The following is a 57,671-nucleotide window of genomic DNA, read 5'->3' on the forward strand; positions in this document are numbered from 1 at the left end:
CAAAAGGGAATTAAGCGTCACTTTCAAATTTACTTGATTTATATCAGCTGTGGACAGACAGGCAATTTCGCCCGCTGCGCTTCGCTTTATAAAGCGCTTGATCAGCCGCTTTAAGGATACTCTCGGGTTTCTTTAGTTTTTTATTGCGGTGGGCAACGCCAATACTCACGGTAACTTTTACTGGCTTCCCCCCACCCTTCCCCCTGAGCGAAGCCCCTGCGGAAAGACGCCCCGATGACCTTAGGCGCAGTGGGTAACTTGAGATTTTCTCCCTGATTTTTTCCAATAAAGCTTCTTTCGCCTGGCGACTGCGGCCCGGAAGATAAATAACAAACTCCTCACCGCCATAGCGAAACACGGTACCGTGAGAGTGGCGCGCGAGTTGAGCCGCAACCATTTGCAAAGCCTGATCACCCACCTGATGGCCATAGCGATCATTCAGCTTTTTAAAATAATCGATATCAACCATGGCAAGACTGTAATTCCATGCTGGCGTCAGCATCTGATAGCGGAAGGCCCGCCTGGAATGAAGCCCAGTCAGCTCATCGCGAAACGCCAATTCATAACTGGCCCCAAGCAGCGAAGCGACCAATAATATTCCGGCTACAGAGCCGGTAAACTCGAGAGGAAGGCTCAACCAAACACTGCACAACAGCAAAATAGAACAGCTAAATAGACCCATAGCGGTGGGGCCAGGGTAGAGAAAAAGTAAGGCAAAAGCACCGAGAGCGGAGACAGCGCCAATCAATTGTGGCAACGAAAATGCGTCGGGTAAAAACCCGGACAACCCGCTGGGCAAATTCTCGACAGGAAATGCCAACCTCAGCGGTGCGCAGCAATCATAGAGCAAGACAAAACCCACCCCCTCAGCCAGCAAAAACAGGCCCCATAGCAGCCCAAAAATACTGAAGACACTGCGATCACGGCTGCAAGTAAACAGAACAAGATTTACTGCAACCAGTGAGAGATAAAGCGGGAGATCCCTGTGCAAGCTGGGGAGCAATTGGGAGTGAGCCGCTATGTATAGGGCCATGATAAGCAGTGCTGAAAGCGCAACCCGGCTCGAGCGAAAACCAAAACTGAGCAATACCGCCACAGCCAATAATAAGACTGGCAACTGCGGACTGTATAAGTGGGTCAGATCAATCCAGGGAAGATACTGCGCAACGAGAAGCACCAGAAGCATCCCTGGCAGCCAAATAAAGCGCAGCCATTGAAGGTATGGCGGCATGACATTCGCGGCAATAAAAGATAACGCGCCATTATACGGACTTGGGACAAGCGTATACCCGGAACTAGGTCACAAAATTGAAGCGAAGGGGGGAGCTGGCAGGGCCTTAGAAATCTGCCCTACCAGCGAAAAGGAGCACTATTTAACGACACGCAGAGCCGGTTTTTTCACCGATTTTTTACCCAAACTGGTGGGTGGCGTCGGTTCGGGCGGCTCTGGAGTTTCCTCGGCCTCAAATACCATCCCCTGCCCGTTTTCCCGCGCGTAGATTCCGACCACAGATCCCACTGGAACTTGGATATCTGTCGGAACCCCGCCAAAACGGGCGTTAAACCTGATGGCGTAATTATCCATAGTCAGACTGGCAACCGCTGATTCCGAGATGTTCAGCACTATCTGACCATCGTCGTTCACATGTTGTTGCGGCACCAAAACACCGGGGAGGTGCGTATCAACCAGAATATAAGGAGTGCACCGGTTATCGGTTATCCACTCGTAAAACGCCCGCAGAATGTAGGGACGATTGGATGTCATGGCCGGCTTGCTCACCAGTATTCCCTCAACGCATTTCCCGTTCGTATTCGGTCAGACTCTGCTGGAATGCCTCGCGGGCAAACAGGCGGTCCATATAATCCAGCAACGGCTTAACCTGTTTGGTTTTCGGAAGGCTGATTTCAAACTGCTCGAGGCGCCACAACAGCGGGGCCATGCAGCAATCTACCAGAGAAAACTCTTCATTAAAGAAGTACGGCAGGTCGGTAAACATCGGAGCGATACCAACCAGGTTGTCGCGCAGTTCTTTGCGAGCGGAGGCCGCGTCCTTACCACCGGCAAGGATCTTGTCCACCAGAGGACACCAATCGCGCTCGATACGATGCATAATCTGGCGGCTCTGCGCGCGGGCAACCGGGTAAACTGGCAGCAGCGGCGGATGCGGGAAACGCTCGTCCAGATACTCCATCATCACTTTGGTCTCGAACAGAACCAAGTCGCGATCTACCAGGGTTGGCAGGGAGTTGTAAGGATTGAGGTCAGCGAGTTCAGCTGGTTTATCATCGGCGTCCACATCGGTGATATCGACGGAAACCCCTTTCTCTGCAAGTACGATACGTACTCGGTGGCTATAGTGGCTGCGACCATCGGAGAAGAAGGTCATCGAGGAGCGCTTGTTGGTAGGCACACCCATGTTCAAACTACCTCAAACTTTAAGCCGGCTAGAGCCGACCATTTATTCAAAATATAAAAGGGCAGTGAGTAAACCCACCACCCATTAGAGACAAACTAGCGACGGCTTTAGTGGTGCACGTCTTTCCAGTATTCGCGGTTCAGCAACCAGGCGAAGATAAAGAACACAAAAATAAACGCCAGCACATAGAAGCCAACACGTTTGCGATCTTCAGCCATCGGCTCAGCAATGTACTCCATAAAGTTGACGAGGTCATACATTGCCCCATCAAACTCTTCAGGTGTCATAGAGCCTTTCACCTTACCCACCTCCAGACTACCACAGGCAGCATCCATAATCGGGTTGCCGAGCTCATCGCGGACAACTTTACCGTGGTCGCGCTTAGGGCCAGGGGCACACTCCTGCAAGCCTTGCAGCTCCATCAGAACGTGAGGCATGGCCACACTCGGGAAGACCTTATTATTTACCCCGGTAGCACGACTGTCGTCCTTATAGAAGCTGCGGAGGTAAGTGTAGAGCCATTCCGGTGAGCGAGAACGAGCAACCAGCGTCAGGTCCGGCGGCGCGGCGCCGAACCATACTTTGGAATCATCTGGACGCATGGAGATCGTCATCAGGTTGCCGATTTTGTCATCACCCAAAACCAGGTTCTCCATCATCAACTCAACCGGGATATCCAGGTCAGTGGCCACACGCTCCCAACGGGAGTAATTGGCACTGTGACACCCCATGCAGTAGTTGACGAAGTACTTGGCACCGCGCTGCAGGGACGGCTTGTCCCGCAGATCGATATTGATGTGATCCAGCTCCACTTCAGATTCTGCACCTACCGCTTTAATCGGGATAAAGGTCAGCAGGCCGACAACGATAATACCGATAAACAGGATGCCGAAAGTTTTACCACCAGACGGGCTGGTTACACGCTCGGGCTCTGGGTAAACCTCATCGCGATTGGTAATCCAGGGCAGCAAAGTAAAGAAGGCAGCGAGCAGCAGAGTTACAACCACCATGAAAGTATTCACGGAGTAATTAGCTACCGCCATCCACAGGAACAGCACGCCGAAGATGACACAAACAGCCCAGGAGCCAATGCCTTTCTTACTCTTCGGATTCGTCCAAACCGGCATGGTCAGGAAGAAGGCGAAGTAGAACAGGGTCGCTACCTGAGACAGGAAGTTACGATCCGGGGTCGGAGATTTAACACCCAGGTAGCCAAGGATAATAAATACTGCAGCAAACAGAAGCAGCAAGCCCTTCGGCAACCAACCCTTGTAGCGGATCGAGCGAACCGGGCTCTTGTCCAGCCAAGGCAGCACAAACAGCACAGCAATAGCGGCACCCATAGCTACCAAGCCAAGGAATTTCGCAGTAAGCGGACCGATATCCATGGTAACCGCACGCAGGATTGCGTAGAACGGCGTGAAGTACCAAACCGGAGCAATATGCGGTGGTGTCTTCAGCGGGTTCGCTTCTTCGAAGTTAGCGTACTCCAGGAAGAAGCCGCCCATTTCCGGGAAGAAGAACACAACAGTTGCGAAGATAAACAGGAATACCGCGATACCTACCAGGTCGTGAACAGAGTAGTAAGGGTGGAAAGCAATACCGTCTTTGGGGATGCCGTTCTCATCCTTGTTCTTCTTGATCTCGATGCCGTCTGGGTTGTTAGAACCCACTTCGTGCAACGCCAGGATATGCAGAACTACCAGCAATACCAATACCAGCGGCAGTGCAATAACGTGCAGGGAGAAGAAGCGGGTCAGGGTAATACCAGAGATCAGGTAGTCTCCGCGAATCCACTCAACCAGGCTATCGCCAATACCGGGAATTGCTCCAAACAGGGAAACAATCACCTGGGCACCCCAGTAGGACATCTGGCCCCAAGGCAGTACGTAACCCATAAAGGCTTCTGCCATCAGCACCAGGTAGATACACATACCGAAGATCCACACCAGCTCGCGGGGCGGCTTATAAGAGCCGTACATCAAACCGCGGAACATATGCAGGTATACCACCACGAAGAAGGCAGACGCACCTGTGGAATGGAGATATCGTATCAACCAACCCCACTCCACATCGCGCATGATGTACTCAACCGAGGCAAATGCCTCCTCGGCAGAGGGGTTGTAGCTCATAACGAGCCAAATACCGGTCAACAGCTGGTTGACCAGGACCAATAGGGAGAAAACGCCGAAGAAATACCACAGGTTAAAGTTTTTGGGCGCGTAGTACTTGCCCATGTGCTTATCCCAGGCCTGGTAAATGGGTAGTCTCTGATCTACCCAATCACCGAAATCTGCGAGCCATTTCATGCGGTGCCCTCCTGGTCTACGCCAATCACGATTACATCGTCGTTTTCATAGGAATAAGGCGGCACCTCCAGGTTGGTAGGCGCGGGAACACCGGTATAAACACGGCCAGCCATATCGTATTTGGAACCGTGACAGGGACAGAAGAAGCCACCCATCCACTCATCGCCACCCAGATCGGCAGCACCCACTTCCGGGCGGTACATAGGCGCGCAGCCAAGGTGCGTACACAGACCAACCAACACCAACAGCTTTGGCTTGATAGAACGGTTTTCCGGATCTACATAAGCTGGCTGGATAGACTCCTCGGAGTTAGGGTCGCGCAGAAGAGGCTCCACCTTCTCCAGGTCTTGCAGTATTTCATCGGTGCGGCGCACAACATAGACCGGCTTGCCTCGCCACTCTACGGTGACCATTTGGCCCGGTTCAACTTTGCTAACATTGTATTTAACCGGAGCGCCCGCAGCTTTCGCCTTGGCACTCGGCTTCCAGGAAGCGACGAAGGGAACGGCAACCCCCACCGCACCCGCGCCACCAACAACTGAGGTGGCTGCGGTTAGAAAACGGCGCCGTCCTACATTTACACCGTCATCACTCATGACGTAGTTCTCCCATCACAGCGACCCCGATAGCCCGGAGATTCGCTGGCCCAAACCCAAAAAGTCTTGAAAGAAGTCCCGCCCGGCAGATTGCCCGCGCGAATAAACCCCACAAATCAAGCGGATACAAATCGGCGCAATGTTAAAGAAAATGCCAATTTGATACAAGGCAATGCTACGGGGAACGTCGGGAATCACGCGGCGAAACCGCGATATATCCAGCAAAAGTCATAAGAACACTGGATAACCACAGATACGGGAATATAAAAAAGCCCGGCAAAAGCCGGGCCAAAAAGAAAGCTTATCGCTTGGAGAACTGCGGCTTCTTACGCGCTTTGCGCAGACCCACTTTCTTACGCTCAACCTCACGGGCGTCGCGGGTAACATAACCAGCGGCGCGCAGCGGTTGACGCAGCGCTTCATCATACTGCATCAGGGCACGAGTCAGGCCGTGACGGATAGCACCCGCCTGACCAAAGGAACCGCCACCTTTAACAGTAACAGTGATGTCGAATTTCTCGACCATTTCAACCTTTTCCAGCGGCTGACGCACGATCATGCGAGCCACTTCACGGCCAAAGTATTCGTCCAGGGTGCGACCGTTTACGGTGATTTTACCTTCACCCGCCGCGAGAAAGACGCGAGCGGTGGAGGTTTTGCGGCGGCCGGTACCGTAGTATTGAGTAGTTGCCATCAGATATATTCCCGTTTAGAGCGCCAGTTCAATCGGCTGTTGTGCCGCATGAGGATGTTCACTACCGCTGTATACTTTCAGCTTCTTGAACATGGCACGACCCAAAGGACCCTTCGGCAGCATGCCTTTTACGGCGCTTTGAACGGTGCGCTCGGGCGCTTTTTCGATCAACTTTTCGAAGCTGATGGATTTAAGACCACCGGGGTAGCCGGAGTGGCTGTGGTAGATCTTGTCTTTGGCCTTGTTACCGGTCACGCGAACCTTTTCTGCGTTGATTACAACAATGTAATCACCAGTGTCCACGTGGGGCGTGTATTCAGGCTTGTGCTTGCCGCGCAGGCGGGTTGCGATCTCGGCAGCAATACGGCCGAGGGTCTTGTCCGCAGCGTCAACAATGTACCAGTCGCGTTTTACCGCTTCTGGCTTGGCACTGTAAGTCTTCATGTTATAAACACCTGTAATATGACCCCCAGAATTAGGGGCCGTCCCACAAAAGAGCGCGGATAGTACAAAAGGAGTGTATGCTTTTCAAGCAGAATTTACCCCGACCCGACAGACTTATTCGGGGCGGTGGGGCCGCTCCAGATATTCGCGGGACTGCATCTCCAAAAGCCGACTCACCGTGCGTTCAAACTCAAACTTAAGGTTCCGGCCGACGTACAGTTCCTCAGCTGGAACCTCCGCAGAAATCACCAGCTTCACGCACCGGTCGTAAAATTCATCCACCAGATTAATGAAGCGACGCGCCTGGGCATCCATACGCTCATCAAACTTGACCACCGACCCCAGAAGCACCGTATGGAACTCCCTGGCCAATTCGATATAGTCATTTTGCGATCGCGGCCCATCGCATAGATCCACAAAATCAAACCACGCAACATCATCCGCTACTTTCAAGGCTCGAATTTGGCGCCCCTCCACTTGCAGCTGAACCTCGCTACGAGCTTCGCAGCCGCTGACACTCAGCTGCGAAAAACTCTGCTCCAGACTGCTATCCGCCTCAGGTCCCAGCGGAGAATGATATAGCTCCAATATCTCCAGGGTGCGCAGCCGGTAATCGGTACCGCTATCGACATTAACCACCTTGGTGTATTTCTCCAACAGATCGATGGCGGGAAGAAACCGTACCCTCTGCAGCCCATCCTTATATAAGCCCTTGGGCACAATATTCGAGGTCGCCACCAGGGCCACCCCCCGGCGGAACAACGCATCCAACAGACCGGCCAATATCATGGCATCGGCAATATCTGAGACGAAAAACTCATCAAAGCAGAGCACCCGAGCGCGGCGGGCAATCTTATCTGCCACCTTCTCCAGCGGGTTCTTCTCTCCAGCGTACTCTTTTAGATCCTGATGAACCCGCCGCATAAAGCGATGGAAATGGGTGCGCTGTTTTTCCGCGAATGGCAGGGACTCAAAAAACGCATCCATTAGGTAGGTCTTTCCACGACCTACCCCACCCCAAAAGTAGAGACCCTTCTCGGGCTCATTAGCGCCACTGCGAATACGGGACAAGAAACTGACGATCGCACCGCGCTCAGACCGAGCCACCAGGCGCCGATGAAGGTCCTGCAACTCCTCAACTGCCTGACGCTGGGATTGATCCTCAACGAAGTCCGGGCGCTGAAGATCACTCTCATAACGCTCAAGAGGGGAAGAAAATAGTGGTTTGGCGGGCAACATAGAGGAAAATTTCTTCGACTACTGAATAACTGGCGCGCACTCTATCAAATTCAACCAATCTACGCATAGACCGCGGAGAGACATGGTTGGCACCCTTTACAACAGTGCAACTACCCGAAATAGCCAGCCCTCCCCGCAAACTGGAACCAGGCACTAACCATTCTGCCGCAATTGACCGACAACATTAATTGTCAGCGTAATAATCGCGTATACTGGCCTCTCTATTATGAGGGGCAATAGCCACGAACGCGGGCTACCCAAAGTGCAGAAACCGGCTGGGCCAAGATTGGCAGCCTCATCTCTCCACGAGGCGATCTGTACAATAAAAAAGCAAGTTGAGGAGGTAGTAAGTGCACTCTACATCGGTATTAATTCTAGTCGGCGTCCTCGGTATGACCCTGGGTGCATTCCTCGCATTCCTGGCTGTGCGCGGGCGTACCAGTGTGGAGCGCTCAGAGGAACTGGAGCAGAGACTCCGCGAAGCCAACAACAAACTCGAAGATTTCCAGTTGCAGGTCAACGATCACTTTGACCAAACGTCACAACTTGTTCACAACCTCACCGAGAGCTATAAAGAGGTTCACGAATACCTATCGAATAGTGCGCTGCGCTTATCCAGCCAGGATATTGGCCGCCAGATGCTGAAAGCCGGCAGTGGAAAGTTAAAAGACAACGATGAGAAATTACAGGATATAGAGCCACCTCGCGACTGGGCCCCCAAGGAACCTGGTGCCAAAGGCACGCTTGCTGAGGACTACGGGCTCGAAAAAGAGGCCCATGAGAGCAGCTAATAATTAATAAGCTGTACGAGATAATGAAACGCAGATTTCCAAGCAATAAAAAAGGCGGGTAATCACCCGCCTTTTTTATTCGGTACTTACAGGCTCTGATAATAATCCATCAAAATCTGCGCCACCTCAGGGCGAGAAAACTCTGGGGGCGGCGCAATACCATCACCCAACATTTCACGCACTTTAGTACCTGAAAGCAGAATAAAATCTTCTTTCGTGTGGTCAGGAACATCACGCATCATCACCACCTTATTCAGCTTTTTGGAATAAGCGGTGTGGTCGGCACGGAAAATCTCAATCTCAAGAGCGCCTTCGGGCACCTTTTCATCGAAGATCGTCTGAGCATCGAAAGCGCCGTAGTAATCGCCAACGCCGGCGTGATCGCGACCAACAATCAGGTGGCTACAGCCACAGTTCTGGCGGAATACCGCATGCAATACCGCTTCGCGCGGGCCAGCATACAACATATCGAAGCCATAGCCGGTCACCATCACAGTATTCGCCGGGAAGTACAGCTCTACCATCTTGCGAATGGAAGCATCGCGCACCGGAGCGGGGATATCACCTGGCTTCAGCTGGCCAAGCAGCATATGAATCAGCACACCATCGGCTTCCACCCCGTCGAGGGCCATCTTGCACAGCTCTTCGTGCGCGCGGTGCATCGGGTTGCGAGTCTGGAAGGCTACCACCTTATTCCAGCCACGCTCCTTGAATTCATTGCGAATCTCAACCGCGGTGCGGAAAGTATCCGGGAAGTCATTCTGGAAGTAGCTAAAGTTCAACACTTCGATCGGGCCCGATATCAGAGTTCGACCCGCAGACTTAAAGGTTGCGACACCGGGGTGTTTCTCATCCAGAGTGCCAAACACCTGCTCAGCCATGGTGTCCATTTGCTCTTCTGAAATGGTTTCGATCGCCTCAACATCCATCACGGCGAGAACCGGATTACCCTCGACATTTGGGTCACGCAGGGCTATACGCGAGGCACCCTCAATTTCACTGGCGTCTTTAACAACATTAACAACCGGCACCGGCCAGAACAGGCCATCTACTGTGCGCAAGGTTTCAGCAACACTCATGGCATCTGCCAGGTTCATATAGCCGTGTAACGGATTGAAGTATCCTGCCCCAAGCATTACCGCATTAGCGGCAGCTGCCGAACTGACCACGATTGACGGCAGGGACTCCGCTTCGTGCATCAACTGGTGATGCCTCTCACTGTCATATACAAAGCGTGGCTGAAGTTCAACGCTGCCATGGGGGCGAACTAGGGACATTTAGGTCTCCAAAAACAGTAGTTACCGGTTAGTCTTAAAATTTCGATTGGCCATTATACGCATCTATCGTAAGCGACCAATGCCATTGCCATACAGGAGTTAGATTATACCTCCCAAATTCCACTCCCCGAGCAACTCCAGGGTCTCAAAAACCAAGCAAGCAGACCCGGACACTGGGCAATCGCTATATAGTAGAGTGAGAAATACAAGCGCCCTCCAATTAGGCTCACAAACTGCCCCTCTGTCCAAGCCAGTTTGTAGAGCCCCTATATGCTAATTGTTGTGCCGTGAACAACCACCCAGCCAAAAGAAACTATTTCCTCTAACAAAGTCCATGTGCAGCGATTCCGCCTGGAGACGTGTGTATAATCAGCGCAAAGAGGAGTCACGAGTGTCCCAAAACCGATTTTTACAAGATTGGATCCTACCAACCCTGGTAGGCCTTGCCATGGCTGCCCTGCTCTTGGTTATATTCCCACAACTGCGTGGTATCGCCCCTGAGGCCAATGGAAATAATACCCAAGGTCCGGTTTCCTATGCCCATGCCGTCAATGTGGCAGGCCCTGCTGTAGTCAATATCTACACCCGAATGGCCATGCCACAGCGCCAGCACCCTCTGTTCAATGACCCCCTTTTTAGGCGCTTGTTCGACAACATGGATGTCCCGCAAAGACAGAGGATGCAATCCAATCTTGGCTCAGGTGTCATTGCCAGTGATAACGGTTATATCCTGACCAACCATCATGTGGTCGACCAGGCCGATGCCATTGTTATTCTTTTAGCTGATGGACGGGAAGCGCAAGCAAGGCTCGTCGGAAGCGATACAGATTTTGACTTGGCCGTCCTCAAAATTGACCTCGACGGCCTGACCTCCATTTCTGTCGGTGAACCCGACAGGGCACAGGTGGGCGACGTCGTCCTAGCAATCGGCAACCCTTTTGGAGTTGGGCAAACTGTGACTCAAGGCATTATCAGTGCGAAAGGCCGTCACCTTGAAAACTCAGGCACCGGCAGCTACTTACAGAACTTTTTACAGACAGATGCTGCGGTCAACCCTGGAAACTCTGGTGGCGCACTGGTTGACTCTCAAGGGCGCCTGCTAGGCATCAACACCTCAATTCTCAATCAATCCGGCTATTCAGGCGGGATCAGCTTCGCCATTCCCGCCAATATTGCCTTCAAAGTCATGCAGGATATTATTGCTTATGGCCGCGTCGTACCCGGCTGGCTGGGCATTGAAGCTACAGGCATTAGCCCTCAAATGGCCAAGGAGTTCAATTTAAACTCTACTGGTGGCGTATTAGTAACAGCTATTTACAACGAGGGCCCCGCGCATGTTGCAGGTCTTCAGCCAGGAGATGTCATCACGCATATTGATGGCCTCCCTATCGGCGATGGCAAACAGGGAGAGGCCACTATGGCCACTCTGCGCCCCGGAGATACCATCTCAATAACCTTTATTAGAGAAGGTGCTTCCCATACAGTTAATGCCACAGTTTCAGAAGAGCCACAGACAAAAACAGCAATAGAATAACCCCTCAAGGAGGAGCCTCCATGCGCTCAATGGTTTTAGCTCTGCTTTTTACAATAACTGTAACTCCCGCAGTAGCGGAAGATAAGGAAGACTTACAAAAACTGCTGATTGATTTTATCAGCAAAGCTGCCTCTGATCCCCAGGCCCACCAACGCTTTTGGGCCGAGGACCTAGTATACACCAGCTCAAACGGAAAGCGCTTTGGCAAAAGCGAAATTATGCAAGGAATGCAAACACCTCCCACTGAACCAGTGACAACGAGCTATGCCGCCGAGGAAATTGACATTCGATTGTTAGGAGATACCGCTATTGCTGCATTTAAACTATCGGCTAATGACAGCAGTAAAGGGGAACAAAGCTATTACTTCAACACCGGCATGTTTGTTAAACGAGACGGTGAGTGGCGCGCCCTAGCCTGGCAGGCTACCCGCATACCCCCTACAGAATAAGTGCACTATGTACACACCCCGCATAGAGGAATCTGTTGGGGTGTATTACTCAGAAATCCTTGACCCGAAAACCCGCAGAGCGGGCATGAGCTTCTAACCCCTCCCCGAGCGCAAGAGTATGCGCTACGCGCCCCAAGGTATCAGCGCCTTTTTCAGAACAGTAGATCACCGAACTGCGCTTCTGGAAGTCATAAACTCCCAGCGGTGAGGAAAAACGGGCAGTGCCACTGGTAGGAAGGACATGATTGGGGCCAGCACAGTAGTCCCCCAATGCCTCTGCCGTATAGCGCCCAAGGAAAATGGCTCCGGCATTCCGGATCTCAGGAAGGTAAGCTTCAGGGTTATCTACTGAAACTTCCAGGTGCTCCGGCGCAATCTGATTAGAGATTTCTATCGCCTGCTGTATGGACTCCACTTGGATCAACGCTCCACGGTCAGCAAGGGAGCGGGAGGCAATTTCAGCTCGGGGCAACTCGGCCAAAAGCCTTTGCAGCGAACTCTCAACCCGATCTAGATACTCAGCATCAGGGCACAACAGAATTGACTGCGCCTGCTCATCGTGTTCAGCCTGTGACAGCAGATCCATGGCAATCCAGTCGGGATCTGTTTGCCCATCGCAAATAACCAGAATTTCAGAAGGGCCCGCAATCATGTCGATAGCAACATGACCAAAAACAGCACGCTTGGCACTGGCCACAAAGATATTCCCCGGACCAACAATTTTATCCACCGCAGGAATAGACTCAGTACCATAGGCTAGTGCCGCTACTGCCTGGGCACCACCAATCGTAAACACCCGGTCCACCCCTGCTATTGCCGCTGCCGCCAACACCAGGTCGTTCAGCGCCCCTTTCGGAGCCGGCACCACCATATTTACGGCGTCAACCCCAGCAACTTTTGCAGGAATTGCATTCATAAGCACGGAAGAAGGGTAACTCGCCTTACCTCCAGGAACATAAATGCCGACACTTTGCATTGGGGTAATCTGCTGCCCCAGCACAGTCCCATCGGCCTCCGTATAGCGCCAGGACTCCTGTCTTTGATGCTCGTGGTAATGCCTCACTCTATTAGCAGCTGCCTCCAGGGCCTCGCGCTCCTCGGTACTTATACGGTCTAGAGCCGCGGTAAGCTCAGCAGCCGGCAGAGCAAAGTCTTTCGCGCTTTCCAGGTGCCGATGATCAAAGCGGTTGGTGAACTCGATAACAGCCTTATCACCATGAGCGCGAACACGCTGCAATATTTCTGCAACGATACTTTCAACCTCTTGATTTGCCACTGCCTCCCAAGCCAATAGCTGCTTCAATTGGCCATCGAAATCTCTATCGACCGTATTTAGCCGACGAATTACTTTGCTCGTCATAATGCTTCGGGTATCTATTTGGTTTGTGCTACAGCCGATGCCAACTTCTCAATCAAACTATTGATTGGCGCATATTTCATCTTCATGGCTGCCTTGTTGACGATCAATCGACTGCTGATTTGCGCAATAGTCTCTCGGGCTTCAAGGCCATTGGCCTTTAGCGTATTGCCACTATCAACAATATCGACAATCTCGTCGGCCAAATTCATTAGCGGAGCAAGCTCCATAGCCCCATACAGCTTAATGATGTCAACCTGACGGCCAATCGAGGCATAGTGCTTTTTGGCACTTTGTACAAACTTGGTGGCAACCTTAATTCGGCCACTGGGCAGTTGCCGGCCCTTAACACCAGCGGTCATCAGGCGACAGCGGGCAATACCCAAGTCGAGAGGCTCGTAAATACCATCAGAACTATGCTCGAGTAGAGTGTCTTTCCCCGCCACGCCAATATCTGCGGCTCCATGCTGCACATAAGTGGGTACATCCACTCCCCTCAGGAGGAGGAGATGCACCCCTTCGCGATTCGTCGGAAATATCAACTTTCGGCTTTTAGTTAGGTCTTCAGCAGGCTCCAACCCCGCCGCCTTAAGAAGCGGTAGAGTCTCCTGAAGAATCCGCCCTTTTGTCAGTGCGATTGTAATTTGTGCAGTCATTTCGATTTACGCCAGTCCGTCATTGGCTCTTGGGGTTAACTTCTTAGCGATCAGCCGGGAACACGCCGAATATTCGCGCCGAGCTGTCGGAGCTTCTCTTCAATACACTCGTAGCCGCGGTCAATATGGTAAATACGATCCACCATAGTAGTGCCCTCTGCCACCATACCGGCAATAACCAAGCTGGCTGACGCGCGCAGGTCTGAAGCCATTACTGGAGCGCCCTTAAGCTTTTCCACCCCGGTAACAATTGCCGTATTGCCTTCCAGGGTGATATCCGCTCCCATTCGATTCAGCTCATGAACCTGGATTAAGCGGTTTTCAAAGATTGTCTCAATCACAGTTCCCTTCCCTTCGGCTACAGCATTCATTGCTGTGAACTGGGACTGCATATCTGTAGGGAAGGCTGGGTAAGGCGCTGTACGGAAGCTCACCGCTTTAGGGCGATTGCCTTTCATATCCAGCTCAATCCAATCATTGCCACAACTGATATGAGCTCCAGCCTCTTCAAACTTAACCATAACCGCATCGAGGATATCAGCACGAGTATTGAGCAGGCGTACTTTGCCCCTCGCCGCTGCAGCTGCCGCAAGGAAGGTTCCGGTTTCAATACGGTCCGGCATAACAGTGAACTTGCAGGGGGTAAGCTTAGGTACACCGTGAACACGCAGGGTGTCAGTGCCAACCCCTTCAATCTGAGCCCCCATAGCAATAAGGAACTCTGCCAAATCGACGATTTCGGGCTCGCGAGCGGCGTTGTGCAGAGTCGTAGTTCCCTCTGCCAGTGCCGCTGCCATCAGCAGGTTTTCTGTGCCGCCAACTGTCACCTTCTCCATGACAATATTGGCTCCCTTAAGGCGACCGTTGGAGCGCGCCCGAATGAAACCACCATCAATGGTTATCTCAGCACCCATCGCCTCAAGGCCCTTTAGGTGAATATCGACTGGGCGACTACCAATTGCACAACCACCAGGAAAGGAGACATTCGCAACCCCATGCCTAGCCAGCAGGGGCCCAAGAACCAGGATTGAGGCCCGCATAGTCTTAACCAGCTCATAGGGAGCGGTCAGGTCATTGACTGAGCGAGGGTCAATCTCAACACCCAACTTTTCATCAATAGTGACATCACACCCCATACACCGGAGCAAGGTGATCATGGTGGTAATATCATTGAGATGCGGCAAATTATCGATTTGCACAGGCCCGTCAGCCAATAAAGCAGCAGCCAATATCGGCAAGGCTGAATTCTTAGCTCCAGAAATCCGCAGAGTCCCGGAAATTGGGCTGCCGCCCTCTATTATCAACTTATCCATTCAATCTCTTTCTAGATAGCCAACACCTCAGTGGCAATGGCAAGTTAACGACTGGCTTCTTCTGGAGTCAGAGTCTGCATTTGCACGGCATGCAAGGTGCCATCGGCGATTTTTTCACCAAGAGCGGCATAGACAAGCTGTTGCTTTTTTAAACGACTCAGACCCTCAAAGGAACTGCTCACTACAGTGACCATCAGGTGACTACCTTCAAAAGCCACTTCAACAGTACTATCGGGGATTTGCCCTTCGATTAGGGCCTTGATTTCGTCTGGTTGCATAGGAGGGACTTGCGATTGGTTAAAAACAGCACGCAAGTGTACTTGAATCAAGCGGAGTGCGCAGCTGCGCACTCCAAAGTTCGCGGATCAACTCACTTTATTTGCGGCATCATCTGCCGCTGACCAATTAGAAATCACCTTGTCGATGTCTCCATAAGTCTGCATTGACTGCGAGAACTGACTGCGGAAAGTCTTACCCAGGTTGACCCCATTCAGAATCACATTGATCAACTTCCACTGGCCTGCCCGATTGCGCACCAAGGTATACGAAACTTTTGTTATACCCTCTTTACTGCGAACTTCCTGCAGCACATTTACACGATTACCTTGAGGTGTGGTGCCGGGATTGACCACTTTTACATCCAGGTCGCCAAAATTTGCCACGCCGCGAGCAAATGTCGCTACAAGATCGCGACGAAAAGCATCCGTAAAGCGAGAGCGTTGGTCGGCAGTCGCCTGCTTGGCATAGCGCCCCATTACACCGCGAGCGATAAAGTCAAAATCAACAACCGGGGTCAGCACCCCTTCAACAGCACTGTAGTATCTTTGTGGGTCTGAATTTGCATACTGAGCGTTGGTACGAATTACCCCCAAAAGCTCATCGGAAACCCCTTTAATCATTACATATGGATTTTGGGCCGCATTGGCTGCAGGAACCACTGCAGAAGCAAAAACAACACAAAGCGCAAATCTAATCCACCGCGACAAACCGTTTCGGCCAATCCAAAATGATGCGTTCACAAATTATCTCCAGTTAGCAAATCAATCCTTGGACGCATATGACAGAATTTAGTGCCATAGCAATACCACATATCAACCTTCCCGCAGCCCAACTGAGAGTGTGTCGATCATCCATTGAGTGACATAGCTGACAGCGGAGACGGCAAACTATACCATGGCCACACCCGGCAATGTGGCGGTGTACGAGCGTGTCATTTGACACATCTAAAATGCGCACTGGCTTTTTCCGCCGCCAGCAGCCCGCTAATATAGATTAGCACGACAGCAAAAGATCGAGTCGCCTTTAAATATTGGACTCATATGACAAAAATTATCCACGCTGTCGCATAAGTAAATATCGAAACTGTCGCATAATAAGGCAGTTTTACGAGAACTTGTTAGAGCACCAGTAAGCGATTGAGGCAGTTGATGACACAGGATTTAATTTTGGAAGCTGGGCGCCGCACCGTCCGCATGGAAACTGAAGCGGTGGCAGCACTGGAGCACAGAGTTAATGGCGAATTCCAGCGAGCCTGTGAAATGATCATGCAATGTCGCGGCCGCACAATCGTTACCGGCATGGGGAAATCTGGGCATATTGGCCGAAAGATCGCGGCCACCCTTGCCAGCACTGGCACACCGAGCTTTTTTGTTCACCCCGGCGAAGCGAGCCACGGTGATCTCGGTATGATCACTCGGGATGATGTTGTCATAGCCATATCCAATTCTGGCTCATCCGCTGAAGTCCTCACCCTACTGCCTCTGCTTAAACGACTGGGCATTCCACTAATTAGCATGGCAGGAAAAACCGACTCCCCTCTGGCTCAAGCTGCGGAAGTCAATTTGGATATATCGGTAGCCACGGAGGCCTGTCCCCTCAACTTGGCCCCCACCTCATCAACAACAGTTACTCTGGTGATGGGAGACGCACTTGCAGTCGCCCTGCTCGAGGCCAGGGGTTTTACTGCCGAAGATTTTGCCTTCTCTCACCCCGGCGGCGCCCTCGGGCGCAGGCTTCTACTGAAGGTTGAGGACGTGATGCATGCAGGCGATGAACTCCCCCAGGTAACTCCAGAGACGCTGCTATCAAAAGCCCTGCTAGAGATGACCAGCAAAGGGTTCGGCATGACAACTATTGTAAATAGCGACGGTGAATTACTGGGCGTTTTCACCGACGGTGATTTGCGCCGAGTAATAGATCAAAAAATCGAACTCGACAAAGCACTCATGGAGGAGGTGATGAGTCGCCGCCCTAAAACGGTTTCTGCTGACACTCTCGCTGCAGAGTCCCTGAGAATTATGGAGGACTACAAAATCACTGCATTAGTGGTAGAAGATGAAGCTCACCACCCTGTCGGCGTACTCCATATGCACGATATTCTGCGCGCCGGAGTTATCTGAGATAATACCGGACAATTAACACACAGGTCTTGCCCTCACAATCAATGGCGAAGAGAGATTACTCCGGTGATGCCCGAACAAAAATTAAATGACTCCCTGAAAAATATCCGCTGGCTTGTTCTGGATGTGGACGGTGTTCTGACAGATGGCAAGCTTTATTTTGACAATAGCGGTAATGAGCTCAAAACCTTCCACACCCTGGATGGGCACGGCATTAAAATGCTGCAAAACTCTGGAGTACGTGTAGCAATCATTACCGGCCGGCGCAGTAATGTTGTAGAGCGCCGAGCGCACGACCTGGGTATCAATAAATTGATTCAGGGCCGGGAGGACAAGTTTGCCGCACTACAGGAGTTACTTTCTGAAGAGTCATGCCGCCTGGAAGATATCGCCTATGTCGGGGATGATTATCCCGATCTACTGGTAATGACCAAGATCGGATGTCCCATCGCACCACCTAATGCAGCCCCCCCCGTACAGGAGCGAGCCCTGTGGATCACAGAGGCCCGTGGCGGCGAGGGTGCTGTACGCGAAGTCTGCGACCGCATTATGATTGCACAAGGGACCTTTGACGCGGCGCTCGCCCCCTATATCGGAGAAAAATGATGCGCTCGTGGTTGCCTCTCATACTGGTCATTCTGCTTATAAGTGCCGGGCTCTGGTTTTCCGAGAGTCCGCCAGAACAGCTCTTAGGCAAAAGGCCCACTCCTCAGCAACAAAATCGGGCTGCGGACCTTGTTATCAAAAGGGCTGAAACTCGCCATTTTGACCAGGCAGGCAACCTAGCTTATCGAGTGGATGCAGAGCAAATCACCTATTTTCAATTTAAACGTCGGGATCGAGCCAACCTTAAAGAGCCGCGCATGCTGTTCTATACGGACGACCAGCCCAAGTGGGCAACTCGGTCCAAAAGGGGTGTGGCCTTCAATCGAGGAGAACGTATCGTACTTAGTGGCGACGTTCAAATTGATGAACTCCCTGGCCCGAATGGCATCCAATTGGAGACACCGCGAATCACAATCTTCCCTGACAGGGAATTCGCCGAGACCGACAAAGTTGTTACTATTAGCTCCGGCCCCAACCGCACTGAAGGAACGGGGATGCGCGCTTACCTGAAAGAAAACCGGATGGAAATTCTATCCGACGTGAAGAGCAGCTATGACACCCAATAACCGCTATCCCTCTATGCTTAAGACCTTCACTGCGATTACGCTGGCAGCTATTACCACCGTAGCACAGGCTTTACCTGATGATAGAACCCAGAGAATCTCTGTGGGCTCGGAATCTATGTCAGCCGACCGCGCCAATAACTTAGTGGTTTATAGTGACAATGTGGTCATCACACAGGGCTCACTCCAAATCAGGGCGGATCGCGTGGAAGTGTACTTTACGGCCAGCGATGAAATCAGCCGGGTCATTGCTGTGGGCCGCCCCGCGCACTTCCAGCAAAAGATACTGGAGAGCGAGGAACCAGTTAAAGCCCGCGCTGAGCGCATAGAGTATGTCATCAGCTCTGAAGAACTGCAGCTCACAGGGCAAGCTTATATCGATCGCGATGGCAACACCCTGACTGCCGAGAAAATCGACTACGATCTCGCTACTGAGCAAATGAGCGCTCGCAGCCAACCGGGTCAAGGCAGAGTTGAGATGATCTGGAAACCTGAGAGCACCGAATCCAGCGAGCCAACTGAAACAAATACCGACACAGATCAGTAATCCACCCAAATTTCAATGCCTGTAAAACAGCGCTATTTACAATGATGTAATCCGCGGCCTGTCTCGGCTGCGGTTAGATTTCAGGACTCATTATGCCAACGCTACAAGCGTTACACCTCGCCAAACAATATAAGAAAAGAAAAGTTGTCCAAGATGTCTCTGTCAGCGTCTCAAGTGGACAGGTCGTTGGCTTACTTGGCCCCAATGGAGCCGGGAAAACCACCTGCTTCTATATGATCGCAGGACTGGTGCAGGCCGATGCCGGGCAAGTCCTGATCGACAACGAAGATATTACCCGCCTGTCAATGCATGGGCGCGCCCGCAAAGGAATCGGCTACCTGCCCCAGGAAGCCTCTGTTTTTCGACGACTGTCAGTGCGTGACAATATTCTCGCAATCCTCGAAACCCGAAAAGGGCTCAATCGTACAGAGCGCGAAGAACAGGCCCAGGAGTTGCTCGAAGAGTTCAATATCACACACATTGAAAACAGCCTAGGAATGGCCCTATCCGGCGGAGAGCGGCGCAGAGTGGAGATTGCACGAGCCCTGGCTACAGACCCAAGCTTTGTCTTGCTCGATGAACCCTTTGCTGGTGTAGACCCTATTTCAGTTAACGATATCAAACACATTATTCGCCACTTGCGGGACAGGGATATCGGCGTTTTGATCACAGATCACAACGTAAGGGAAACCTTGGATATCTGTGAAACCGCTTATATCGTTAGCGAGGGACATATTATTGCCTCTGGCACTCCCGATGATGTCCTCGCTAACCAGCAGGTACGCGAAGTCTATTTGGGACATGAGTTCACGATTTAATGGCAAATGATGACAAGTGTAACTTAATAATAAAAATTTCGAGAAACTTATCATACATCAACCAAGAAACGACCTCTTAGCAGGCAATAGTCGGCACGCTTATTGCTTGTAATAGTTTGAGGGCCAAGGTAGTCTGCGCCATCTCGGGTTAATTTTGACGAACCCTTTGTCGCACTGGCCTGCAACTTTAAATTATGAAGCAGTCTCTCCAGCTCAAGCTCGGCGCACAGCTAACCATGACCCCCCAGTTGCAGCAGGCAATACGCCTCCTGCAGCTCTCCACACTAGATTTACAGCAAGAAGTCCAGGCAGCCCTCGACAGCAACCCAATGCTGGAAGCTGAGGGTGAAGATCAGGCTCAACAAGCAACAGCCAATACCGAGAGCAACGCACAACAAGAGCCGCCAGCCGCTGCAGGGGAGGATTTAAACCAAACAGCCGCTGAGGAAAAAGAGCTTGGTGATTCCGACTGGAGCCAGGATATTCCAACAGAGCTGCCGGTTGATTCTCACTGGGACGACATTTACAGCAGCTACAGTGGCCCCGCCGAAGGCGACGACCCCAATTTTGAGCGCAACTCTTCCACCGACACACTTCAAGACCACTTGCGCTGGCAATTAAACCTGACAGCACTTTCCAGTCACGATAAATGGATCGGCGAGCACCTTATTGACGCCATCGACCCAAACGGTCTTCTCAATACCACCGTTGATGACGTAGCCACCTCACTTCAGCTCGAAGAAGATGAGGTAGTTGCAGTCCTTAAAGCTGTACAACAATTCGAACCAGCTGGCTGCGGGGCCAGAAACCTCCAAGAGTGCCTTCTACTCCAGCTCAAGCAGCTACCAGCGGAAACTCTGTGGCTAAAGGAAGCGCAGACCATCATTGAGCGCCACCTGGAATTACTTGGTAAAAGGGATTTCAGGCAACTCACCCGACGCACACGCCTCAACGAAGCCCAGCTCGGCGAAGTGATCCGCCTTATCCAGACACTAACCCCCAACCCAGGTGAGGAGTTCAGCGGGGAACAGCCCGCTTATGTCATTCCCGATATTATTGTGTCCCGCAAGGATCACCGCTGGCTGGTCGAACTTAATCCAGAAATCACTCCAAAGATCCGGATTAATGGCCACTACGCCTCCTTGGTAAAACGGGCGGATAACTCCCGGGAAAACAATTTCATGCGGGATCACTTGCAGGAGGCCCGCTGGTTCTTGAAGAGCCTACAGAGCCGCCACGACACCCTGCTAAAGGTCGCCACGTCCATTGTGGATAAGCAGCAAGGCTTTTTTGAGGAAGGCCCGGAGGCAATGCGACCAATGGTTCTGGCAGATATTGCTGAAACCATTGGCATGCATGAATCCACCATATCCCGAGTGACCACTCAAAAATATATGCTGACTCCACGGGGAGTTTTCGAACTCAAATATTTCTTCTCAAGCCACGTCAGTACAGATTCCGGTGAGGATGCTTCATCCACCGCCATTCGAGCCCTGATTCGCAAGCTGATTGACACGGAAGTACCTCGAAAGCCGCTATCAGATAACAAGATCACTCAGGAGCTGGACAAGCAAGGCATCAAGGTTGCGCGCCGAACGGTAGCGAAATACCGCGAATCTATGGGTATCCCCTCCTCAAGTGAGAGAAAGAGGCTCATTTAAGTCACAACCCAAACACAGCCAATTAATCTGACCCCTAACCCACCTCCAGTCATACGCTACTGGCGCCTTCCGCCCCCAACCTGCAACCAAAATCCAAAATTTGAGTGTATCCTTCCATTCTGGCCCACTTCCTAGTAGGGTTGCGACCCGATAGGGGGTGAGCGCCGGCTTGTGATGCACCTTTCAAGGAGAAATCCATGCAGATCAATATTAGTGGCCACCACGTCGACGTTACCTCACCTATGCGCAGCTACTGCGAAAGCAAAATGGAGAAGCTGTCCAGACATTACGACAACATCACCAACGCGCAAGTAATTTTATCCGTCGAAAAACTGATCCAAAAAGCTGAGGCGACGGTACATATAAACGGTCACGACCTCTGTGCTGGATCCGAAGACAGAGATATGTACGCGGCAATTGATGCGCTCACCGATAAGCTGGACCGCCAACTGAAAAAACACAAAGAGAAGTTGCAGAACCATCGCTGAACTATGACACTGGAAGCATTACTCTCTCCCCGCCTTAGCCTTTGCCATCTGGCGGGGAGCAGCAAAAAAAAGCTACTGCTCAATATTGCCCAGGCCATTGCCGAACAATATCCCCAACACGATTCCGATACAGTTTTTAACCAACTGATCGCCCGTGAGCGCCTTGGTTCCACCGGTATCGGCGATGGTGTTGCCATTCCCCATTGCAGGCTGCCCGGCTGTGATAGCCCCATTGGGGTTCTCTGTACCACCCAGCCCGCCATTGATTTTGACTCTGTCGACCGCCAGCCTGTCGATTTGCTATTTACTCTTCTGGTCCCCGAAGATGCTGAGCAGGAACATCTGGATACGCTAGCCGAAATCGCCGCTCTGTTTTCCAGCAGCCAGGTTAGAGATAAGCTAAGGCAAGCACAAAGTAGTGATGAGCTATATGCCCTCGCTATTGATAGTACTGCAGCCGCCTAGAGGAGGTTTTGTTAGTAACTGAGTCTCAGAGCTGACATTCGCCTCGTTGTTCAGGTAGTGCAACAAGCGAAATAATAAAGACTTGATCAAAGAAAAGGGCTCTCCATGCGCTTGGTGATAATTAGTGGACGCTCCGGCTCCGGAAAAAGTTCTGCACTGCAATTACTGGAAGATGTCGGCTTCAATTGTATCGACAACCTTCCCACCAGCCTGCTCCCGGAGCTGGTTAAGAGGGTCAAGGCACAACCGCCAAAAGAAAACACACCTCTGGCCCTGGGTGTCGATGCCCGCAACCTCTGGCAAGACATTAGACAGGCTCCCAGTGTTATTGAGTCCTTGCGCGAGGCAGGGGTTCAATGTGATGTTATCTATCTCGATGCCCGCGAGCCGGTTTTAGTACAGCGATTCAGTGAGACCAGACGGAAGCACCCTCTCAGCAATGATTGCACCCATTTGCTAGAAGCTCTCAATCAGGAAAAAGAGCTGCTCACCCCTATCTCAACCATCGCAGATATGGTTATTGATACCAGCACCCTGAGTTTGCACCAACTGCGTGAACTGATTAAAAATCGTGTTGTTGGAGAACAATCAAACAGCATGGCGATTCTCTTCCAGTCCTTCGGGTTCAAGTATGGGGTTCCTGTGGATTCAGACTTGATTTTTGACTTGCGCTGTCTACCCAATCCCTACTGGGAACCAGCTCTAAGAGAAAAAACCGGTAAGGATATCGAGGTTGCTGAATTCTTGCGCTCTCACCCAGAGACCGCAAAGATGGAGGCTGATATCACCAACTTTTTGGAAAACTGGCTGCCCTCCTACCAGAAAAGTAATCGCAGCTACACCTGTGTCTCTATCGGCTGCACTGGGGGCCGACATCGATCAGTTTATATGGTTGAACAGCTGGTAAAGAAATTTTCCAAAGAGTTTGATAACGTCCAGATACGCCACAGGGAGCAACAAAAATAGATTTTTGTCGAGCAGCGCAATGCAGAAACACCAACTGACCATCATCAATAAACTCGGCTTGCACGCCCGCGCTGCAAGCAAGTTCGCGCAGACTTCCTCCAAGTTCTGCTCCAATATTAAAGTGCATTGCCAGGGTAAAGCCGTAGATGGAAAAAGTGTGATGGCCCTAATGTTACTAGCTGCAGGCAAAGGCACGGAGCTGGAACTGGAAATAGAGGGGACAGATGAAAGTGCCGCCCTGGAAGCTATCAGCACACTGATCTCCGATCGATTCGGCGAAGCTGAATAGAGGCCAGTATACTATTGCCACGAAAAGCTCACTCTAAACATTAAACCGCTAAGCTTTTACATCGCCTCCCAAATCCACCACTAGCAGTAAGGACTTGTTGTGCCCAGCTCTCCCCAAGCCGAAATCAAATTCCGCGCACAGAATCAGCTGGGTGAGCTGTATGCCGCGCTGGATAGCGGTACGGGACAAGAAGTCCGGCGCATGCTCAAGACCCTGACTCCCCAGAGTGTTGCGCAATTGCTGGAGAGCTCTCCACCGCGTATCCGCCAGGTACTTTGGAATTTGGTGGATAGGGAAATAGAGGGTGAGGTCCTGCAGGAACTCACCGACGATGTACGCAGCCAGATCCTCGCCACTATGGATACCGAGGAGATGGTGGAGGTGATGGAAGGCCTGGATGCCGACGACATCGCCGATATACTTCAGCAGCTGCCGGAGCGAGTTGTTGCCGAAGTGCTCTCATCGATGACGGAAACCGACCGCCTCCGGGTTGAAAGTGTTCTCGCCTATGATGAGAACACGGCCGGCGGTTTAATGGATACAGACACCATCTCTGTCCGCCCCAACCTGACTCTCGATGTGGTACTTCGCTACCTTAGGCGCCATGAACAACTACCGGAATCTACCGACAGCCTTTTTGTGATTAACCGGAGGGGCCAATATATCGGTCTCTTGCCACTATCCAAACTTCTCACCACAGATCCATCGGTGACAGTTCGCGAAGTGGTCAATACCGATGTGGAACCGATACCCGCAGATATGCCCGACACTGAAGTCGCGCGCTTGTTTGAGAAATATGATTGGATTACCGCACCAGTAGTCGATGAAGATAACCGCCTGCTGGGGCGAATCACCATTGACGATGTAGTAGATGTTATCCGAGAGGATGCAGATCACTCCCTGATGAGCCTTGCCGGCCTCGATGAGGAGGAAGACACCTTTGCCCCAGTTGGGCGCACTGCTCGGCGTCGGGCCGTTTGGCTGGGTATTAATCTGCTCACAGCTCTGCTTGCCTCCTGGGTGATCAGTTTGTTCCAAAATACCCTGGACAAGGTGGTAGCCCTAGCAGTCCTAATGCCCATCGTCGCCAGCATGGGGGGCGTGGCCGGTAGCCAAACGCTGACAGTGGTCATTCGCGGTATGGCCTTAGGCCAGATAGGACGCAGTAATTTAAGCTGGCTACTTTCCCGTGAGCTGGGTTCGGCGGCACTCAATGCTCTTTTGTGGGCGCTTGTGATGGGCTTGATAACCGCCATGTGGTTTGGCGACATATGGATTGCGGTAATTATCCTTGCCGCCATGATAATCAACCTATTAACCGCCGCACTCGCTGGAGCGATATTACCAGTAGCATTGCGTGCCATGAATATAGACCCGGCACTGGCCGGCGGGGTAGCCCTTACTACAGTCACCGATGTAGTAGGCTTTATGTCTTTTCTGGGCTTGGCCACTTGGTACTTTAGCTAAATCACCTCTGGACCAAGCCCCCTTATTTACCGAAAGCGAATCAAAGATGTACGAATACGACGATTACGATGACGACCTGCCGAAAAGTAAAACTCAGGTCAAAAAAGAAATGCACGAGCTGCAGGATCTCGGCAAGCAACTAACCGAGCTCTCCAAGGCCCAACTGGCTGAAGTCCCCATAGATGAGGACTTGCAGGAGGCTATTGCTACGCTACATCGGATCAAATCCAATGAAGCTCGCCGGCGCCAGATGCAGTACATCGGCAAGTTGATGCGCAGTGCCGACCAAGAGGCGATAGAAACTGTGCTGAACCGCTTTAAAGAGCGAGACCAACAGCACCTGCGTTTCGATAAAATGGCTGAAGACTGGCGCAAACGACTACTGGAAGAAGGCAATAGTGCCCAGGGTGAGTTCTTTGACCAGCATCCCGGTGTCGACCATCAACAGCTGCGCCAACTGATTAGGGACTCCCATCGAGAAATCAAAAACAATAAGCCACCAACCAATCAACGAAAATTATTCCGCTATCTTCGCGACTTCTTTATCCAGGAAGCGGAATAAGGGCTCCGGGCGCTCCAGAGTTAACTGGCTGGCAGCGCCCGCAATCTAGACACCAGAAGTTATTGCGATTTCTTATCCCCAGAAGCCGGCACAAAGTCCAGGGCGAGAGAATTTAGGCAGTAACGTAAACCAGTGGGCTCCGGGCCATCTTTAAAAACATGCCCCAAGTGTTCCCCGCACTTTGATAACACCTCAGTCCGCTTCAATCCCCAGCTGTAATCGTCCTTTAAGATAATATTTTGTGGGTAGGCAACATCCCAAAAGCTGGGCCAACCAGTGCCCGATTCAAACTTCTGCTCAGAGCTGAAAACCGGTAAACGGCAACCCGCGGTGACATAAATCCCTTTCTCTTTGTTATTCAGAAGCTTGCCACTAAAAGCGGGCTCGGTACCTTTTTTCCAGAGAACCTTATAGCGATCCTCTGGCAGGATCTGCTTCCACACAGACTTAGGGATCTGATCGAGATCAGTCCCCTCTGCAATATGCTTTTCAGCTTGAGCGACCGTCATATTCTGGTCGCGCTGATGGTCATCTGCCTCAGAACACGCCGAAAGAGTGACGGCTGCAAAAAGAAGGAGGGGCAATAATGAATGCAACGCCATCTACAGTGCTCCTTTTACAGGGGATCCTCACTAAGATTAGATGGCTATTGCACACTGCCTCTGGATATTAAAACTCAAGCTGCAGGAGGAGACCTCTCTTCAGAGCCGACCCCAACCTGTGTCTTGTTCCCCTCGTGGTCCAGAACCGCGCCCTCTCGCTTGGCGCCATCTCCATCAAACAATTTCTCAAATCGCATTTGCGGGTCTGACCAGCCACCACTAATTCGGTAACTGACACTGGCGACCTTTTTCACCTGCTTTTTAAATGCCTTACTGATCAGGTAGACACCCGCAGCTGCAGGCAAGCCACCGGCTAGCGCTGCAACCAAAGCCAGGTTATTCCCAACTGGCAAAGTAGCCACCAACGTTAAATCCAGATCTTCGCGGACTAAATTAACCCGCCCCGCCATCTGCAGTTCACTGGTGGGTCCCTCTACCTGGATGGGTACAGCGATTAAAAGCTGACCATCGCCTTCAAAGACTACTTCACCACGCACCCTATCAAAAGCCATACCACTCTTGTAAAGGTCGGTGAAATCAAGACGCAAACGTCGCGCCCAGGTATCAAAATTAAACAGTGACAATAGACGCAACACAGTAGAGCCTGTCGCACCGGTTGATCGCAGGAATCGGCCATCGCGAATATCAACCTTAAGCTCTCCGGAGAGAAGGCTTCCTTTCACCTGAGTCGGGGCCCCCTCCCACTTCAAAGCAGTTTCAAAGATCGCCGATTTACTCTCAATCAACGGCTCATGGCCCATCTTGCGCTGGATATCTGCAAGATCATCCGCCACCAATCGGCCGATAAATTGTGATGACTGCTGCCCCTCGGCATCCCTCATCCACACCAATTCTGCACCTAGCTCACCACTGTGTTTGCCCTGCCCCTCGATGCGGAACCCTCTCACCGTGCCGTGGATATCACTCACCACCAAACGATCTGCAGCTGTCCTCAACTTAAATGACCAAGGCCCCAAGGCCTCTTCACCTATTTGAAGGTTATCAGTACTAAAATCGATTTGTGGCAAACTAGTAAAATCAAACTGCGCCAAAGGATCCGCTACTACCTCCTCCGCAAAGGGGTCTAAGGGAAAAGCTTCATCACTGACTTCAGCCGGTTTCTCTGGCTGAGGCAGACGCAAATGAGCCAGTTTGAGGCGTAACGGTGTACTACCATCCAGTAAGCCGGTTAGATTTCCTGCAATCATTTCACTGTCAAATTTGAGCTTCCAATCCGTCCCCACTCCCTCACCGGTAACATGGATATGCTCAATTTCTGCAGAGCCCAACCGAAGCTGATCTGTACTGAGATCCAGGCGTATCGGAAGTGGCTCACTGGCACTACCCGCAGCCTCTCCTGGATTTTCTGCATTACTTGCAACAGAACTGGCAGCGCTTGGCTTCGCTGGTTCAGACAACTGGTAAATATCCAGCAGAGACTGCCAGCGAGGCAAGTCAACAGTGGAAATATCTCCAGTGACCGTCAACTCCCGTTTGGAGGGCAAATTTGCCTCAGCATTCAAGGCGATTGCAGCCCGATCTAACTCTCCATCAATCAGCCAGAATTGCCCCTGTAAATGTTCTCCATAGTCCAAGTGGAACAAGCTGCCCTGCTCTCCAATCGGCACTCGCAATACAAAATTGGTTTCTGTTTCCGCCGTCTTGCCAAGTGGGTCAGGTAGGTTTACAGCCACACCGGCCAGGTTGGAAGTGAGCTCAAATACTGCGGCGTAAGGGGTTTCCGCTGATTTTGCAGGAATGGTCACCAGGGCTTGATAATCCATTTCTCCTTCCAGCCACTGCAGTTCTGGCCGCGAACTCCAAGCGTGTACCGACTCAACCAATGCATTGCCGTCGATAACCACCTGGGTATCCCGTGCATCCCCCTCGCCAATATGTTGGATACGAGCAGTCAGCGGGCGGCCCCACAATTTGCCATTCAGCTGGGTCCCTTCAAGGCCTGTCGCACTATCGTATTTCACCAAACCATTCAACGCAGTCGCATCGAGGCGGAGCCCTTTCAGCTGCAGGTCGCCGTGCTGCAAGTTGACTTCAACCTGTTGCTCGGGAACTACTGATGACTGTCCCAAAGGTAGAGTTAAGGATACAACGCCATCCAAACTCCCGGTCAGGCTCCAATCATCAAAGGCACTTCCAAGGTGATCTCTGAGTGGTGATTCACGCAATAGTCGCAACCCATCGGCAGCGGGTCCAACCACCTCAGTTTGTACATCAAGGCGTGAGCCTCCACCCTTCTGAGGGGTTACCGCAACCAGAATATTTCCAGCATCCATATTCCAGAGCTTGGCTTTATCGGCATTGACCCGCACAATTTCATCATCGAGCAACAAACGGCCATCCACATCCCTGACCTCAGGCCACTCACTGGCGTAGTCCAGGCTCGCATTTGAAAAGTCGAGCGCCAACTGAATCGTTCTGCGCTTCTGGTGAGTCGCGAATGCTCTAAGGAATTCTTCTTTACCCTCTTTGCTATAACTGCTGCCGCGATAGATAAAGGCCGCACTCTCAACGCGCCCTAGATTGTTCTTACCCAGGCCAGTTTTCAACCAGCTGCGCAAATCATCGCTAACCACAAATGGCACCAGCTCTTCCTGGGTAATAACCCCCGCATCTTTTATCGATAGGGAAAGCACCAGATCCACAGGTCGTGTTTGGGCGTGGAAGGGTAGTGACAGCATAAACTGACCACCGACCTGACCAAGTTCACCGCCAAGCATCAGCGGGCCCGACAATACGTTGACTTCGTTCAACGCCTTATCGACATCCCAGGCTATGGTGCCGCTGGCTTGCTCAAAGCCAAAAGCATTCTTATACAGACTGGGAAAGTGCGCCCCGAGGGAGGTACCGTCGAGTTCAACCCGGCCACTGGCGCCCTGAACTTGAAGATATCCACTCAACTGGGTAATTGCCGGGGCTCCTCGAAACGCCTCGACCGCAATATCTTCCAAGTTTGCGCTGATCTCTAACTGCCGGTCCGCACCAGCTCGCAGACGCAGGCTGCGCAACTGACCTTGGGGTTTTAGTGCACGCAACCAGTCATCTGCAGCTCCCTCTAGTAACGACAAGCGATTTAAGATGCTGCTCCAACCAGCGAGATCAACCAGATCAGCCATCAGGGCTATACCCTCTTGGTCACTGTTAACCTGCAGGTTCAGCGACGGCATTTTCAAGCCCTGCCAATCGATTTCAATATCCTGCAGCGCTAATCGCCAGTGCTCTCCCGGCAACCAGCGGCCCGACAAGTTGCCAGAAAAAGCGCGCAGCGGAGCCAGTGTATGCTCTTCTATATCTTCTCCTGCCCTTTGCATATCGGTCAGGCTTTCTACTTGGGCCAAGTCCACCTGGCCCACTATGCGATACCCACTTACGGCATCACTGTGCAACCACAAGCGGCCGTCTGCCCACTTCTTCCCCTGCCAGTGAAACCGGTCGGGTAACGGGGTGAGTTCGTGAAGCAAGCTGACAATGTCTTCATCCAGTAGCAACTCATTAAGCTGCATATAGCCGCGCAGTGAGAAGTGCTCTTTATCTTTGGGATTGCCCCGCCCCTCTAACACAACCCGTAGGGTCTCTTCATCAACCTGGCTACTCTCCCCTTCACGGGAAATAAAAGCCCGTGCAGTCAGTCGGTGAAAATCTCCGCTATTTTCCAGCTGGATTTCAGGCAAATTGATTTCTGCCAGCTGCTCATCGGGAAGGCGCACAGTGATCGCTGCATCACTGATTTGGATTTTGGGGCTCAACTGGAATAGGCGGGCCGGATCTGCCGCTTCGGAATTGGGTGCAGTGCTGCCTTCAAGCTTAAGCGGGGCATCGGGAAACCCCTGTAGATACCAGAGGCCATTTTCATCGCGGTTGAGCCCGGCCGAAAACTGATTCATTTGCAGGTCTTTCCAGACCAATTCCCGGTTCCAGAGACTGGAAAGTAGATCCAGCTGGAATAGGCCGTGCCCCATTCTCAGCTCACCGTGCTCCCCCAGACGCAGCCCATCCAGCTGCAATGCAACTTCAAGGGCCTCCCAACGCAGGGAAATACGATCCATCTGTACAGGAACGCCTAGCTGCTCACTAAGCCAATGACTAATCTGGGGACGATAGTTCTCTACCTGCGGGGACAGCAGTCGGCCTGTTTGCACGATGATTGCCAGAGCAATCACCAAACTTACCGACAGTAACCAGAACTTTCTTGCAATCCAGCGTATTACAACCATCGCTATACCCTCACCACCAAACAGGCATGGACCGAGCGCTGACAATAAGCTCTCTTAGCTTGCTGGCGAGTGAATAATGGATTACACAAGAACAATGTCATATTGCTCCTGGTTGTAAATGGGCTCTACCTGGAACTGAATCGGCCGACCAATAAATTCTTCAAGATCGGCGACATTAGCCGACTCTTCATCCAGTAAAAGATCTATTACCACCTGACTGGCCAGTACCATAATTTTTTCACTATCGTAAGAGCGCGCCTCTCGAATAATCTCGCGGAAAATCTCGAAGCAAACTGTCTCTGCACTCTTTAAGGTGCCCCTCCCACTGCAAACAGAGCAAGGCTCACATAAAATCTGCCCCAGTGACTCACGGGTGCGTTTGCGAGTCATCTCCACCAACCCCAGTTCGGAGACCCCGGTGATACTGGACTTGGCATGATCGCGCTCCAGGGTCTTTTCCAGGGTGCGCAAGACTTGTCGCTGGTGCTCGGGGTCTTTCATATCGATAAAATCAATAATGATAATCCCACCCAGATTCCTCAAACGCAGCTGGCGGGCAATCGCTGTAGCGGCCTCCAGGTTGGTCTTGAAGATAGTCTCTTCAAGGTTTCGATGCCCAACAAAAGCACCCGTATTGACATCAATTGTACTCATCGCCTCTGTCTGCTCTACGATCAAGTAGCCGCCAGACTTCAAGGTGACTTTGTTGTGTAGTGCCCTTCTTATTTCCTCTTCAACACCGTATAAGTCAAACAGTGGGCGCTCACCGGGATAGTGTTCCAGGCGACCGGCAATTTCCGGCGCATATTTACCGGCAAATTCTGCCGCACGGCCGTGGGCCTCTCGGGAGTCTATACGAATCTTTTCGGTATAAGGGCGCGCAAGGTCACGCAATGCGCGCATAAATAGTGGAAGGTCCTCATAGATAACCGAAGGCACTGGACGCTCCTTAATGCGCTCATCCAGCTCCCCCCATAATTTGTACAGAAAGGGGATATCTCTCAGCAGCTCTTCCTCACTCACTCCCTCGGCAACGGTACGCAAAATAAAGCCCCCATCGGCCGACAAACCATCTTCCGCGAGGCGTAGAGAAGCTGCTTCAACCAACTGGCGCAATCGCTCGCGTTCGTTCTCGTCTTCAATTCGATTAGAGATACCGATATGGCGCGTCTGCGGCATATACACCAGGTAACGTGCAGAAACCGACAGATGGGTAGTCAGCCGGGCACCTTTACTGCTGATAGGGTCCTTCACTACTTGCACGATCAGTGACTGCCCCTCTCTGACTAGCGCCCGGATATCCGCCACCTCGGCATCCCGCGCCTCCATACCTTCTTCGTCGAGAGGCGCGATATCCGAGGCATGGATAAAGCCCGCGCGCTCAAGGCCTATATCGACAAAAGCGGCCTGCATTCCGGGCAGTACGCGAATCACCTTTCCCTTATAGATATTTCCTACAATCCCTCTCCGGGCACTCCGCTCCAGGTAGACCTCCTGGAGCACACCATTTTCTACCAGCGCAACCCGGGTTTCAGTCGGCGCAACATTAATTAACAGCTCTTCGCTCAAGATTGGCCCTCCTGCCAATAGGGAATGCCCGCATGATCCAGCATTGGGACTACAGCTTCCAATGGGAGCCCTACAACATTGCTGTAACTGCCACTAAAAGCTTCTACCAAGGCGGCACCAAACCCCTGAATACCGTAACCGCCAGCTTTATCGACAGGCTCTCCAGTACTCCAGTAATCCGCTATTTGAACTTTGGACAAGTGGCGGAACCTGACTCGAGTTTCCACTACTCGGCTAAACTGTCGATCCGGTGAACGCAAGCACACTGCCGTGAAAACAGAGTGCTCTACTCCCGATAGCGCCAGCATCATGGACTCAAAGTCAGCAAAATCTTGGGGTTTTTCCAGCAGCCTCTCACCTGCCATAACCACCGTATCCGCTCCCAAAGACCAGAGTCCCTGCGGGCTGTCAGCGGCTTGAAACCCGGCGACAGCCTTGTCGTGGGCCAAGCGTTCTATGTACTCAAGAGGGCTTTCAGCAGGTTGGCGTTGTTCTACAACAGCGGGGGACAATTGGGAGAAAGGCACCCCAATCTGGGCCAACAGTTCGGCGCGGCGCGGCGAACCAGAGGCCAAAAGAAGTCGATTTTCTGAAGCGCTTGTTGTCACTCTATTACATATTCCCTGTGGGTCAGCGGCTGATTATAGCGGCACTGTTCGAAAAATGATCGATTTTTTACACTGATTTACAGTGCCGACGAGACGGTCAACGAACGTGTAAACGCCCGGAAAGCCCCCTGAGCCACGGGGTCACCCAGGGCCAGAGCAGGGCTGTAGTCAGGGCGGGCCAAAGGAACGTCAGCCCGGGTACCGATTTACCTTCAAGGCCGTGCACCCAATTGCCCACCACTTGATGAATGCCCACCAGAACAAATACCCACAACAATTGCTGGGCCGGATTAAATGCCCGGGTGCGCTGGTAAGTCAGTAAGCTGAAATAGGCGAGTACCGATAGGGCCAGGGCATGGGTTCCCAAGCTCGCCCCCGTAGCCAAATCCTGGACAATACCGATCATCCAAGCGAACCCCACCCCGAAGGTCTGGGGCATTCGGGTAATCCAGAATATCACCAGCAAAGCCGGAAATGCCGGCCGAAACCAGAGCCACTGCTGTGGCAGGGGCATAACCGAGAGAAGCAGTGACAGCAGAATAGTGACCGCGATAAACCAGCGGTTATTCGCTTGCAACAGAATGTCCTCCACTGCCAATGACCGCCAATACAAAGCGGCTGCGATTCATCCGCCCCCTCGGCAACACTTCAGCCTCCGCAAAAGGTTTACCCGGGTCTCTCTGCACCGAGATAACCTCCCCGACCGGATAACCTGCGGGAAAGCGACTACCCAAGCCGGAGCTGAGCAGCAAATCGCCCTCCCGAATATCACTGGTATTAGCAAGATGGCGTAACTTCAGGCGATACAGGTCACCTGTACCCTCGGCGACGGTGCGCATACTGTTGCGCAGAACCTGGACGGGAATGGCATGACTGGAATCAGTTATCAGCAGGATACGACTATAGGAGTCGCCAGCTTCAATCACCTGCCCCAGCAATCCACTGGCATCCATTACCGGGGTACCGATATCAATGCCGTCATCGCGGCCTTTGTCAATCAGCAGCACATGCTCCAAAGGGTCCGGGGTAACGCCAATTACCTGAGCCACCAATACTCGGTCATCGACCATTTCTGCTGAGTTCATCAGCTCTTTGAGCTGAGTGTTTTCCGCTTTTACGGCCGCCAATAGCTGGCTGCGCTGCTCCAGCAGTAAAACCTGGCGCTTGAGGCGGCTATTCTCCTCTTGCAGTTCTTCGCGTGAGCGAAACTGCTCATCGGCCCAATCGCCCACACGCTCGGGGGCTCCTGTAACCCAGTACAGTGGAGCAATAACTCCTGATAAGCGTTCTCTAACAGGCTGAAACCAATTGGTGTAATGATCGGAAACGATCAGCGAGATCGCGAGTATGATGAGAAAGCCCAGGCGGTATTCGGCAGAGGGACCGCGGGTAAATAGCGGTTTCACAGGCAATCCCCTCTTAACAGGTCAATCAAAGATGGTGAGAACAGCACAAGCCACAAAAGATGACTCGCATTTTTTTATTACAAGGAGCTTGCGGATATAGCCACAAGCTCCCTAGCAGTTTTCATAATACCGATGTCTACTAGTTAGACATCAGGTAGAGACGGCTGCGATCCAACATATCCAGCGCTTTACCGCCCCCCCGCGCCACACAGGTCAGCGGGTCATCGGCAACAATTACCGGTAGGCCCGATTCTTCCATCAACAGACGATCCAGATCGCGTAACAGAGCACCACCACCAGTCAGCACCATACCGCGCTCAGCGATATCAGAAGCCAACTCGGGAGGGGATTGCTCCAGCGCACTTTTAACAGCCTGCACAATACCAGTCAGAGGCTCTTGCAGGGCTTCGAGAATTTCGTCGGAGTTCAAGGTAAAGCTGCGAGGCACGCCCTCGGCCAGATTGCGTCCGCGCACATCGATTTCGCGAACTTCACTGCCTGCATAAGCACAGCCAATTTCCTCTTTGATCCGTTCAGCAGTTGCATCACCAATTACGCTGCCGTAGTTGCGACGCACGTAGTTGACGATAGCTTCATCAAAACGGTCACCACCGATACGAACTGAATCGGAATAAACCACACCATTCAGGGAGATAATAGCGATCTCAGTGGTGCCCCCACCGATATCCACCACCATGGAGCCGCTCGCTTCCTCGACATTCAAACCTGCGCCTATGGCAGCGGCCATGGGCTCTTCGATCAGTGACACTTCGCGAGCACCTGCACCCAGGGCCGACTCGCGAATCGCGCGGCGCTCCACTTCTGTGGACTGGCAGGGAACACACACCAGCACTCTCGGACTCGGGCGCATCCAGCTATTTTCATGCACTTTCTTGATAAAGTGCTGCAACATTTTCTCGGTCACTTGGAAGTCGGCGATAACACCGTCCTTCAGCGGGCGAATAGCGGTAATATTGCCAGGAGTCCGGCCGAGCATGCGTTTGGCTTCTACTCCGACAGCCTCAACGATTTTCTGGCCATTGTAGTGACGGATTGCGACGACAGAGGGTTCGTCGAGTACTACGCCGCGATCGCGAACGTAAATCAGCGTGTTGGCAGTTCCCAGGTCGATGGAGAGATCACTGGAAAACATACCCCGCAAACGTTTAAACATGGAATTCGATTACCTTGTACTAATTATCAGCCCCCAGGTCGGGCACTGCGGGCGCGGCTTCTTTTATGGATACAAATCCTAATTAGTCCGCAAAAATAATTCTGAGTTCCGAGCCGCATTTCGAATCGGATTCTACGCAAAATACCGGAGTCTCTCATCACTCGGCAGGATTCGGCAAACTCTAACAACCGCTAGGCATCAGGGCAAGGCTGAAGGGAGGTCATTTGAGGCCCGCTATCCATTACTGCCGGAGCCGGTGAGAATATAACCCCAATGTGCTAAATTTGCCGGTTCTGCCCGCCGCAAATAATCCGGGCAGTTTTCGACTCGCAACTCAAGCTGGAGGAGTCCATCACCATGGCAGTGGATACGCAAACTGTAGAAAAACTGGCGGAACTGGCCCGTATCGCCATATCCAAAGAAACCATCGAAGAAGTCAGCAACCGCCTCGGCGATGTATTGCAACTGGTCGACCAGCTGCAATCCACCAATACCGATGGTATCGCTCCGATGGCGCACCCACTGGACGAGATCCAGGAGCTGCGTGCCGACGCAGTGACAGAGACTGACAAGCGCAAAGACTTCCTAGAATTGGCTCCCCAAACCGAAGAAGGCCTCTACCTGGTTCCCAAAGTAATTGATTAGCCGGCCCAACACTGACGAAATTCACCTAAATACCCAGCCCTCAGCCCGTCTAGAGCCTTTAAGGGAATAATATGCATCAGCTTACTATCGCCGAGATCATCCGTGGATTGCGGAGCAAAGAGTTCTCGAGTACAGAGCTAACCCGCCATTTACTCGGCCGCATCCAGCAACTGGACAGCAACTACAACAGTTTTATTACCGTCACCGAAGAGAGCGCCCTAGCGCAAGCCGCAGCCGCCGACCAACGCCTGGCCAACGGGGAGGCACCGGCACTGTGCGGTGTGCCCATCGCCCACAAAGATATTATTTGCACTAACGGCGTGCGCACCAGCTGTGCCTCAAAAATGCTGGATAATTTTATCCCTCCCTACGATGCCACGGTGGTAGATAACCTCAACGCTGCCGGAACCGTCTCCCTGGGCAAGACCAATATGGATGAATTCGCCATGGGCTCATCCAACGAAAGCAGCTTTTACGGCCCAGTAAAAAACCCTTGGAATACCCGCTGTGTGCCCGGCGGTTCCTCCGGTGGCTCAGCTGCGGCAGTTGCTGCACAACTGATACCCGGCGCCACAGCTACCGATACCGGCGGCTCTATTCGCCAGCCGGCAGCGTTGACAAATACCACCGGGCTGAAGCCCACCTACGGGCGTATTTCCCGCTATGGCATCGTAGCCTACGCCTCCAGCCTGGACCAGGCTGGCCCCATCGCCCGCAACGCAGAAGATGCGGCTTACCTGCTATCCGCCATGGCCAGCCACGACCCGAAAGATTCCACCAGCCTGAAGCAGCAGCCCACTGACTTTACCGCCGAACTGAATAACCCGATTGCCGGGCTGCGGATCGGAGTACCCCGGGAGTACTTTGGGGAAGGTCTTAACCCTGAAACCGCAAGCCGGGTTCAGGAGGCTTTGAGAGAGTTTGAAAAGCTGGGTGCGCAACTGGTCGATATCAGCCTGCCACATACCGAGTTAGCGATACCTGCTTACTATGTGATCGCCCCCGCTGAAGCCTCTGCCAACCTATCTCGATTCGATGGGGTGCGCTATGGCTACCGCTGCGAAGAGCCCAAAGACCTGCGCGATCTCTATATGCGCTCCCGCGGTGAAGGCTTCGGCGAAGAAGTGCAGCGTCGAATCCTGGTAGGCACCTACGCCCTGTCCGCCGGTTATTACGATGCTTATTACAACAAAGCCCAACAGGCCCGACGCCTGATCAAGCAGGACTTTGTCGAAGCATTCGAAAAAGTGGATGTGATTATGGGCCCCACGACCCCCTCCCCCGCTTTCGAGCTTGGCGCAAAGAGCGCTGACCCAGTAGCTATGTACCTGGAGGATATCTACACCATCGCCACCAACCTGGCGGGGCTGCCGGGTATGTCTGTACCCTGTGGCCTGGTGGACAATATGCCGGTGGGCCTGCAAATTACCGGTAATTACCTGGAAGAGGCGCGCATGCTCAACATCGCCCACCAATACCAACAGGTAACCGACTGGCACAAAGCCAGCGCCGTATAAGGAGATAAATTGTGGAATGGGAAATCGTTATCGGGTTGGAAATTCACGTCCAGCTCTCCACCCAGTCAAAACTCTTTTCCGGCGCCAGCACCCGCTTTGGCGCCGAGCCGAATACCCAGGCTTGCGCTGTGGACCTGGCTATGCCGGGCACCCTGCCAGTACCGAATGAAGAAGCATTTCGCTTTGCAGTAATGTTCGGCCTGGCGATGAACGCAGAGATCGGCAAGCGCTCTGTTTTTGAACGCAAGAATTACTTCTATCCCGACTTGCCCAAGGGCTATCAAACCACTCAATTGGAACAGCCGATTGTCGGCCCAGGTGAAGTGGAAATTCACCTGGAAGATGGCAGCAGTAAGAAGGTGCGTTTGCATCACGCTCACCTGGAGGAAGATGCCGGTAAATCCCTGCATGAAGATTTCCACGGAATGTCCGGTATCGACCTGAACCGCGCAGGTACGCCACTGATTGAGATTGTCTCTGAACCGGATATGCGCAGTGCCGCCGAGGCTGTGGCCTACCTGAAAAAAATTCACAGCATCGTAACCTACCTGGGCATTTCCGATGGTGATATGTCCCAGGGCTCACTGCGCTGTGATGCCAATGTATCCGTGCGCTTGAAAGGCGAAGAAAAACTCGGCACCCGTACAGAATTAAAAAATATCAATTCTTTCCGTTTTGTCGAGCGCGCAATTAAAGTCGAAGCTGAACGTCAGATCGATATCTTGGAAGACGGCGGCACCATTACCCAGGAAACCCGCCTCTACGACGCGGACAAAAATGAAACCCGCTCTATGCGCAGTAAAGAAGTGGCCAATGATTACCGCTACTTCCCCTGCCCGGACCTTCTGCCAGTTGTACTCACTGATGAATATGTCGAGCAACTGCGCAACATCCTGCCAGAACTGCCTGATGCAAAAGCAGCCCGCTTCCAAGCGGAATACCAGCTATCCGCTTATGATGCAGACCAGCTGACACAGGAGCGTGCCAGTGCAGACTATTTTGAAACTGTGAGTAAATCCTGTGGCGAATCCAAGCTTGCTGCCAACTGGATTAACGGTGAACTGGCAGCGCTGCTCAACCGTCGTGAACTAACTATTTCACAATCCCCGGTTTCTGCCGACCAGCTGGCTGGACTAATCGCGCGCATCAAAGACAACACCATTTCCAGCAAAATCGCCAAACAGGTATTCGAGGCTATTGCCGACGGAGAGGGCAGTGCCGACGAAGTCATCGAAAAACGTGGCCTGAAACAGGTTTCGGATACCGGCGCTATCGAAAAAATGGTGGATGAAGTGATCGCTGCAAGCGATGCCCAAGTAGAAAACTACCGCAAGGCCGATGAATCAAAGCGCCCCAAAATGATGGGGTATTTCGTCGGGCAAATTATGAAAGCGTCCAAAGGGCAGGCAAACCCACAGATGATTAATAAAATTCTCAAACAAAAATTGGACGCACTGCTTTAACCCTCAACATTTCAAGACCTGGGCCGGGCTTCGCCCGCCCCCTATTTATGTAGCAAGGATATAGTTTTGAGCCTGAAAAAAGACAAACAGAAAGTACTCGGAGAAGTTTTTGACGAGGAGCGTATTGCTGGATTCTTGATTGGCGAAGCTCCCGCAGGCGTAAACCGGGATTTTCATCTTCTCGAGCGCGCCTACCGAAGTATGAAAGCAGAGAGCTTTGCCACATTTATAAAATTATTTCTCGCTGAAGGCCTGGATCTGAACAGTCCTGGTCCCGATGGAAAAACTCTGCTGGCACGTATTGCTGAACACCGCCAGGGCGCAGAATATAGCGAGATTTTAAAAGCCGCTGGCGCCAACTGAGAACTCTGGAAATTTAGGCATCGTACCAGCGAAAGGTGAGAGTATGACTTCAAATCCCGTTCACGGTATCGACGCATTGGTGCGCGGTATCCACTTGATTACCCGGCGTGAGTTACGCCCATTTATCCTGGTGCCATTACTAATAAATCTGGTGCTGTTTATTATTATCAGTAGCATAATGATTTCACAGCTCGGAGGGCTTACCGATTATATAAGTAGCCTGCTTTCCCACACGCCGGTAAATACGGAGAATATGTCCTGGTGGGAAGCCATTATGGCCAAGGGTGCAGCATGGACCGCCAGTGTTTTTCGCTGGCTGGCCTGGATTATTGCACTAATAGTGCTTTTCCTATTTTTCCTTGCTTACGGCTATTTATTTAGCGTCATCACCAACATTATTGCCGCCCCCTTTAACGGTTTGCTCGCTGAGAAAGTAGAGGAACTGCTAACCGGTAAAGCTCCTCCTGCCGAGCCGATAATGCAAATGGTATGGCGTACCCTGGGCCGGGAATTGCGTAAGCTGGGTTACTTTATATTTTGGGGTTTGATCGTATTTATAATTGCCACCATCACCAGCTGGACCATTATTATCCCCGCAGTGCTCACCGCAGTTTGGGGCGCTTGGTGTATGGCTATTCAATACGTTGACTACCCACTGGATAACCACCAGCGGCCATTCGATGAATTAAAAACGGTACTGCGCCGCCGTAAACTCACTAGCCTTACCTTTGGTGGGACCGTGATGCTTGCCAAAATGGTGCCGATTTTAAATATCTTTATTATGCCTGCGGCAGTTGCTGGCGGTACGGCTCTGTGGATTGAAAGATTGCGTATCGAGGGGGATCCGGGAACTCAAACACCAGTACTTCAGTAACCTTACCAGTAAGAAAGGAAGCCCTCTCGTACAGAGGGCTTTTTATTTTGACACTATCTTCCCGATGTTTTCTTCTTTTTCAGTGCGCGATACCAGGGCTGCTGATCCTTGGCGATATAAGCGCTAGCCGACAGGCAATTGGCCAAATCCTCAAGCTCCTGGGTAAGCACTTCACCTGAAAATTTTTTCCTTACCATCTGCTGGAGCTTGTCTGCCAACAATGCGTCACGCAATCCCTCTGGCCTCTGAATACCTGCAGAAAGAATTTCAGGAATCCACTCAGACAGATCCCGAACCGTTATCCAATCGTTTCCCTGCTCAGGATAGCCAGAAAAATCAGTATCGAATGCCAGGCCGGAATCGTTATTAAGAAAAGTATTATTTAACAAATGGTTGGAATTTTTGAACCTCATAAAGAACTGCTTGGCATCACCCCTTGAAGGCAGCAACTGAGTGTCATCCTCCAACATCATTGGCTTCAGCTTAATCAATTCAGATTCCGCCACTCCCAATTCCAGTAATTTATGGGTCAGCAAAAATTCCTTTCTACCTACTCCCTCATTCACTCTGCGAGCAGAAAGCTTCACATCCCCGCCAAGTAAAGCGAGAAAGTCACTCACAATATCACCACCGTGCAAAGCTTCTCGGCTGAAAAGCCTCACTTTGAGGAAGTCAGCTCCAAATACAGCTGCCCACAGCTTTAACTTGGCAAAATAGTCGTAGTAAATTTCAATATCCTTACTGAAAGAAGGGAAGGCCCCTTCATCGTGGCCGAGTAGTTTACTTGAGGAACTCCGATTGGAAGCCGCTCCTCTAGCTCCTTGTTTCTTAAAAGATATTGCCTGTAGGTCTTGCCTACGCAAGTAAACAATTACCACAATTTTATCGAAATACTTGCTACATACTCGCTGAACAAGCTCGATACTATCGCGCTGGTACAGATAGGAAAGGTGCTCAGCTGAAACTATCACTTGCTCACTGCGGCTCGCAGCAAGAAGCTCATCAAGTCGGGAATTTACCTGGAAATGGACGCGACCCTTCTCTTTGCATACATCAATACACCCTGAAGAGTTCCCCTTTTTCCCAAGGGAAAGAAATTCAAAGCCTGCCTGGTCCAGAGCCTGTACTTGCTCCTTCATTGCCAATTGAAGGGAGCTGGAGCCGGTTTTATGGAAACCAATATGTAGATAAAGGATGCGCATCCGAATGTGAACTGTAATTTTTATTGAATGAAGGATGTCAATTTCAGGCCGCAAGTAGACTCCAGTATTACCGGTGTCATCTGAAGTTGCAGGGCCTTACTTCACGTAATAGGCCAAATTTGTTTAATTTTAGGACAGATTTGAAAGTTTGAATGAAATTAAAGCCTCTACTGGTACATTCGTCACAGTTTAAACCTTAACAAAGCAAAGGAGCGGTGAATAGCAGGAGGGGGAAAAGCATTCTCGAGCAGGTAGTAAGTGCTGTAAGGGCTAACCCCCTTACAGCACACAGGAGAATCAGTGCCGACGTGGACGACGATGACCTCCAGAGCCACCGCGACGCCCATCGCGATCACCGTGACTGCGCTGAACTTTCACCTTGGGCGGTTCAACCAAAAGCTCTTCTGGCGGCACTTCGCACTTGAGCTTGCCACCGAGCAGCTGCTCAATGGGCTCCAGACGCATGGCATCATCTTCACAGGCGAAACTGATAGAGGTGCCCGTTTTACCCGCCCGACCAGTTCGGCCAATGCGGTGAACGTAATCCTCCGGCTCTTCAGGCAAGGTGAAATTCACCACGTGGCTGATGCCATCGATATGAATACCACGCCCGGCGACATCGGTAGCTACCAGCACCTTGGTTTTACCAGACTTAAAGTCATCAAGAGTGCGAACCCGCTTATTTTGTGCCACTTCACCGGACAGCAGGCCCGCAGAAATACCGTGAGCGAGAAGCTGCTCGTGTAAGCGGCGGCATTGGTCGCGGCGGTTGGCAAATACAATCAGGCTATCCACCTCTTCCCGCTGCACAATGTTGTAAAGCAAGGTGTACTTTTCTTCGCTGGCGGACAGGTAGACATGCTGCTCTACGGTATCCGTGGCAACCCTCTCCGGCTCAATCTCCACAACTACCGGATCATCCGTCCACTGCTCCACCAGATCATCCACTTCGGGAGTAAATGTGGCGGAGAAGAACATGGTTTGGCGATGGGTTTTACGCGGCGTCTGACGAACAATACGGCGCACTTGGGGGATAAAGCCCATATCCAACATGCGATCCGCCTCATCGATCACCAGGACTTCCACCTGATCCAGGAAACAATCCCGATTGCTGACAAAGTCCAGCAGGCGACCCGGCGTCGCCACCAGGATATCCACCAGCCGCTCATTCAGGTTTCTCTGCTGCTTGTCATAATCCATACCGCCCACCAGGGTATGAATCTCCAGCTCGGTGTGTTTACACAGTGCCTTGGCATCATCGGCAATCTGCATTACTAGCTCACGGGTCGGAGCGATAATCAGGGAGCGGGCTTCGCCAGCATAGCGCTCACCTTCAAACGGGTGCTTGAGCAGATCGTCAATCACTGTGATCAGGAAGGCCGCTGTCTTACCGGTACCGGTTTGTGCCTTACCCACCAGGTCGTGGCCATTGAGGGTGTGGGGAAGGGAGCGACCCTGAATTGGCGAGCAATACTGGAAACCCAGGTCGTGAATAGCGTGCATCAGCTCGTTGGGCAGTCCCAGGTCGTGGAAGCGGACCTTGCCCTCCTGTTCTGGAACCTGGAATTCATCCAGGGACCAGGGCGGTGCGGGTGCCGCTGGCTTTCTGCTGCGCTGGCGCCCTTTTTGAGCGTTTCTGCTACCGCCCCGGCGCGACTTCCCCTCCGCCTGTGCGGATTTTGTACGCCCCTTGGCAGCCTTATCAGACGGCTTTTGCCCTTCTTTTCGGCGTCCGGAGCTGTCTTCTCCCCGGCGGGAGCCCTTATCCTCTTTGGAGGAGGATCGGCGGAACAACTTTCCTATCAAGTGAAATACTCGCTCAAATGTTCAAATAATCGGCGAGTATAACATCTCTACGGGGATCCCTGCCCGCTATAGTGACGGCACAGCCAGTAATCCACACTGAAAAACCGCCCCGCCCCACTACAAAATAGCACCAGCAGCATAATGAAGTAGGTAGCTGCAAACTCAATACCATTTTTCAGGATGGTCACTCCTCCAGTTTCCACAAGCCATTCATAATTGCCGTGCTCCTTGAGTAAACCAACAATCTTCTCTTTACGCACCGAAGCTTCATCGATAAGGTCCTTGCGCCACTCCCAGGGCACACTCAAGGTTTTATCCGGCAACGCAGACCAACCGTTCTCCCAGTGGGCCGTATAGGCTGCCACTGCCATCACAAACATCAGGGGAATCGCCACCAGCCGAGTCGCTACGCCCAGCAAGATAGCGATACCACCAAAGAATTCCACCAATGCAGCTATCCACGCCATCAACATCGGCGCTGGAAGCCCCAACCCCCAATCGGGATTGCCAAACCAGGCAGCAACATCTTCGATATTATTCATCTTATTCATGCCGGCCAGGATAAAAATTGGCGCCAAATAAATCCGTAGTAATAATGGCCCCAGCCAGTCTATTTTGCGTACATAATGTACAAAGCAGTTGTACCAACCGCTCAGACTATTCATAGCTCCACTCATTTAGCTCACTCTCTTATCAGTGTCTTTGTTCACTTTAGTCGAGTGATATCGCCAACTCTTACACCGCACTATCTCAGCGCCCCAGAAAGCACATCTATGCTTGCAGAACCCAAGTAACTTGAGGGCAACCTGGTGGGGAAAACTTACGTACTGGTCCACGGGCTATTTCATGGAGGCTGGTGCTGGAGCAGAGTCGCCCACCTCTTGCAGCGTAATGGGCATCGAGTACTCACCCCCACCCATACTGGCCTGGGGGAACGCAAACACCTGCTCTCTCCCTCCGTTGGTCTGGATACCTTTATCCAGGACCTGATCAATACAATCCTCTGGGAGGAGTTGCGGCAAGTCATCCTTGTGGGCCACAGCTTTGGGGGAATGGCCGCAACCGGTGCCGCCGACGCTCTACCCGAGCGGGTACACCGATTAATCTACCTGGATGGCGCTGTTCCTGAGCCGGGGCGCCCATTTAGCAGGCAGCTCCCCAGCGGTATAGAGGAGCAGCGGCTCAAGCAGGCACAGGATATCGACGGTACTCTCTGTATTATGCCTCCACCACCAGAAGCCTTGGGGATAACCCAGCCAGATGATATCAACTGGCTAAAACGCCGTATGACCCCGCATCCCATCAAAACGCTACTGGATCCCATCCACTTAAAACGCTCTCCTGAGCAGGGCCCGCCGTGTACTTTCATTCACTGCACCCAACCCGAATACCCGCCAGCCATCTACAGTAGCCACAAGGCTAAGCAAATATCCGGATGGACATATCGGGAAGTGGAAATAAACCACGACTGCATCATCAATAAGCCCGAAATTGTAGCCAAACTACTTGAGGAAAGTCCGTAATCGGCACTGGGCGCAGGCGCCGTTTGTACCGTAGAATGTCGGACCTTTTTGCGGTTTTGCCCCGCTGCTCCCAAGCAGACTGAAAGCCTTTCCGAACTTTGACCCACCGACCGTTTTCAGCTGCCTGTGTACATTGCGAAGGTTAAGGTCTGTTAACACTCCCCCGCAGGATTAATTTTTTGTCAAAATTAGCCCAGACCCCAGAACCCTCTATCGAGATCAGTAACAAGAGCTCAGGTTTTTCTTTGTTCAAGCTTTACCGAAATGCCACTAAAACCGAACTGTCGCACCTAACCACCTTGGGAGGCCCCCTGGTGGTCAGCAACCTGGCTGTAGTGAGCATGGGAGTTGTCGATACTCTGGTAGCAGGACGCGCTGGAGAAGTAAGTCTCGCCGGGCTCGCCTTGGGAGCCAGTATTTGGGCTGTTTGCGCAGTGACACTAATCGGCCTGCTCGCTGCTATCTCCCCGGTTGTTGCACACTTGCGCGGTGGTCGCGATGAAGCCGGCTGCGCCAGGCAATTACACCAGGCGCTGTGGATCGCACTGATCGGTGGCATTCTGGTGTTTTCCGCCCTGCTTGCGGTTCCTATCTGGAGTCACTGGATAGACACGGAAGAGTCGGTTCGAAAAGTGATGGAGGGCTATGTACTGGCCCTGACTGTCGGCACCCTGCCTTTTGCACTCGGCACAGCGTTGCGCGGCTACTGTGAGGGTATGGGACAAGTGCGCCCGGTAATGCGTATCTATATCACTGCCGCAATTTTAAATATTCCCCTGGATATTCTTTTGGTGTTTGGTGCCGGCCCCATACCGGCGATGGGAGGAGCGGGATGTGGGTGGGCTACCGCAGCGGTCAGCTGCCTGATCGCACTGGCACTCTTCTGGCACGCGAACACTGATCCGGTCTACCACAAGCTAAAACTTAGGCTGTTACCACCTCGCCCCCACTGGCCAACCCTGCGCCACTTGCTCGCAGTTGGCCTGCCAATTTGTGTAGGTGCGGCCAGTGAAGTTACTTTTTTTGCCAGCCTTACCATTTTGCTTGCCCCTTATGGTGCAGCCATTGTCGCCGCCCATCAGATAAGCATGAATGTGGGATCGATTTTTTACTTGGTCGCACTGGCACTGGCCCAGGCCCTAAGTATCCGCACCGCCCAACTACTCGGTCAGGGACGGCCAAAGCGCGCGCGCTTCTGTGGCAAAGTGGGCATCAGTAGCGGCCTAATCTACGCACTGGGCACCGGTGTACTCTTGATTACCCTGCGCACCCTGTTTGTTCAGGCCTACACCAGCAATGAAGAAATTATCGCGGTGGCCACCAACCTGCTATTGCTGTGTGCCGCATTCCAACTGGTGGATGTCACCCAGGCAATGACCTGGGGCGCATTGCGCGGATATAAGGACACCAGTGCGCCCATGTTTATACAGCTATTTTCCTACTGGCTGGTGGGGCTTTCTACCGCCTACTGGCTGGGAGAGAGCTTCTGGGGGGTATACGGTTATTGGACCGGTGTCTGTATCGGCCTGGGAACGGCTTCAATCCTGCTGGGAATTCGCTTTTGGCGAACCAGCCGCAGAGCCATCGAGCGAACCTACGGATACGCGTAATTCGGCGCGTATCACATTCCTCGGGAACGTATTGACTATACTGGCGCTCCAAAGTCCCAATCTGTGCCGGACACAAGGCTCTCCGGCACACCCAGATATACGAAGTTGACCGGAGTGCCGAATGATCCCGCGCCAATCCTCCCGAAGGACCCGACACCTGCTAAGCCTGGCTTTACTACTTTCATCCACCCAGGCCCTGAGCGCCGATGACAGCACTGGCGAAGAGACAGAAGCGGTCCCTCAAGCTGCCAATATGCAGCTGGACCAACCGGTGATCACAGAGCTGGGGCCACCCACCAACGCTGCCCCTACTGAAGAGCAATCCCAGTCGACAGATGCTGGTTCTGAAGAAATTTCCCTGCCCCAAGCGGAAAATCTGGAGCTGGACCAACCTATTCAGGAACTGGATAAACCGGCAGCTCCCACCGAGACTGCTCCCACTGCCGATAAAGAAACTGAAACAGTTAAACCTCAACCCGAATTACCGGAGCCCGGCACCATTTCCCTGGTTCCGGGAGAGACGGCCAAGCCTCTGCGATTATTAGGCTCAGAGGTTCCCCCTGCGACCTCTACGCGCCTAGCCTGGTCTCCCAGCCAACACTTTGAAGGGGTCTATAGCCCCACCGCTGTGTTGGTGGTTAACGGCGCCAAGCCAGGGCCGGTTCTCTGCCTTACTGCGGCAGTGCACGGTGATGAGCTGAACGGTGTGGAAACCGTGCGGCGGGTTATGTACGACCTGGACGCAGACCATTTAAGCGGTGCGGTAATTGGCGTACCCATCGTCAATCTGCAAGGCTTCCATCGAGGCTCCCGCTACCTGACTGATCGACGCGACCTGAACCGGCACTTCCCCGGCGATCCCAATGGCTCTTCGGCCTCGCGAATTGCCAATTCATTTTTCCACGAAGTGATCAGCCACTGTAACGCCGTGGTGGACTTACATACGGGTTCTTTTTATCGCACCAACTTGCCACAGTTGCGCGGCGACTTAACCAATCCCAAGGTAGTGAAAATGACCCAGGGTTTTGGCTCCACTGTGGTGCTGCACAGCGCCGGAGCCAAGGGTACCCTGCGCCGCGCCGCTGTGGAGGCAGGTATCCCCACCGTCACTCTGGAAGCCGGAGCACCGATGGTGCTGGATGAGCTATCGGTAAGTCACAGTGTGAAAGGTATACGCACTCTGCTCAACCAGCTGGGTATGGTGAGTAAATTCCGCCTCTGGGGCGATCCCGAACCGGTTTACTACACCTCCACCTGGCAGCGGACATCGACTGGCGGGGTTATCTTTAGTGAAGTCCAGCTCGGCGAGTTTGTGCGTAAAGGCGACTTACTGGGAACAGTAACCAACCCTATTACCAATGTACGCACAGAAATTCGCTCCGAGCACAACGGCCGCATTCTCGGCATGGCATTAAACCAGGTCGTGCAACCGGGGTTTGCCGCCTACCATATCGGTATCCAGGCTCCCCAGGAACAAATCAGCCAGCCCCAGGAAGTAGTAGCGGAAGAATCGGTCGCTGACAAATCAGAGAGTAAAGTACCAGCCACCCCAGAAAACCGCCAGCCGCCGACAGAAGGTGAGGAGTAAATCCTCACCTATTAATCACTGACCTTATCGATCACCGTCACTTCGGGCATTGCCAAAGGTTCCGGTTGAAGGGTTATATGGTCGATATCGAAGCGCTTGACCAGGGTTTCCCGCAAGCGCTCCAGTACGCTGGGCCAAGCCTGTAAGTCATCCACCACAATATGGGCCGATAGGGAAATAGTGCTGGAATCCAAACGCCAAATATGGAGATCGTGCACAGAGCGTACGCCGGTTACCGCCGCCAGTGTCTCGCCCACAACCGGAAGGCTCAATTCCCTGGGTACCCGCTCCATCAATACATCGATCGCATCCCTGAGCAGTCGCACGCAGGAAACCAGGATTAACAGGCAAATAAGCAGTGAAAGCAGGGGGTCGATGGGTACCCAGCCGGTAACATAAATCACAGCTCCGGAAGCCAGTGCTGCGACAGAGCCCAGCATATCGCCCATCACATGCAAAAGCGCACCGCGAATATTGAGCGTGCGCTCGCCTTTTAATAAAACCCAGGCCGCCAGAATATTAATCAGCAACCCCATGGCTGCAATCAACATCACCGTACTGCCATGCACCGGCTGGGGATTGCGCAACCTATCAATGGCCATAAAAGAAATACCGACCACGATCAGAAGCATAATCAGGCCGTTGGTTACCGCAGCTAAGACCTCCGCTCGCCCCCAGCCAAACGACAATTCCCGGTCGGCGGGTTTTTTCGCCAGTACTGCGGCAATAGCCCCCAGTGCCAGGGCAAAAGTATCGGTCAGCATATGGGCGGCATCGCCGAGCAATGCCAGTGAGCCAGATAGCCAACCACCTATGGCTTCAACTATGGAAAAACTGAGAGTGAGAACCAGTGCAATAATTAATGGGCGCAAAGCCCCATTGCCGGTTCGGTGGTGGACATGATCATGCACAGGCTCCCTCCTCAAATCCCTGTGGCAGCTCCGCAGGTATCACTATTTTTGCCCTAAGGTAATTCGCTCCCAACCGGAATAATCCCTGCGACTTGAAACTTTATTCAATCCCGCCGCAGAAAAAATATCCCGCACGCTCTCAGCTTGCTGCCAACCGTGCTCCACCATTAGCCAGCCATCGTTTTCCAAGTAATCACTAGCGGTTGTGGCGATATGCTCAATATCTGCCAAACCCTGTCGCTCTGCCACCAACGCAGTGCGGGGCTCAAAGCGCACATCGCCCTGCACCAAGTGCGGGTCAGATGCATCGATATAGGGAGGGTTGCTAACGATCAGGGAAAACGGCTGTGGCTCTAAACTGGAAAACCAATCGCTCTGGATAACTTGCACATTTTGCAACTTGAGGGAGCGCCGGTTTTCCTCTGCCAGTGCTACCGCAGCGGGTGATTTCTCCGCTGCAATAATTTCCCATCCCGGTCGCTCCGACGCCAGAGCCAGTGCAATAGCACCAGTGCCAGTGCCCAGGTCCAATGCTCGCAACCTGCCCTGGGGGAAAAGCTCCAGCGCGGTCTCCACCAACAATTCAGTGTCCGGGCGGGGGATCAGGGTGGAGGAATCCACCTTTAGCGATAGGGACCAAAATTCGCGCTCACCGATAAGGTGTGCCACTGGCTCTCCCGCTTGCCGGCGCTGGAGCAACTGCTCATAGCGCACTTGTTCAGCTTCATTCAATTCGTATTCCGGCCAGGTATAGAGCCAGGTGCGCTCGCGCCCCAACACACTGCCGAGCAGAAGCTCTGCATCCAGGCGCGCGCTGTCGCTATCGGTTAATTGGGCGCAGCGTGCGATATTTTCCTTGACGCTGGTCATGGAGAAAAACCTATAAAACGCCGCTCGAGGCGGCGTAAAAAATCTGGATTTATTGGGCCAGGGCCGCCAACTGGTCGGCCTGGTATTCCGTACGCAATGGCCCGATCACCTCCCCCAGAGCCCCCTGCATAATCTCATCGAGTTTGTAGAGGGTGAGGCCGATACGGTGATCGGTAACCCGACCTTGGGGATAGTTGTAGGTACGGATTCGCTCAGAGCGATCACCGCTGCCCACCAGGCTGCGGCGGGCATCGGAAATTTCCTGGGCCGCCGCCGTTTCCTGCGCAGTATTGAGCTTCGCTTGCAACAGTGCCATTGCCTTGGCTTTGTTCTTGTGCTGGGAGCGCTCATCCTGACACTCCACCACAATTCCCGTGGGAATATGGGTTAAGCGCACAGCGGAATCGGTTTTGTTAACGTGCTGACCACCAGCACCGGATGCACGGTAGGTATCCACACGCAAATCCGCTTTATTAATTTCAATCGCATCGCGCTCATCCGGCTCCGGCATCACCGCGACCGTACAAGCCGAAGTGTGAATACGACCCTGGGATTCTGTTTCAGGAACCCTTTGTACCCGGTGCGCACCGGACTCAAATTTTAATTTTGCGTAGACATCTTCACCGGCGACGCGAGTGATAATTTCCTTGTAACCACCGTGCTCACCAAGATTTTCACTGACAATTTCTATTCGCCATCCCTGCTTCTCCGCATAGCGAGAGTACATGCGGAACAGATCGCCGGAGAAAATAGCCGCTTCATCACCACCGGTTCCTGCGCGAATTTCTAGGAAGACATTTTTTCTGTCGTTGGGATCGCGCGGCAACAGCAAAGTCTGTAGCTCTCGCTCCAGCGGCTCCACTTGACCTTCAGCCTCGCGCAGCTCTTCCTGAGCCATTTCGCGCATTTCCGGATCATCTTCCCCCATCATCTCCCGAGCCGCGACCATATCTTCCTGTAGCTGTTTGTAAGCGCCGTAGCATTTCACCACTTCTTCCAGCTCAGAATACTCGCGGGAAAGATCGCGGAATTGATCCTGATCAGCAATTACGTCGGCGTCGCCCAACAGCGCAGATACTTCCTCGTGGCGCTCAAGCAGGGTTTCCAGTTTATTCAGTAACGATTCTTTCATTGATGCTTTTTCTCTAAATCGATATCGGTGAGATCATCCAACCCAACGACCTCGCGAGCGATACGCAAACGCTCAATATCACCCTCCGCCGTGGCTTTTTTCAGACTGACGGTGGGTGCATGAATTAATTTATTGGTGAGAGAGCGAGCGAGCTGCTCCATCAGTCGACGAGGGTCCTCGCCTTTTTCCAGCTGCAAAAGTACCCGTTCAAGTTCGGAAGTGCTCACTTCCTGGGCTCGCTGCCGGTAGCCGCGAATACTATCCACAGCCTCCAAAGAGCGGCTCTCTTTGGTAAATTCAGCCGCTGCAGCATTTACGATTTCTTGAGCGGCCTCCGCCGCTTTCTCACGGGAGCGCTTGCCCTCATCAATAACCCCGCGCAGATCGTCCACCGTATACAGATAAACATCATCCAGCTCGCCAACTTCCGATTCGATATCACGGGGTACCGCAATATCCACCATAAACATGGGGCTGTGCCGACGCTTGCGCAGCGCCGATTCGACCGCTCCCTTACCCAGGATCGGCAGCTGGCTCGCGGTGGAGCTGATAACGATATCCGCGCGCGCCAGATGCTCGGGGATATCCGCAAGCAGGATTGCCTCGGCCCCAAAGCTCTCTGCGAGCAACTGGGCCCGGCTCAATGTGCGGTTGGCAACAATGACCTGCTTGATTCCCTGATCGAGCAAATGGCGGGCAACCAGCTCCACGGTCTCTCCCGCACCGATCAACAGGGCAGTCTGCTTTTTCAGGTCGGTGAAGATACGCGAAGCCAGAGAAACAGCGGCGTAGGCAACAGAAACCGGGTTTTCACCGATTGCAGTTTCGGTGCGAACCTTCTTGGCGACGGTAAACACCCGCTGGAAAACCCGGTGCAGTTCACTGCCCACACTGCCGGATTCCCGCGCCACCGCATAGGCGGACTTAATCTGGCCGAGGATCTGCGGCTCACCCAACACCAGGGAATCGAGACCACAGGCAACGCGCATCATATGGCGTACCGCTTCTTCATCGCTGTACACATAGGCACAGCCCTTGAGCTGCTCCAGGGGCACTTGGTGGTATTCAGATAGCCATTGCAACAGGGCTTCTGACTCCACATTTCCGTATATTTCGGTGCGATTGCAGGTAGACAGGATGGCCAGCTCGCGGCACCCCAGTGCTTTTCGCGCATCTCCCAGTGCGCCGGGCATCACCTCGGGGGCAAAGGCCACCCGCTCGCGCACTTCGACCGACGCGCTATCGTGGTTGATACCCAGGGTAAGAATTGGCATAGACTTCCGTTAGCATTAAATCTTAAAAGGCGGAAACCGCACTGGGAGCGCATTTTCATAGGCAGCCGTCTCCCTTGCAAGCGCAAGAGGCAGTAAAATTGCCCGCCGATTTGGCAAGAGCCACTGCCCACCACCGTTCCAAACCCGATTCACGACTAGAATTATATGGCGATAATCGTTTAAAACACGCCAGTAATACCCCGCTTTCAGCGACAACGTAACGTATGGACACGATCTATGCTCCCACCTCGCGCACATCAGCTTCCAACCCGAATTTCCAGCCACCAGCTCAAGCTTGCCGCATTCCTTGCCGTATCCGTAATACTTGCTTCTTGTACCCAGCACCAGACGCCGGCAGCCCCCTCTACAGAAATCGCGAGCACAGCACTGGAGCCGAGCAACCTTAAGGGGAAGGAAACCACTGAGTCAGGTGGGCCGGAAGCTAAAACTTTCCCTATTGATACCTTTTACACCCTTCTGGTGGCCGAAGTCGCCGGTATCCGCGAACAGTACGATGTCGCACTGGCCAATTACTACCACCAGGCGGAGGTCACCAAAGATCCCGGGGTTGCCGCCCGCGCTACACGCATTGCCCGCTTTTTAAATGCCCGCCAGGCCGCCTTGGATTCAGCCAGGCTATGGGTAGAGCTTGAGCCACAAAACGCCGATGCACAGCTGGCCCTCACAGCCGAGCTGACTTTGTCCGGCGACTTACACACAGCCCTGATTCACGCCAGTAAAACCCTGGAACTCGGCGGCAACCCACCCATGCAATCTCTCGCAGCAACCGCTATTGGGCACGAGCAACTCACGGAACAAGCCAAGCGGGAGTTTGCCCGACTGGCAAAAGTCTATCCCCTCGATGACGAGGTCGTGCTCGCCTATGCCATGGTACTGCGCACCGAGAGGGAATTTGCCCGCGCCCTGTCCCTGGTGCGCCGCGTCCAAGAGCACCATCCAGACCAACTGGATGCACCACTGCTGGAAAGTCATCTATTGGTTGATCAGGGCAAGCGCAAGGAAGCCATTTCCCTTCTCGAGCGACTCGTCGGCATCCATCCTTCCGAGAGCCGCCTGCGCCTTCAGTACGCCCGCCTGTTGATTCGGGAGGACCTGGCCCTGGCACGCAAGCAGTTTGCCGAACTGGTTAAGCAGCGCCCTGAAGATGGCAACCTGATTTTGTCGTTGGCCCTAATTCAGTACGAGACCGAGCAAACTGACGAGGCCAAAGTCCTCTTTACCCAACTACTTGAATTACAGCAGCACGAATCCGCTGCTTATTTTTACCTGGGCAGCATTGCAGAAAAATCTGGGGATTTTTCCCATGCAATTAAATATTTCCGCGAAGTGGGGCCCGGTAGTGATTACGTAGAAGCCATTACTCGCGGTACGGAATTACTGGCGAGCCTCGGACAGTACAACACTAACCGGGAGTGGTTTTCTGAACTGAGAAAACAACACCCCACTCAGGAAGAACATTTTTACCTGATGGAGGTCGAATTACTTCGCAAAAGTGGTGAAGCCAGTATGGCTTTGCAGCGAGTAGACGAGGCATTACAAACCAACAGCACCAGCGGTCGCTTGATGTACACTCGCGCGCTGTTGCATGACCAACTCGGCAACGCACAACAATTCGAAAAGGACTTGAGAAACCTGCTGGAAAGAAATCCCGATAACGCCACAGTTCTCAACGCGCTCGGTTATAAACTGATTGAAGATAAATCCCGGCACACAGAAGCCTACCAATTGATTAGCCGCGCTTTGGAACTCGAGCCTGAGGACCCGGCAATAATCGACAGCATGGGGTGGATAGAGTACCGTCTCGGCAATCACGAAGCTGCGGAAAAGTATCTGCGGCAGGCGATGGAAAAGTTGCCCGACCACGAAATTGCCGCACACCTCGGTGAAGTACTCTGGGTTCAGGGAAACAGAGAAGCCGCCATGAATATGTGGAGAAAAGGCCTTCTGCTGAATCCCCACAGCAAAATTATTCCGGCTGCCATGAAGCGCCTACAAATCAAAGAGTCACTGGAACAACATGCATCAGATAGCTGACAAGACAACCGCGCGAAGATTCTATCTGTTACTGCTGGCATGTCTGGCAATAATGGTTTCCGCTTGTGCCGGTCAAAAAACCAAACAGGAACCGGAGCCAGGCTCCCCCACTGAAAATCAAAATCCAACGCCGCAAACAGTAGCTGAATTTACCCAGTGGAATCTCAAGGGCAAGCTGGGTGTTCGCTCCCCCAAAGAAAACGGCAGCGCTAACCTGGCCTGGCTTCAGGGCGGTGCAGAGAATTTTCGCCTGCATCTCAGCGGTCCGCTCGGAGCGGGTACTACCGTCATCACCGGCTCAGCCGGTGGCGTCAGTTTGGTACGTGGTAGCGAGCCGCCAATTTATGCGCGCAACCCGGCACAGCTAACCCAAGAAGCACTGGGGTGGCCCCTGCCCGCCCGGGAGATGTTCTACTGGGTGCGCGGTCTTCCCGCGCCCGGCGCCAAAAGTGGTGAGCAGCGCAACGCCCAGGGCCAGCTGCAAAGCCTGCAACAATCCGGCTGGGCCTTGAGTTTTAGTGAATATCGCAGCGAAGGCTCCTTTATGCTGCCAACCCGGATCAAAGCACAAACCAACAGTCCCACTGGCCCGGTATCCGTCACCCTGGTGATTAAAGACTGGGGTTTGTAAAGAGTTTTACATAACTCTGCCAATGCCCAAATCGCAGCATGCAGGTATTATGGCGATCCTGTAATTGATTGACCCCTTTTTGCCTCATGCTGCTAACCCTGCCCGCTCCAGCAAAACTCAACCTGATTCTGCGCATTCTCGGCCGTCGCCCGGATGGCTACCACGAGTTACAAACCCTGTTCCAACTTCTCGATTTCGGCGACTTATTGGAATTCAGTGAGCGCAGCGATGGCATTGTCAGTATCGATGCAGGCCAGCTGGATGTGGCTGAAGAGGACAACCTGGTTTATCGCGCAGCTCAATTGCTGCGCAAACAAGCTGAGCAGGACCGACAAAATTCTCTCGGCGCCTCTATTCGGTTGATAAAGAAGTTGCCTCACGGTGGCGGCATCGGTGGAGGCAGTAGCGATGCCGCCACCACTTTGCTCGGGCTCAACCACTTATGGCAGTGCAATTTATCGATCGATAAACTGGCGGAGCTGGGACGGCAATTAGGCGCCGATGTTCCAGTTTTTGTGCGCGGGCGCACCGCTTGGGCGGAAGGGGTTGGTGAAAAATTAACCCCAATAACCACCGAGCAACGCCACTACCTGGTTGTCTCAACTGGTTGCGAAGTGAGCACTGCAAAAATTTTTCGCGATTCACGTTTGACAAGAGATTCAGTCGCAATTACATTAGCGGCCCTTCGCGAGGAGCAGGCCAACGAGATGCGACTCGGCAGCGAAAAACTGGAAACATTTTCCGGCAATGACTGCCAGCCATTAGTTGAAAAGCTCTACCCTGAAATACGCGATGCCAGAGAATGGCTCGAGCAACTTGCTCCAGCACAACTCACCGGCACCGGGGGCTGCATTTTTGCGGCATTCCCTACGGCAGAGGCAGCCATTGAGGCACACGCCAAACTGCCTGAAGCGTGGCAGGGTTTTACAGCAGCGGGTGTATTGGTTTCACCGACACATCAAGCGCTAGCGAAAATCTCCTCAGATTTTTGAGGAAACATTACTGGGGCGTAGCCAAGCGGTAAGGCAGCGGGTTTTGATCCCGTCATGCGAAGGTTCGAATCCTTCCGCCCCAGCCACTTTCTTTATATGCAATGGCACAGTCAAAAACCGGTTCCGACATGATTCAGTCTACGCTGATCCAGCCGGCCCAGGCCATTCGCACAGGGCTTTACAGAGCCACTCCCCAATTTTTAAAGAATCCTGAAGGCAGGCTTGAATGCAAGCGCCCGATGGTTGTGCGAGCACGCACCCAGAGCAACCCGTTGAGCAAGGAAAAAAACTGTGGCCAAAACCCTGTTTTTATCCGCGCAACAGTGCGCCGCTCAACACAAAAGTGTTGCAGCAAAAACCCTGACTGCTAGCAAATATGCAGGCATCTACACTTCAATTCACTTCAAGACAGAATTAAAGGAACTCGCAGTGGCTGACTTAATGGTCTTTACCGGCAACGCAAACCCGGAACTGGCACAGAAGGTTGTCGACCATATGGCGATCCCCCTGGGTGAAGCCACGGTCAAGCGCTTCTCCGACGGCGAGATTGCAGTAGAAATTACCGATAACGTACGCGGCCGCGACGTTTTCGTGGTGCAATCCACCTGCCAACCCACCAACCGCAACCTGATGGAACTGATCCTGCTGGTAGACGCCCTGCGCCGCGCCTCCGCCGGCCGCGTTACCGCTGTAGTCCCCTACTTTGGCTACGCCCGCCAGGATCGCCGCGTAAGATCCCAGCGCGTGCCGATTTCCGCAAAAGTGGTTGCCGATATGATGGTAAGCGTAGGTATCGACCGCGTATTAACCGTCGACCTGCACGCGGAACAGATCCAGGGCTTCTTCGACGTTCCTGTGGATAACGTTTACGGCTCCTCTGTCCTGCTCGACGATATCGAGCGCCAAAAGTACCAGAACCTGGTGGTGGTATCCCCGGATATCGGCGGTGTTGTGCGCGCCCGCGCCGTGGCCAAGAGCCTCGACTGCGACCTGGCCATTATCGACAAGCGCCGCCCAGCCGCCAATGTTGCTGAAGTCATGAACATTATCGGTGAAGTCAGCGGCCGCACCTGCCTGCTGGTAGACGACATGGTCGACACGGCCGGCACCCTGTGTAACGCCGCCAACGCACTAAAAGAGCACGGCGCCGAGAAAGTTGTCGCCTACTGTACCCACCCGGTACTGTCCGGCAACGCCATCACCAACCTGAACAACTCCGTTCTGGATGAGCTGGTGGTTACCGACTCCATCCCCCTGGGTGACAAAATGGAGAAGGCACCAAAAATTCGCCAGCTGACCCTGTCTGCAATGCTGGCCGAGTCCATGCGCCGTATCAGCAATGAGGAATCCCTGTCCGCAATGTTCCGCTAGGAACTTGCCGATCAAGGTATCCCTGCGCCCCGCATGCCGGGGCACTTTGCCTTTAGCGCTGATTCCCGTAGAATACGCGCCCGCCCGGCACTGCCGGGCGATTACTTTTGGGCCCAGTGCCCATTTAACATCCATGCCAGAGCGGTCCGGTCGCAGGTCACTCTGGACAGACAACCCGAGGTTTATCCCATGTCTGATATTAAATTGAACGCCATTGCCCGCAGCGATGAAGGGAAAGGTGCGAGCCGCCGCCTGCGTCGCCTGGAAGGCCGTGTACCCGGCATCATCTACGGCGGTGAAGCAGAGCCTGCTTCTATCTCCGTGCTGCACAAAGACCTGACCAAAG

56 protein-coding genes and 1 tRNA gene (1 of these 57 cut by a window edge) are annotated in these 57,671 nt (G+C 52.8%); 29 read left to right on the plus strand and 28 right to left on the minus strand.

Annotated features, from left to right (window positions below):
* Nucleotides 1-43 precede the first annotated feature (43 nt).
* From ACJJI1_RS02625 to zapE, 8 genes are all read right to left on the minus strand, one after another.
* Entirely contained in the window at nt 44-1,231 is a 1,188-nt protein-coding gene (locus ACJJI1_RS02625) for a GGDEF domain-containing protein (RefSeq protein WP_444907497.1), read from the minus strand.
* Nucleotides 1,232-1,369: 138 nt separating this feature from the next.
* The gene (locus ACJJI1_RS02630; protein ID WP_108735312.1) at nt 1,370-1,765 is read right to left on the minus strand and encodes a ClpXP protease specificity-enhancing factor; all 396 of its coding nucleotides are present in this window, start codon (nt 1,763-1,765) and stop codon (nt 1,370-1,372) included.
* Between the two features lie 25 nt (nt 1,766-1,790).
* Nucleotides 1,791-2,417 (minus strand): glutathione S-transferase N-terminal domain-containing protein, encoded by a 627-nt coding sequence (locus ACJJI1_RS02635; protein ID WP_108734210.1) that lies wholly within the window; start codon nt 2,415-2,417, stop codon nt 1,791-1,793.
* Between the two features lie 107 nt (nt 2,418-2,524).
* Complete coding sequence (locus ACJJI1_RS02640; RefSeq protein ID WP_444896358.1) at nt 2,525-4,726, minus strand: ubiquinol-cytochrome c reductase; 2,202 nt, start codon at nt 4,724-4,726, stop codon at nt 2,525-2,527.
* Nucleotides 4,723-5,322 carry a ubiquinol-cytochrome c reductase iron-sulfur subunit gene (petA, locus tag ACJJI1_RS02645; RefSeq protein WP_444918001.1) on the minus strand — a complete coding sequence of 200 codons (600 nt, stop codon included), beginning with the start codon at nt 5,320-5,322 and terminating at the stop codon, nt 4,723-4,725. The genes ACJJI1_RS02640 and petA overlap by 4 nt, the downstream gene beginning before the upstream one ends.
* A gap of 301 nt (nt 5,323-5,623) precedes the next feature.
* On the minus strand, nt 5,624-6,016 hold the full coding sequence (gene rpsI / locus ACJJI1_RS02650) for a 30S ribosomal protein S9 (protein ID WP_282933887.1): 393 nt from the start codon (nt 6,014-6,016) through the stop codon (nt 5,624-5,626).
* Between the two features lie 15 nt (nt 6,017-6,031).
* Nucleotides 6,032-6,460 carry a 50S ribosomal protein L13 gene (gene rplM / locus ACJJI1_RS02655; protein WP_282933888.1) on the minus strand — a complete coding sequence of 143 codons (429 nt, stop codon included), beginning with the start codon at nt 6,458-6,460 and terminating at the stop codon, nt 6,032-6,034.
* Nucleotides 6,461-6,574: 114 nt separating this feature from the next.
* On the minus strand, nt 6,575-7,699 hold the full coding sequence (gene zapE / locus ACJJI1_RS02660) for a cell division protein ZapE (RefSeq protein ID WP_444958458.1): 1,125 nt from the start codon (nt 7,697-7,699) through the stop codon (nt 6,575-6,577).
* Nucleotides 7,700-8,049: 350 nt separating this feature from the next.
* On the opposite strand from zapE, the gene ACJJI1_RS02665 reads away from it, so the two are divergent.
* Nucleotides 8,050-8,490, plus strand: a complete 441-nt coding sequence (locus tag ACJJI1_RS02665) for a Z-ring associated ZapG family protein (RefSeq protein WP_157954137.1) — start codon at nt 8,050-8,052, stop codon at nt 8,488-8,490.
* Nucleotides 8,491-8,576: 86 nt separating this feature from the next.
* Here the strand turns inward: ACJJI1_RS02665 and sat are convergent, their stop codons facing one another.
* Entirely contained in the window at nt 8,577-9,767 is a 1,191-nt protein-coding gene (gene sat, locus ACJJI1_RS02670; RefSeq protein ID WP_444925708.1) for a sulfate adenylyltransferase, read from the minus strand.
* 391 nt (nt 9,768-10,158) lie between these two features.
* On the opposite strand from sat, the gene ACJJI1_RS02675 reads away from it, so the two are divergent.
* The gene (locus ACJJI1_RS02675; RefSeq protein ID WP_444958459.1) at nt 10,159-11,301 is read left to right on the plus strand and encodes a S1C family serine protease; all 1,143 of its coding nucleotides are present in this window, start codon (nt 10,159-10,161) and stop codon (nt 11,299-11,301) included.
* Nucleotides 11,302-11,321: 20 nt separating this feature from the next.
* Nucleotides 11,322-11,750, plus strand: a complete 429-nt coding sequence (locus ACJJI1_RS02680) for a nuclear transport factor 2 family protein (protein WP_444958460.1) — start codon at nt 11,322-11,324, stop codon at nt 11,748-11,750.
* 49 nt (nt 11,751-11,799) lie between these two features.
* On the opposite strand, the gene hisD is transcribed toward ACJJI1_RS02680, so the two are convergent.
* The 5 genes from hisD to ACJJI1_RS02705 all read right to left on the minus strand — a co-directional run bounded on the left by hisD (nt 11,800) and on the right by ACJJI1_RS02705 (nt 16,095).
* Entirely contained in the window at nt 11,800-13,110 is a 1,311-nt protein-coding gene (gene hisD / locus ACJJI1_RS02685; RefSeq protein WP_444958461.1) for a histidinol dehydrogenase, read from the minus strand.
* A 14-nt stretch (nt 13,111-13,124) separates the two neighbouring features.
* On the minus strand, nt 13,125-13,763 hold the full coding sequence (gene hisG / locus ACJJI1_RS02690; RefSeq protein ID WP_444958462.1) for an ATP phosphoribosyltransferase: 639 nt from the start codon (nt 13,761-13,763) through the stop codon (nt 13,125-13,127).
* Nucleotides 13,764-13,813: 50 nt separating this feature from the next.
* Nucleotides 13,814-15,076, minus strand: coding sequence for a UDP-N-acetylglucosamine 1-carboxyvinyltransferase (gene murA, locus ACJJI1_RS02695; protein ID WP_444958463.1), 1,263 nt, complete (start codon nt 15,074-15,076; stop codon nt 13,814-13,816).
* 44 nt (nt 15,077-15,120) lie between these two features.
* Nucleotides 15,121-15,354, minus strand: coding sequence for a BolA family protein (locus ACJJI1_RS02700; protein ID WP_444896351.1), 234 nt, complete (start codon nt 15,352-15,354; stop codon nt 15,121-15,123).
* Between the two features lie 87 nt (nt 15,355-15,441).
* Nucleotides 15,442-16,095: an MlaC/ttg2D family ABC transporter substrate-binding protein gene (locus tag ACJJI1_RS02705; RefSeq protein WP_444958464.1), complete on the minus strand. Its 654-nt coding sequence runs from the start codon at nt 16,093-16,095 to the stop codon at nt 15,442-15,444.
* Between the two features lie 408 nt (nt 16,096-16,503).
* Here ACJJI1_RS02705 and ACJJI1_RS02710 point away from each other — a divergent pair, with 408 nt between their 5' ends.
* The 12 genes from ACJJI1_RS02710 (at nt 16,504) to yjgA (ending at nt 25,907) form a co-directional block, all read left to right on the plus strand.
* Nucleotides 16,504-17,475: a KpsF/GutQ family sugar-phosphate isomerase gene (locus tag ACJJI1_RS02710; RefSeq protein WP_444933973.1), complete on the plus strand. Its 972-nt coding sequence runs from the start codon at nt 16,504-16,506 to the stop codon at nt 17,473-17,475.
* Between the two features lie 69 nt (nt 17,476-17,544).
* Complete coding sequence (locus ACJJI1_RS02715; RefSeq protein WP_444958465.1) at nt 17,545-18,081, plus strand: KdsC family phosphatase; 537 nt, start codon at nt 17,545-17,547, stop codon at nt 18,079-18,081.
* Nucleotides 18,078-18,647 carry an LPS export ABC transporter periplasmic protein LptC gene (gene lptC / locus ACJJI1_RS02720; RefSeq protein WP_444958466.1) on the plus strand — a complete coding sequence of 190 codons (570 nt, stop codon included), beginning with the start codon at nt 18,078-18,080 and terminating at the stop codon, nt 18,645-18,647. The genes ACJJI1_RS02715 and lptC overlap by 4 nt, the downstream gene beginning before the upstream one ends.
* Entirely contained in the window at nt 18,634-19,191 is a 558-nt protein-coding gene (gene lptA, locus ACJJI1_RS02725) for a lipopolysaccharide transport periplasmic protein LptA (RefSeq protein WP_444940946.1), read from the plus strand. Before lptC ends, lptA begins: the two co-directional genes overlap by 14 nt.
* A gap of 92 nt (nt 19,192-19,283) precedes the next feature.
* Nucleotides 19,284-20,009 (plus strand): LPS export ABC transporter ATP-binding protein, encoded by a 726-nt coding sequence (gene lptB / locus ACJJI1_RS02730; protein ID WP_444940945.1) that lies wholly within the window; start codon nt 19,284-19,286, stop codon nt 20,007-20,009.
* A 194-nt stretch (nt 20,010-20,203) separates the two neighbouring features.
* Nucleotides 20,204-21,670, plus strand: a complete 1,467-nt coding sequence (locus tag ACJJI1_RS02735; protein ID WP_444958467.1) for an RNA polymerase factor sigma-54 — start codon at nt 20,204-20,206, stop codon at nt 21,668-21,670.
* A 197-nt stretch (nt 21,671-21,867) separates the two neighbouring features.
* On the plus strand, nt 21,868-22,158 hold the full coding sequence (hpf, locus tag ACJJI1_RS02740; RefSeq protein ID WP_108734230.1) for a ribosome hibernation-promoting factor, HPF/YfiA family: 291 nt from the start codon (nt 21,868-21,870) through the stop codon (nt 22,156-22,158).
* A gap of 3 nt (nt 22,159-22,161) precedes the next feature.
* Entirely contained in the window at nt 22,162-22,623 is a 462-nt protein-coding gene (gene ptsN / locus ACJJI1_RS02745; protein WP_444958468.1) for a PTS IIA-like nitrogen regulatory protein PtsN, read from the plus strand.
* A 105-nt stretch (nt 22,624-22,728) separates the two neighbouring features.
* Entirely contained in the window at nt 22,729-23,589 is an 861-nt protein-coding gene (gene rapZ / locus ACJJI1_RS02750) for an RNase adapter RapZ (RefSeq protein WP_444918012.1), read from the plus strand.
* 19 nt (nt 23,590-23,608) lie between these two features.
* Nucleotides 23,609-23,878: an HPr family phosphocarrier protein gene (locus tag ACJJI1_RS02755; protein ID WP_444907482.1), complete on the plus strand. Its 270-nt coding sequence runs from the start codon at nt 23,609-23,611 to the stop codon at nt 23,876-23,878.
* Nucleotides 23,879-23,977: 99 nt separating this feature from the next.
* Nucleotides 23,978-25,345 (plus strand): magnesium transporter, encoded by a 1,368-nt coding sequence (gene mgtE / locus ACJJI1_RS02760; protein WP_413663049.1) that lies wholly within the window; start codon nt 23,978-23,980, stop codon nt 25,343-25,345.
* A gap of 46 nt (nt 25,346-25,391) precedes the next feature.
* Complete coding sequence (gene yjgA, locus ACJJI1_RS02765; RefSeq protein WP_444958469.1) at nt 25,392-25,907, plus strand: ribosome biogenesis factor YjgA; 516 nt, start codon at nt 25,392-25,394, stop codon at nt 25,905-25,907.
* A 59-nt stretch (nt 25,908-25,966) separates the two neighbouring features.
* Here yjgA and msrB read toward each other — a convergent pair whose 3' ends face one another.
* From msrB to ACJJI1_RS02800, 7 genes are all read right to left on the minus strand, one after another.
* Nucleotides 25,967-26,509: a peptide-methionine (R)-S-oxide reductase MsrB gene (msrB, locus tag ACJJI1_RS02770; RefSeq protein ID WP_444958470.1), complete on the minus strand. Its 543-nt coding sequence runs from the start codon at nt 26,507-26,509 to the stop codon at nt 25,967-25,969.
* Between the two features lie 74 nt (nt 26,510-26,583).
* Complete coding sequence (locus ACJJI1_RS02775; protein ID WP_444958471.1) at nt 26,584-30,786, minus strand: YhdP family protein; 4,203 nt, start codon at nt 30,784-30,786, stop codon at nt 26,584-26,586.
* Between the two features lie 36 nt (nt 30,787-30,822).
* Nucleotides 30,823-32,310 carry a ribonuclease G gene (gene rng / locus ACJJI1_RS02780; RefSeq protein ID WP_413663053.1) on the minus strand — a complete coding sequence of 496 codons (1,488 nt, stop codon included), beginning with the start codon at nt 32,308-32,310 and terminating at the stop codon, nt 30,823-30,825.
* On the minus strand, nt 32,307-32,918 hold the full coding sequence (locus tag ACJJI1_RS02785) for a Maf family protein (RefSeq protein ID WP_444958472.1): 612 nt from the start codon (nt 32,916-32,918) through the stop codon (nt 32,307-32,309). Before ACJJI1_RS02785 ends, rng begins: the two co-directional genes overlap by 4 nt.
* A gap of 97 nt (nt 32,919-33,015) precedes the next feature.
* Nucleotides 33,016-33,495, minus strand: coding sequence for a rod shape-determining protein MreD (gene mreD, locus ACJJI1_RS02790; RefSeq protein ID WP_444896337.1), 480 nt, complete (start codon nt 33,493-33,495; stop codon nt 33,016-33,018).
* On the minus strand, nt 33,482-34,324 hold the full coding sequence (mreC, locus tag ACJJI1_RS02795) for a rod shape-determining protein MreC (RefSeq protein ID WP_413663056.1): 843 nt from the start codon (nt 34,322-34,324) through the stop codon (nt 33,482-33,484). Before mreC ends, mreD begins: the two co-directional genes overlap by 14 nt.
* Nucleotides 34,325-34,463: 139 nt before the next feature.
* Nucleotides 34,464-35,498, minus strand: coding sequence for a rod shape-determining protein (locus tag ACJJI1_RS02800; RefSeq protein ID WP_020412569.1), 1,035 nt, complete (start codon nt 35,496-35,498; stop codon nt 34,464-34,466).
* A gap of 357 nt (nt 35,499-35,855) precedes the next feature.
* On the opposite strand from ACJJI1_RS02800, the gene gatC reads away from it, so the two are divergent.
* The 5 genes from gatC (at nt 35,856) to cysZ (ending at nt 40,360) form a co-directional block, all read left to right on the plus strand.
* Nucleotides 35,856-36,143, plus strand: a complete 288-nt coding sequence (gene gatC, locus ACJJI1_RS02805) for an Asp-tRNA(Asn)/Glu-tRNA(Gln) amidotransferase subunit GatC (RefSeq protein ID WP_444907477.1) — start codon at nt 35,856-35,858, stop codon at nt 36,141-36,143.
* Nucleotides 36,144-36,214: 71 nt separating this feature from the next.
* Nucleotides 36,215-37,660, plus strand: coding sequence for an Asp-tRNA(Asn)/Glu-tRNA(Gln) amidotransferase subunit GatA (gene gatA / locus ACJJI1_RS02810; protein ID WP_444907476.1), 1,446 nt, complete (start codon nt 36,215-36,217; stop codon nt 37,658-37,660).
* A gap of 11 nt (nt 37,661-37,671) precedes the next feature.
* Nucleotides 37,672-39,123, plus strand: coding sequence for an Asp-tRNA(Asn)/Glu-tRNA(Gln) amidotransferase subunit GatB (gene gatB, locus ACJJI1_RS02815; protein WP_444958473.1), 1,452 nt, complete (start codon nt 37,672-37,674; stop codon nt 39,121-39,123).
* Between the two features lie 66 nt (nt 39,124-39,189).
* A complete protein-coding gene (locus tag ACJJI1_RS02820; RefSeq protein WP_444896334.1) occupies nt 39,190-39,486 on the plus strand; it encodes a PA4642 family protein in 297 nt (98 codons plus the stop codon).
* 43 nt (nt 39,487-39,529) lie between these two features.
* Entirely contained in the window at nt 39,530-40,360 is an 831-nt protein-coding gene (cysZ, locus tag ACJJI1_RS02825; RefSeq protein WP_444958474.1) for a sulfate transporter CysZ, read from the plus strand.
* Between the two features lie 53 nt (nt 40,361-40,413).
* Here cysZ and ACJJI1_RS02830 read toward each other — a convergent pair whose 3' ends face one another.
* The 3 genes from ACJJI1_RS02830 to ACJJI1_RS02840 all read right to left on the minus strand — a co-directional run bounded on the left by ACJJI1_RS02830 (nt 40,414) and on the right by ACJJI1_RS02840 (nt 44,033).
* Nucleotides 40,414-41,616 carry a hypothetical protein gene (locus ACJJI1_RS02830; RefSeq protein ID WP_444958475.1) on the minus strand — a complete coding sequence of 401 codons (1,203 nt, stop codon included), beginning with the start codon at nt 41,614-41,616 and terminating at the stop codon, nt 40,414-40,416.
* Nucleotides 41,617-41,859: 243 nt separating this feature from the next.
* On the minus strand, nt 41,860-43,368 hold the full coding sequence (gene rhlB, locus ACJJI1_RS02835; protein WP_444958476.1) for an ATP-dependent RNA helicase RhlB: 1,509 nt from the start codon (nt 43,366-43,368) through the stop codon (nt 41,860-41,862).
* Between the two features lie 47 nt (nt 43,369-43,415).
* On the minus strand, nt 43,416-44,033 hold the full coding sequence (locus ACJJI1_RS02840; RefSeq protein ID WP_444958477.1) for an HvfX family Cu-binding RiPP maturation protein: 618 nt from the start codon (nt 44,031-44,033) through the stop codon (nt 43,416-43,418).
* Between the two features lie 144 nt (nt 44,034-44,177).
* On the opposite strand from ACJJI1_RS02840, the gene ACJJI1_RS02845 reads away from it, so the two are divergent.
* The 3 genes from ACJJI1_RS02845 (at nt 44,178) to ACJJI1_RS02855 (ending at nt 48,089) form a co-directional block, all read left to right on the plus strand.
* A complete protein-coding gene (locus ACJJI1_RS02845) occupies nt 44,178-44,891 on the plus strand; it encodes an alpha/beta fold hydrolase (protein ID WP_444958478.1) in 714 nt (237 codons plus the stop codon).
* Nucleotides 44,892-45,070: 179 nt separating this feature from the next.
* Nucleotides 45,071-46,501, plus strand: coding sequence for an MATE family efflux transporter (locus tag ACJJI1_RS02850; RefSeq protein ID WP_444958479.1), 1,431 nt, complete (start codon nt 45,071-45,073; stop codon nt 46,499-46,501).
* Between the two features lie 121 nt (nt 46,502-46,622).
* Nucleotides 46,623-48,089 (plus strand): succinylglutamate desuccinylase, encoded by a 1,467-nt coding sequence (locus ACJJI1_RS02855; RefSeq protein ID WP_444915717.1) that lies wholly within the window; start codon nt 46,623-46,625, stop codon nt 48,087-48,089.
* An 11-nt stretch (nt 48,090-48,100) separates the two neighbouring features.
* Here ACJJI1_RS02855 and ACJJI1_RS02860 read toward each other — a convergent pair whose 3' ends face one another.
* The 4 genes from ACJJI1_RS02860 to hemA are packed head-to-tail and all read right to left on the minus strand — an operon-like array spanning nt 48,101 to nt 52,276.
* Nucleotides 48,101-49,000 (minus strand): cation diffusion facilitator family transporter, encoded by a 900-nt coding sequence (locus ACJJI1_RS02860; RefSeq protein WP_444958480.1) that lies wholly within the window; start codon nt 48,998-49,000, stop codon nt 48,101-48,103.
* A 42-nt stretch (nt 49,001-49,042) separates the two neighbouring features.
* The gene (gene prmC / locus ACJJI1_RS02865) at nt 49,043-49,870 is read right to left on the minus strand and encodes a peptide chain release factor N(5)-glutamine methyltransferase (RefSeq protein ID WP_444892993.1); all 828 of its coding nucleotides are present in this window, start codon (nt 49,868-49,870) and stop codon (nt 49,043-49,045) included.
* Nucleotides 49,871-49,919: 49 nt separating this feature from the next.
* Nucleotides 49,920-51,002 (minus strand): peptide chain release factor 1, encoded by a 1,083-nt coding sequence (gene prfA, locus ACJJI1_RS02870; RefSeq protein WP_444892992.1) that lies wholly within the window; start codon nt 51,000-51,002, stop codon nt 49,920-49,922.
* A complete protein-coding gene (gene hemA / locus ACJJI1_RS02875; RefSeq protein ID WP_444958481.1) occupies nt 50,999-52,276 on the minus strand; it encodes a glutamyl-tRNA reductase in 1,278 nt (425 codons plus the stop codon). Before hemA ends, prfA begins: the two co-directional genes overlap by 4 nt.
* Nucleotides 52,277-52,513: 237 nt before the next feature.
* Here hemA and ACJJI1_RS02880 point away from each other — a divergent pair, with 237 nt between their 5' ends.
* The 6 genes from ACJJI1_RS02880 to ACJJI1_RS02905 all read left to right on the plus strand — a co-directional run.
* Complete coding sequence (locus tag ACJJI1_RS02880) at nt 52,514-54,331, plus strand: tetratricopeptide repeat protein (protein ID WP_444958482.1); 1,818 nt, start codon at nt 52,514-52,516, stop codon at nt 54,329-54,331.
* Nucleotides 54,315-54,962, plus strand: a complete 648-nt coding sequence (lolB, locus tag ACJJI1_RS02885) for a lipoprotein insertase outer membrane protein LolB (protein ID WP_444896324.1) — start codon at nt 54,315-54,317, stop codon at nt 54,960-54,962. Before ACJJI1_RS02880 ends, lolB begins: the two co-directional genes overlap by 17 nt.
* 68 nt (nt 54,963-55,030) lie before the next feature.
* Nucleotides 55,031-55,954 (plus strand): 4-(cytidine 5'-diphospho)-2-C-methyl-D-erythritol kinase, encoded by a 924-nt coding sequence (ispE, locus tag ACJJI1_RS02890; protein WP_444896323.1) that lies wholly within the window; start codon nt 55,031-55,033, stop codon nt 55,952-55,954.
* Between the two features lie 11 nt (nt 55,955-55,965).
* Nucleotides 55,966-56,040 (plus strand) — tRNA-Gln (locus ACJJI1_RS02895).
* A 355-nt stretch (nt 56,041-56,395) separates the two neighbouring features.
* On the plus strand, nt 56,396-57,325 hold the full coding sequence (locus ACJJI1_RS02900) for a ribose-phosphate pyrophosphokinase (RefSeq protein WP_108735320.1): 930 nt from the start codon (nt 56,396-56,398) through the stop codon (nt 57,323-57,325).
* A 189-nt stretch (nt 57,326-57,514) separates the two neighbouring features.
* On the plus strand, nt 57,515-57,671 hold the start of the coding sequence (locus tag ACJJI1_RS02905; RefSeq protein WP_444958483.1) for a 50S ribosomal protein L25/general stress protein Ctc. 467 nt of this gene lie beyond the right edge of the window; only the first 157 of its 624 coding nucleotides appear in the window; the start codon lies at nt 57,515-57,517; its stop codon lies beyond the right edge, outside the window.

It is taken from the genome of Microbulbifer maximicatervae (SeqCode), assembly GCF_052467065.1.

Coding starts and splice junctions, on each gene's coding strand:
- ACJJI1_RS02625 (WP_444907497.1), bottom strand. CDS start 1,231: ATGCCGCCATACCTTCAATGGCTGCGCTTTATTTGGCTGCCAGGGATG.
- ACJJI1_RS02630 (WP_108735312.1), bottom strand. CDS start 1,765: ATGACATCCAATCGTCCCTACATTCTGCGGGCGTTTTACGAGTGGATA.
- ACJJI1_RS02635 (WP_108734210.1), bottom strand. CDS start 2,417: ATGGGTGTGCCTACCAACAAGCGCTCCTCGATGACCTTCTTCTCCGAT.
- ACJJI1_RS02640 (WP_444896358.1), bottom strand. CDS start 4,726: ATGAAATGGCTCGCAGATTTCGGTGATTGGGTAGATCAGAGACTACCC.
- petA (WP_444918001.1), bottom strand. CDS start 5,322: ATGAGTGATGACGGTGTAAATGTAGGACGGCGCCGTTTTCTAACCGCA.
- rpsI (WP_282933887.1), bottom strand. CDS start 6,016: ATGGCAACTACTCAATACTACGGTACCGGCCGCCGCAAAACCTCCACC.
- rplM (WP_282933888.1), bottom strand. CDS start 6,460: ATGAAGACTTACAGTGCCAAGCCAGAAGCGGTAAAACGCGACTGGTAC.
- zapE (WP_444958458.1), bottom strand. CDS start 7,699: ATGTTGCCCGCCAAACCACTATTTTCTTCCCCTCTTGAGCGTTATGAG.
- sat (WP_444925708.1), bottom strand. CDS start 9,767: ATGTCCCTAGTTCGCCCCCATGGCAGCGTTGAACTTCAGCCACGCTTT.
- ACJJI1_RS02680 (WP_444958460.1), top strand. CDS start 11,322: ATGCGCTCAATGGTTTTAGCTCTGCTTTTTACAATAACTGTAACTCCC.
- hisD (WP_444958461.1), bottom strand. CDS start 13,110: ATGACGAGCAAAGTAATTCGTCGGCTAAATACGGTCGATAGAGATTTC.
- hisG (WP_444958462.1), bottom strand. CDS start 13,763: ATGACTGCACAAATTACAATCGCACTGACAAAAGGGCGGATTCTTCAG.
- murA (WP_444958463.1), bottom strand. CDS start 15,076: ATGGATAAGTTGATAATAGAGGGCGGCAGCCCAATTTCCGGGACTCTG.
- ACJJI1_RS02700 (WP_444896351.1), bottom strand. CDS start 15,354: ATGCAACCAGACGAAATCAAGGCCCTAATCGAAGGGCAAATCCCCGAT.
- ACJJI1_RS02710 (WP_444933973.1), top strand. CDS start 16,504: ATGACACAGGATTTAATTTTGGAAGCTGGGCGCCGCACCGTCCGCATG.
- ACJJI1_RS02715 (WP_444958465.1), top strand. CDS start 17,545: ATGCCCGAACAAAAATTAAATGACTCCCTGAAAAATATCCGCTGGCTT.
- lptC (WP_444958466.1), top strand. CDS start 18,078: ATGATGCGCTCGTGGTTGCCTCTCATACTGGTCATTCTGCTTATAAGT.
- lptA (WP_444940946.1), top strand. CDS start 18,634: ATGACACCCAATAACCGCTATCCCTCTATGCTTAAGACCTTCACTGCG.
- lptB (WP_444940945.1), top strand. CDS start 19,284: ATGCCAACGCTACAAGCGTTACACCTCGCCAAACAATATAAGAAAAGA.
- ACJJI1_RS02735 (WP_444958467.1), top strand. CDS start 20,204: ATGAAGCAGTCTCTCCAGCTCAAGCTCGGCGCACAGCTAACCATGACC.
- hpf (WP_108734230.1), top strand. CDS start 21,868: ATGCAGATCAATATTAGTGGCCACCACGTCGACGTTACCTCACCTATG.
- ptsN (WP_444958468.1), top strand. CDS start 22,162: ATGACACTGGAAGCATTACTCTCTCCCCGCCTTAGCCTTTGCCATCTG.
- rapZ (WP_444918012.1), top strand. CDS start 22,729: ATGCGCTTGGTGATAATTAGTGGACGCTCCGGCTCCGGAAAAAGTTCT.
- ACJJI1_RS02755 (WP_444907482.1), top strand. CDS start 23,609: ATGCAGAAACACCAACTGACCATCATCAATAAACTCGGCTTGCACGCC.
- yjgA (WP_444958469.1), top strand. CDS start 25,392: ATGTACGAATACGACGATTACGATGACGACCTGCCGAAAAGTAAAACT.
- msrB (WP_444958470.1), bottom strand. CDS start 26,509: ATGGCGTTGCATTCATTATTGCCCCTCCTTCTTTTTGCAGCCGTCACT.
- ACJJI1_RS02800 (WP_020412569.1), bottom strand. CDS start 35,498: ATGTTTAAACGTTTGCGGGGTATGTTTTCCAGTGATCTCTCCATCGAC.
- gatC (WP_444907477.1), top strand. CDS start 35,856: ATGGCAGTGGATACGCAAACTGTAGAAAAACTGGCGGAACTGGCCCGT.
- gatA (WP_444907476.1), top strand. CDS start 36,215: ATGCATCAGCTTACTATCGCCGAGATCATCCGTGGATTGCGGAGCAAA.
- cysZ (WP_444958474.1), top strand. CDS start 39,530: ATGACTTCAAATCCCGTTCACGGTATCGACGCATTGGTGCGCGGTATC.
- ACJJI1_RS02840 (WP_444958477.1), bottom strand. CDS start 44,033: ATGAATAGTCTGAGCGGTTGGTACAACTGCTTTGTACATTATGTACGC.
- ACJJI1_RS02855 (WP_444915717.1), top strand. CDS start 46,623: ATGATCCCGCGCCAATCCTCCCGAAGGACCCGACACCTGCTAAGCCTG.
- prmC (WP_444892993.1), bottom strand. CDS start 49,870: ATGACCAGCGTCAAGGAAAATATCGCACGCTGCGCCCAATTAACCGAT.
- prfA (WP_444892992.1), bottom strand. CDS start 51,002: ATGAAAGAATCGTTACTGAATAAACTGGAAACCCTGCTTGAGCGCCAC.
- hemA (WP_444958481.1), bottom strand. CDS start 52,276: ATGCCAATTCTTACCCTGGGTATCAACCACGATAGCGCGTCGGTCGAA.
- ACJJI1_RS02880 (WP_444958482.1), top strand. CDS start 52,514: ATGCTCCCACCTCGCGCACATCAGCTTCCAACCCGAATTTCCAGCCAC.
- lolB (WP_444896324.1), top strand. CDS start 54,315: ATGCATCAGATAGCTGACAAGACAACCGCGCGAAGATTCTATCTGTTA.
- ACJJI1_RS02900 (WP_108735320.1), top strand. CDS start 56,396: ATGGTCTTTACCGGCAACGCAAACCCGGAACTGGCACAGAAGGTTGTC.